At 69.5% G+C, this 57513-nt stretch carries 50 protein-coding genes and 1 tRNA gene (1 of these 51 only partly in view); 18 read left to right on the forward strand and 33 right to left on the reverse strand.

The genetic code is table 11. The features are described 5' to 3' along the window. Positions 1–51: 51 nt before the first annotated feature. Together ACYVGI_RS10530 and ACYVGI_RS10535 are read right to left on the reverse strand one after the other, a co-directional pair. The gene (locus ACYVGI_RS10530; RefSeq protein WP_460632574.1) at positions 52–1629 is read right to left on the reverse strand and encodes a hypothetical protein; all 1578 of its coding nucleotides are present in this window, start codon (positions 1627–1629) and stop codon (positions 52–54) included. Further along, positions 1605–2693 carry an ABC transporter ATP-binding protein gene (locus ACYVGI_RS10535; protein WP_460632575.1) on the reverse strand — a complete coding sequence of 363 codons (1089 nt, stop codon included), beginning with the start codon at positions 2691–2693 and terminating at the stop codon, positions 1605–1607. Before ACYVGI_RS10535 ends, ACYVGI_RS10530 begins: the two co-directional genes overlap by 25 nt. Positions 2694–3094: 401 nt before the next feature. Here ACYVGI_RS10535 and ACYVGI_RS10540 point away from each other — a divergent pair, with 401 nt between their 5' ends. The 6 genes from ACYVGI_RS10540 to ACYVGI_RS10565 all read left to right on the forward strand — a co-directional run bounded on the left by ACYVGI_RS10540 (position 3095) and on the right by ACYVGI_RS10565 (position 7408). Beyond that, on the forward strand, positions 3095–3787 hold the full coding sequence (locus tag ACYVGI_RS10540; RefSeq protein ID WP_055892599.1) for a phosphocholine cytidylyltransferase family protein: 693 nt from the start codon (positions 3095–3097) through the stop codon (positions 3785–3787). Between the two features lie 62 nt (positions 3788–3849). Further along, entirely contained in the window at positions 3850–4668 is an 819-nt protein-coding gene (locus tag ACYVGI_RS10545; protein ID WP_460632576.1) for an ABC transporter permease, read from the forward strand. Continuing rightward, positions 4668–5405, forward strand: a complete 738-nt coding sequence (locus tag ACYVGI_RS10550; protein ID WP_460632577.1) for an ABC transporter ATP-binding protein — start codon at positions 4668–4670, stop codon at positions 5403–5405. The genes ACYVGI_RS10545 and ACYVGI_RS10550 overlap by 1 nt, the downstream gene beginning before the upstream one ends. 139 nt (positions 5406–5544) lie before the next feature. Next, on the forward strand, positions 5545–5865 hold the full coding sequence (locus ACYVGI_RS10555) for a hypothetical protein (protein WP_460632578.1): 321 nt from the start codon (positions 5545–5547) through the stop codon (positions 5863–5865). Between the two features lie 103 nt (positions 5866–5968). Continuing rightward, positions 5969–6283: a helix-turn-helix domain-containing protein gene (locus ACYVGI_RS10560; protein WP_460632579.1), complete on the forward strand. Its 315-nt coding sequence runs from the start codon at positions 5969–5971 to the stop codon at positions 6281–6283. Positions 6284–6415: 132 nt separating this feature from the next. Next, entirely contained in the window at positions 6416–7408 is a 993-nt protein-coding gene (locus ACYVGI_RS10565; RefSeq protein ID WP_460632580.1) for a hypothetical protein, read from the forward strand. A 110-nt stretch (positions 7409–7518) separates the two neighbouring features. Here ACYVGI_RS10565 and ACYVGI_RS10570 read toward each other — a convergent pair whose 3' ends face one another. The 4 genes from ACYVGI_RS10570 to ACYVGI_RS10585 form a co-directional block, all read right to left on the reverse strand. Next, entirely contained in the window at positions 7519–8400 is an 882-nt protein-coding gene (locus ACYVGI_RS10570; protein ID WP_460632581.1) for a glycosyltransferase family 2 protein, read from the reverse strand. Next, positions 8393–9211: a CDP-alcohol phosphatidyltransferase family protein gene (locus tag ACYVGI_RS10575; protein WP_460632582.1), complete on the reverse strand. Its 819-nt coding sequence runs from the start codon at positions 9209–9211 to the stop codon at positions 8393–8395. The genes ACYVGI_RS10570 and ACYVGI_RS10575 overlap by 8 nt, the downstream gene beginning before the upstream one ends. A gap of 2 nt (positions 9212–9213) precedes the next feature. Continuing rightward, positions 9214–10257, reverse strand: coding sequence for a glycosyltransferase family 2 protein (locus tag ACYVGI_RS10580; RefSeq protein ID WP_460632583.1), 1044 nt, complete (start codon positions 10255–10257; stop codon positions 9214–9216). 131 nt (positions 10258–10388) lie between these two features. Beyond that, a complete protein-coding gene (locus tag ACYVGI_RS10585) occupies positions 10389–12128 on the reverse strand; it encodes a S1C family serine protease (RefSeq protein ID WP_460632584.1) in 1740 nt (579 codons plus the stop codon). 171 nt (positions 12129–12299) lie between these two features. Here ACYVGI_RS10585 and ACYVGI_RS10590 point away from each other — a divergent pair, with 171 nt between their 5' ends. Then, the gene (locus tag ACYVGI_RS10590; protein ID WP_460632585.1) at positions 12300–13496 is read left to right on the forward strand and encodes a pyridoxal phosphate-dependent aminotransferase; all 1197 of its coding nucleotides are present in this window, start codon (positions 12300–12302) and stop codon (positions 13494–13496) included. A gap of 7 nt (positions 13497–13503) precedes the next feature. Here ACYVGI_RS10590 and ACYVGI_RS10595 read toward each other — a convergent pair whose 3' ends face one another. Genes ACYVGI_RS10595 through ACYVGI_RS10625 form a run of 7 tightly spaced genes read right to left on the reverse strand, consistent with a single transcriptional unit; the run spans position 13504 to position 19530 of the window. Then, positions 13504–14301 (reverse strand): carbon-nitrogen hydrolase family protein, encoded by a 798-nt coding sequence (locus tag ACYVGI_RS10595; RefSeq protein WP_460632586.1) that lies wholly within the window; start codon positions 14299–14301, stop codon positions 13504–13506. Continuing rightward, on the reverse strand, positions 14301–16064 hold the full coding sequence (locus ACYVGI_RS10600; protein WP_460632587.1) for a sensor histidine kinase: 1764 nt from the start codon (positions 16062–16064) through the stop codon (positions 14301–14303). The genes ACYVGI_RS10595 and ACYVGI_RS10600 overlap by 1 nt, the downstream gene beginning before the upstream one ends. Next, entirely contained in the window at positions 16061–16456 is a 396-nt protein-coding gene (locus ACYVGI_RS10605; RefSeq protein WP_460632588.1) for a response regulator, read from the reverse strand. The genes ACYVGI_RS10600 and ACYVGI_RS10605 overlap by 4 nt, the downstream gene beginning before the upstream one ends. After that, positions 16453–16608, reverse strand: a complete 156-nt coding sequence (locus ACYVGI_RS10610; RefSeq protein WP_460632589.1) for a hypothetical protein — start codon at positions 16606–16608, stop codon at positions 16453–16455. Before ACYVGI_RS10610 ends, ACYVGI_RS10605 begins: the two co-directional genes overlap by 4 nt. Further along, positions 16605–17432, reverse strand: a complete 828-nt coding sequence (locus tag ACYVGI_RS10615; RefSeq protein WP_460632590.1) for a PHP domain-containing protein — start codon at positions 17430–17432, stop codon at positions 16605–16607. Before ACYVGI_RS10615 ends, ACYVGI_RS10610 begins: the two co-directional genes overlap by 4 nt. Beyond that, positions 17429–18430: an ATP-grasp domain-containing protein gene (locus ACYVGI_RS10620; protein WP_460632591.1), complete on the reverse strand. Its 1002-nt coding sequence runs from the start codon at positions 18428–18430 to the stop codon at positions 17429–17431. Before ACYVGI_RS10620 ends, ACYVGI_RS10615 begins: the two co-directional genes overlap by 4 nt. Further along, positions 18427–19530, reverse strand: coding sequence for a PIG-L deacetylase family protein (locus ACYVGI_RS10625; protein ID WP_460632592.1), 1104 nt, complete (start codon positions 19528–19530; stop codon positions 18427–18429). Before ACYVGI_RS10625 ends, ACYVGI_RS10620 begins: the two co-directional genes overlap by 4 nt. Before the next feature lie 170 nt (positions 19531–19700). On the opposite strand from ACYVGI_RS10625, the gene ACYVGI_RS10630 reads away from it, so the two are divergent. Further along, positions 19701–19777: transfer RNA gene (locus ACYVGI_RS10630), tRNA-Met, on the forward strand. Positions 19778–19856: 79 nt separating this feature from the next. Here ACYVGI_RS10630 and ACYVGI_RS10635 read toward each other — a convergent pair. Both ACYVGI_RS10635 and ACYVGI_RS10640 read right to left on the reverse strand, forming a co-directional pair. Beyond that, positions 19857–20585, reverse strand: a complete 729-nt coding sequence (locus tag ACYVGI_RS10635) for a pyridoxine/pyridoxamine 5'-phosphate oxidase (RefSeq protein ID WP_460632593.1) — start codon at positions 20583–20585, stop codon at positions 19857–19859. Positions 20586–20611: 26 nt separating this feature from the next. Then, positions 20612–21127 (reverse strand): hypothetical protein, encoded by a 516-nt coding sequence (locus ACYVGI_RS10640; RefSeq protein ID WP_460632594.1) that lies wholly within the window; start codon positions 21125–21127, stop codon positions 20612–20614. Between the two features lie 97 nt (positions 21128–21224). Between ACYVGI_RS10640 and ACYVGI_RS10645 the strand changes: the two genes are divergently transcribed. Continuing rightward, a complete protein-coding gene (locus ACYVGI_RS10645; protein WP_460632595.1) occupies positions 21225–23087 on the forward strand; it encodes a DUF2207 domain-containing protein in 1863 nt (620 codons plus the stop codon). Between the two features lie 10 nt (positions 23088–23097). On the opposite strand, the gene ACYVGI_RS10650 is transcribed toward ACYVGI_RS10645, so the two are convergent. Beyond that, on the reverse strand, positions 23098–23616 hold the full coding sequence (locus tag ACYVGI_RS10650) for an isochorismatase family protein (RefSeq protein ID WP_460632596.1): 519 nt from the start codon (positions 23614–23616) through the stop codon (positions 23098–23100). Positions 23617–23747: 131 nt separating this feature from the next. On the opposite strand from ACYVGI_RS10650, the gene ACYVGI_RS10655 reads away from it, so the two are divergent. Beyond that, positions 23748–24887 (forward strand): ROK family transcriptional regulator, encoded by a 1140-nt coding sequence (locus ACYVGI_RS10655; protein ID WP_460632597.1) that lies wholly within the window; start codon positions 23748–23750, stop codon positions 24885–24887. Positions 24888–24910: 23 nt separating this feature from the next. Here ACYVGI_RS10655 and ACYVGI_RS10660 read toward each other — a convergent pair whose 3' ends face one another. The 4 genes from ACYVGI_RS10660 to ACYVGI_RS10675 form a co-directional block, all read right to left on the reverse strand. After that, complete coding sequence (locus tag ACYVGI_RS10660; RefSeq protein ID WP_460632598.1) at positions 24911–25453, reverse strand: hypothetical protein; 543 nt, start codon at positions 25451–25453, stop codon at positions 24911–24913. Further along, complete coding sequence (locus tag ACYVGI_RS10665) at positions 25453–26649, reverse strand: ROK family transcriptional regulator (RefSeq protein WP_460632599.1); 1197 nt, start codon at positions 26647–26649, stop codon at positions 25453–25455. The genes ACYVGI_RS10660 and ACYVGI_RS10665 overlap by 1 nt, the downstream gene beginning before the upstream one ends. 201 nt (positions 26650–26850) lie before the next feature. Further along, on the reverse strand, positions 26851–29784 hold the full coding sequence (locus ACYVGI_RS10670) for a UPF0182 family membrane protein (protein WP_460632600.1): 2934 nt from the start codon (positions 29782–29784) through the stop codon (positions 26851–26853). A gap of 120 nt (positions 29785–29904) precedes the next feature. Continuing rightward, positions 29905–31047 (reverse strand): YlbL family protein, encoded by a 1143-nt coding sequence (locus ACYVGI_RS10675; protein WP_460632601.1) that lies wholly within the window; start codon positions 31045–31047, stop codon positions 29905–29907. 162 nt (positions 31048–31209) lie between these two features. Here ACYVGI_RS10675 and ACYVGI_RS10680 point away from each other — a divergent pair, with 162 nt between their 5' ends. From ACYVGI_RS10680 to ACYVGI_RS10690, 3 genes are all read left to right on the forward strand, one after another. Continuing rightward, positions 31210–32553, forward strand: a complete 1344-nt coding sequence (locus ACYVGI_RS10680; RefSeq protein WP_460632602.1) for a zinc-dependent metalloprotease — start codon at positions 31210–31212, stop codon at positions 32551–32553. A gap of 123 nt (positions 32554–32676) precedes the next feature. Continuing rightward, positions 32677–33807, forward strand: coding sequence for an acyltransferase family protein (locus ACYVGI_RS10685; RefSeq protein WP_460632603.1), 1131 nt, complete (start codon positions 32677–32679; stop codon positions 33805–33807). 57 nt (positions 33808–33864) lie between these two features. Beyond that, positions 33865–34725, forward strand: a complete 861-nt coding sequence (locus ACYVGI_RS10690) for a hypothetical protein (RefSeq protein WP_460632604.1) — start codon at positions 33865–33867, stop codon at positions 34723–34725. A 15-nt stretch (positions 34726–34740) separates the two neighbouring features. On the opposite strand, the gene ACYVGI_RS10695 is transcribed toward ACYVGI_RS10690, so the two are convergent. Further along, positions 34741–36480, reverse strand: a complete 1740-nt coding sequence (locus tag ACYVGI_RS10695) for an ATP-dependent helicase (protein WP_460632605.1) — start codon at positions 36478–36480, stop codon at positions 34741–34743. After that, a complete protein-coding gene (gene nudC, locus ACYVGI_RS10700; protein ID WP_460632606.1) occupies positions 36477–37484 on the reverse strand; it encodes an NAD(+) diphosphatase in 1008 nt (335 codons plus the stop codon). Before nudC ends, ACYVGI_RS10695 begins: the two co-directional genes overlap by 4 nt. Before the next feature lie 60 nt (positions 37485–37544). On the opposite strand from nudC, the gene ACYVGI_RS10705 reads away from it, so the two are divergent. After that, a complete protein-coding gene (locus ACYVGI_RS10705; protein WP_460632607.1) occupies positions 37545–38621 on the forward strand; it encodes a phosphotransferase in 1077 nt (358 codons plus the stop codon). Here ACYVGI_RS10705 and ACYVGI_RS10710 read toward each other — a convergent pair. Then, positions 38558–41884 carry a UvrD-helicase domain-containing protein gene (locus tag ACYVGI_RS10710; RefSeq protein ID WP_460632608.1) on the reverse strand — a complete coding sequence of 1109 codons (3327 nt, stop codon included), beginning with the start codon at positions 41882–41884 and terminating at the stop codon, positions 38558–38560. The two genes, ACYVGI_RS10705 and ACYVGI_RS10710, sit on opposite strands and share 64 nt — an antisense overlap. Positions 41885–41930: 46 nt before the next feature. Then, positions 41931–45059 carry an ATP-dependent helicase gene (locus ACYVGI_RS10715; protein ID WP_460632609.1) on the reverse strand — a complete coding sequence of 1043 codons (3129 nt, stop codon included), beginning with the start codon at positions 45057–45059 and terminating at the stop codon, positions 41931–41933. A gap of 108 nt (positions 45060–45167) precedes the next feature. Here ACYVGI_RS10715 and ACYVGI_RS10720 point away from each other — a divergent pair, with 108 nt between their 5' ends. Beyond that, positions 45168–45392, forward strand: coding sequence for a DUF3107 domain-containing protein (locus tag ACYVGI_RS10720; RefSeq protein WP_460632610.1), 225 nt, complete (start codon positions 45168–45170; stop codon positions 45390–45392). A gap of 10 nt (positions 45393–45402) precedes the next feature. Continuing rightward, the gene (locus ACYVGI_RS10725) at positions 45403–45705 is read left to right on the forward strand and encodes a hypothetical protein (RefSeq protein WP_460632611.1); all 303 of its coding nucleotides are present in this window, start codon (positions 45403–45405) and stop codon (positions 45703–45705) included. 147 nt (positions 45706–45852) lie between these two features. Here the strand turns inward: ACYVGI_RS10725 and ACYVGI_RS10730 are convergent, their stop codons facing one another. After that, positions 45853–46569 carry a ferritin-like fold-containing protein gene (locus ACYVGI_RS10730; RefSeq protein WP_460632612.1) on the reverse strand — a complete coding sequence of 239 codons (717 nt, stop codon included), beginning with the start codon at positions 46567–46569 and terminating at the stop codon, positions 45853–45855. A 126-nt stretch (positions 46570–46695) separates the two neighbouring features. Here ACYVGI_RS10730 and ACYVGI_RS10735 point away from each other — a divergent pair, with 126 nt between their 5' ends. Beyond that, positions 46696–48204, forward strand: a complete 1509-nt coding sequence (locus ACYVGI_RS10735; protein ID WP_460632613.1) for a DEAD/DEAH box helicase — start codon at positions 46696–46698, stop codon at positions 48202–48204. Between the two features lie 77 nt (positions 48205–48281). Here ACYVGI_RS10735 and ACYVGI_RS10740 read toward each other — a convergent pair whose 3' ends face one another. Next, positions 48282–49430: an aggregation-promoting factor C-terminal-like domain-containing protein gene (locus ACYVGI_RS10740; RefSeq protein WP_460632614.1), complete on the reverse strand. Its 1149-nt coding sequence runs from the start codon at positions 49428–49430 to the stop codon at positions 48282–48284. Between the two features lie 72 nt (positions 49431–49502). Beyond that, a complete protein-coding gene (locus ACYVGI_RS10745; RefSeq protein ID WP_460632615.1) occupies positions 49503–50375 on the reverse strand; it encodes a PHP domain-containing protein in 873 nt (290 codons plus the stop codon). 33 nt (positions 50376–50408) lie between these two features. Here ACYVGI_RS10745 and ACYVGI_RS10750 point away from each other — a divergent pair, with 33 nt between their 5' ends. Continuing rightward, complete coding sequence (locus tag ACYVGI_RS10750; protein ID WP_460632616.1) at positions 50409–51932, forward strand: aminopeptidase P family protein; 1524 nt, start codon at positions 50409–50411, stop codon at positions 51930–51932. Between the two features lie 112 nt (positions 51933–52044). Here the strand turns inward: ACYVGI_RS10750 and dhaK are convergent, their stop codons facing one another. The 6 genes from dhaK to ACYVGI_RS10780 form a co-directional block, all read right to left on the reverse strand. Beyond that, positions 52045–53040 (reverse strand): dihydroxyacetone kinase subunit DhaK, encoded by a 996-nt coding sequence (gene dhaK, locus ACYVGI_RS10755; RefSeq protein WP_460632617.1) that lies wholly within the window; start codon positions 53038–53040, stop codon positions 52045–52047. A gap of 31 nt (positions 53041–53071) precedes the next feature. Next, the gene (gene dhaL / locus ACYVGI_RS10760) at positions 53072–53725 is read right to left on the reverse strand and encodes a dihydroxyacetone kinase subunit DhaL (RefSeq protein WP_460632618.1); all 654 of its coding nucleotides are present in this window, start codon (positions 53723–53725) and stop codon (positions 53072–53074) included. Then, positions 53722–54534 (reverse strand): HAD-IA family hydrolase, encoded by an 813-nt coding sequence (locus ACYVGI_RS10765; protein WP_460632619.1) that lies wholly within the window; start codon positions 54532–54534, stop codon positions 53722–53724. The genes dhaL and ACYVGI_RS10765 overlap by 4 nt, the downstream gene beginning before the upstream one ends. 3 nt (positions 54535–54537) lie before the next feature. Further along, positions 54538–55398 (reverse strand): class II fructose-bisphosphate aldolase, encoded by an 861-nt coding sequence (locus ACYVGI_RS10770; RefSeq protein WP_460632620.1) that lies wholly within the window; start codon positions 55396–55398, stop codon positions 54538–54540. Positions 55399–55493: 95 nt separating this feature from the next. Then, entirely contained in the window at positions 55494–57317 is a 1824-nt protein-coding gene (locus ACYVGI_RS10775; protein WP_460632621.1) for a GAF domain-containing protein, read from the reverse strand. A 135-nt stretch (positions 57318–57452) separates the two neighbouring features. Then, positions 57453–57513 carry the 3' portion of a YflT domain-containing protein gene (locus ACYVGI_RS10780; RefSeq protein WP_460632622.1) on the reverse strand. 551 nt of this gene lie beyond the right edge of the window, so the window shows 61 of its 612 coding nt (coding positions 552–612); its start codon lies off the right edge, out of view; the stop codon is at positions 57453–57455.

The raw sequence follows: 57513 nt of genomic DNA on the forward strand, positions 1-57513 counted from the left end.
GGTGAGAAATGCTGGGCTCGATGGCCGGGGCTGGGGGCGGGTGGGTGGGGGTCAGTCGTTGCGGTTGGCGAAGGCCATGAGTTCCGGGCCGCGGCGGTCGAACGCCTTCGCGCCGAGGTAGAGTCCGCCGAAGAGGGCGCCGAAGCCGAGCACGATGGCGGCGACAGGGGCGATCCCCAGCCAGAACGGGCTGAGCGTCAGGCCGAGCACCAGGAACACGATGATCGGCGACGCGAGGATCAGGATCGCGAAGAAGCTCAGCGCCTGCACCAGCGCGGCGGACGCGCCCGACGTCTGCGGCTGAGCGAATGCGCTGTCGCCCGGCTTGGTCGCCGGATACGGGAACAGGGCGGAGAACAGGCTGGACAGCCCGAGCCCGATCAGCAGGATCGCTCCGCTCAGCGCGCCCACCGCGGGAAGCACGGCCCAGTCGCCGTACACCGCTGCCGTGATGATGGAGCCGAGGACAACGACGGGGATGCCGACGAGCACGGGTGGGAACATCCTGCCCACCCTGTCGGCGATGCCCCGCGTGCCGGAGACGATGTGCAGCCAGAGCGCCGTGCTGTCGTATGCGACGTCGTTGTGGATCGTCCAGCCGAGGAAGAGGCAGACCAGCGGCAGAGGCACCAGCGACACGTAGTGCCCGGGGATCCCTGCCAGCGTCAGCGCCACGATCACGAACACGGGCACCACGGGGATCATCACCAGGGAGATCCAGTAGCGCGGATCGCGACCCCAGTACGTCATCGACCTGGCGGCGATCGCGGCGGTCGGGCCGCCCGTGAGCCTGCCGAACCAGCCGAGCCCGTGGTACGCCTTGGAGTGCGCCTCCCGCTGCGGTGTGACGAGCATCTTCGCCACGAGCGAGGTCCAGGCGAGCCAGAGCAGCCCGACCGTCGCCGCGGCGACGACGAGCTTCAGCACGGCGATGCCCCACGCGCCCTCGGCCGCCTCGCCCGGCACCGACCACACTGCGCCGAGCGGGGTCCAGCCGAGCCAGGCGGCGAACCCGGACAGCACGCCGAGGCCGTCGCGGCCCCAGTCGATCGTGATCAGCAGGATGATGACCGGCGCGATCAGCACGATGATGAGGATTCCGATGACCCCGCCGAACTCCCGCGACCTGCGAGTCGCGAGCAGGAACGACGCCACGGACGTCGAGACACGACTCGCCAGGATGCAGGTCAACACCAGCAGCACGGCGGACACGATCGCGATGAGCGTCGTGCCGACATCCCGCGACCAGGTGACCACCGTCGCGACGGCGCAGATGCTCAGCACGACCGACGGGATGCCGATCAGGGCAGCGAGCAGCAGGCCCGTCGAGAGCTGCCTGTTCGGGATGCCGAACAGCGAGAACGCGCGCGGGTCGAGGGTGTCGTCGACACCGAAGACCAGCGGGAGCAGGAAGAATCCGGCCACGACGATCGAGCCGACGACCACCAGGACGTGATGCACCTGGGCGATGTCGGGCACGAACCGGGCGGCGATGAGGCTGCCCACCACGACGACGGTGATGAGGAAGCCGTACACCAGCCCGACCGACAAGCCGACGACCTGCCACGGGCTTCGCCGGAAGGCGTTGCCCATGAGGCGCAGCTTCAGTCCGAGAAACTGTGCAACCACTCCATGCCCTCCGCTGCCTTGCGTCCGCCCGCCAGATCGACGAAACGCTCTTCGAGGGTCTGCTCTCCGCGCACCTCGTCGATGGTGCCCGCCGCGAGGACCTTGCCCTGCACGATGATCGCGACGCTGTCGCACACCCGCTGGATGAGGTCCATGCCGTGACTGGACAGCACGACCGTGCCACCGGCAGCCGCATACCGCTGCAGGATCTCGATGACGTTCGCCGCAGACACGGGGTCGACGGACTCGAACGGCTCGTCGAGCACCAGCAGCCTGGGCGAGTGGATCATCGCCGCGGCGAGGGCGATCTTCTTGGTCATTCCGGCCGAGTAGTCGGCGACCAGGCGGTCGAGGGCGTCCTCGATGCCGAACGCGGAAGCGAGGTCGGCGCTGCGCAGGCGCACGGTCTTGGCGCTCAGGCCGCGGAGCGTGCCCGAGTAGTGCAGGAGCTGGGCCCCGGTGAGCCTGTCGAACAGGCGGAGCTTGTCGGGCAGGACGCCGATGGCGCGCTTGGCGCGAACCGGGTCGGTCCATGCGTCGATGCCGTGCACGAGCACTCGCCCGGCGTCCGGCCGCAGCAGGCCGGTGACCATCGAGAGCGTCGTGGTCTTGCCTGCGCCGTTCGGGCCGACGATGCCGTAGAAGGAGCCCTCCTTCACGTCGAGCGACACACCGTCGACGGCGACGGTCTCGCCGAACCGCTTGTACAGGCCGGTGACGCTCAGCACGCTGGCAGCGGAGGACGGGGCCGTCCGCGTCGCAGCGGCAGTGGATGCGGCGGGCGCGGCGGGCGCTGCCACCTCGGCGGGCGCATCCACCTCAGCGGGCGCCGCCACCTCAGCGGGCGCATCCACCTCGATCGTGGCTGTGGTCTCGACGGGCAGCGCCGTCTTGGTCGTGCGCGGCTTGGTCGTCCGCGGGGCGCGCGGCGTCGCACTGCGCGTGCTCGACCCTGCTGCAGCAGCGGCCGTCTTCACAGCGGGAGTGCGCTTCGCAGGCGCCCTCGTGGCCGACTTCTTCGGAGGCGACGACACACCGTCCCCCTCTGTCGCATTCGCGGCCATCTCGTCCCCCGTCCGCTCCCCAGCGCTTGGTGCCGTGTCTTTCGTCGTGCGTCGTGGAGTCACTGGCGTGCGCGCCGTGACCGGCTCGGTGCTGTCTGGTCGCGCTTGCTCGGAACTCACCCAGCTAACGTACCAAGACGCCCGCGAGTTGTGAGCCCCACCCCGCCAACTGCCCGGGTCCCGCAGCCTAGGAAAGTCCTGTGAGGAACATAACGACCCAACAACGACATCGGTCAACCCCTGCCCCTCGAAAGGGTGCGCCGGTATTCTGGTCGAGGCATGAAGGGGTGTCGATACGCGTAAGTGCGGCTGAACCCTGGGCGAACCCTCTACCAGACTTCGGTTAAGTGGTGTCCAGCAGGTCATCATCTCCAGTCCGCACGGAACCCAAGGAGACAATTGTGACGACCCAGGTAGTGATTCTGGCCGCCGGCATGGGCAGCCGCCTCGGACGAAGCCTTCCGAAGCCGCTCACCGAGCTCAGCGACGGCCGCACCATCATGCAGCAGCAGTTCGACAACATCCACGCAGCTTTCGGCAAGGACGCCAAGGTCACCATCGTCGTCGGCTACAAGCTGGAGCACATCATCGAGGCGTTCCCCGACGCCTCCTTCGTCTACAACGAGCAGTACGACCAGACCAACACCTCGAAGAGCCTCATGCGCGCCCTGCAGGCGTCCGGCAACGGCGGAGTGCTCTGGATGAACGGTGACGTCGTCTTCGACCCCGCCGTCCTCGTTCGCGCCGCAGCGACCGTCAACCGCGACCAGACCTTCGTGACCGTCAACACCTCGTCGGTCGCCGACGAGGAGGTCAAGTACACCACCGGCGCAGAGGGCTACATCCAGGAACTCTCCAAGACCGTCAAGAACGGTCTTGGCGAGGCCGTCGGCATCAATTACGTGTCGAGCACCGACAAGGCCGCCCTGCTCCGCCAGTTGCAGCGCGTCGGCGACCAGGACTACTTCGAGCGAGGCATCGAGCTCGCCATCGAGCAGGACGCCCTGCTCGTCGAGCCCGTCGACATCTCCGACCTGTACGCCGTGGAGGTCGACTTCCAGGAAGACCTCGAGCGGGCGAACCTTTTCGTTTAGTCCAGGGTTTTTTCGTATAGTCGAATCCGCTGCGTGACGAGCACGCAGCTTCGATCAATACGATGGGTTCCGTGACCAGTACATTCACTGCCGTGCGCCCTGCGCAGCGAACGAAGTTCGCCCGCTACCGGCACTCCCTCTGGTTGCTGACGAAGCGCGATCTGCGCGTCCGGTACTCCACGAGCGCGCTCGGCTACCTGTGGTCGATCCTCGACCCTCTGGTGATGAGCGGCATCTACTGGCTGGTCTTCACCCAGATCTTCCACCGCGACGTCGGTGAGGAACCGTACATCGTCTTCCTGCTCGCCGCACTGCTCCCGTGGATGTGGTTCAACGGCGCGGTCTCGGACAGCACCAGAGCGTTCCTGCGCGAGTCGAAGCTCATCCGGTCCACGATGATCCCGCGCTCCATCTGGGTCAACAGGATCGTCGCATCCAAGGGCATCGAGTTCCTGCTCTCCCTCCCCGTGCTCGCGTTCTTCGCCGTCCTCGGCGGCGCCAAGGTGAACATCGACATTCTGCTGTTCCCGCTCGCCATCGTCATCCAGGTGATCCTGACCATGGGCGTCGGCCTGATCGTCGCGCCGCTCGTGGTGTTCTTCCGCGACCTGGAGCGCGCGATCAAGCTGTTCCTGCGCTTCCTCTTCTACGCATCCCCGATCATCTACAGCGCGCGCGACCTGGAGCACATCCACATCCTGAAAGACCTCGCGGCGTTCAACCCGCTCACCGGCCTGTTCAGCCTGTATCGCTCGGCGTTCTTCGCCAAGGAGCTCGACTGGTACCTGGTGATGATGAGCGCCCTGGTCTCGCTCGTTCTCCTCGGAATCGGCATCCTGGTCTTCCGCCGCAGCGAGCGCGCCGTCCTGAAGGAGATCTGATGCCGGAGTCCATCATCGACGTCACCGGGTTGGGTGTCCGTTTCCGGCGCAACCGGGGAGGGCGGCGCTCGTTCAAGGACCTGTTCAGCTCCCGTCAGCGACGCACGCGGCCCGATGACTTCTGGGCGCTCCGCAACGTCACCTTCGCCGTGAAGGAGGGCGAGTCGATCGGCGTCGTCGGCAGGAACGGCCAGGGCAAGTCCACCCTGCTGAAGCTCGTGGCCGGCGTCATGCTCCCCGACGAGGGCGCTGTGAAGGTCGAGGACGGCGTCGCGCCGCTCATCGAGATCACGGGCGGCTTCGTGGACGACCTGACCGTGCGCGACAACGTCTACCTGACCGCCGGGTTGCACGGCATGTCACGCTCGCAGATCGACGAACGGTTCGACAGCATCATCGACTTCGCCGAGATCCGCGACTTCGTCGACACCCCGTACAAGCATCTGTCCAGTGGGATGAAGGTGCGGATCGCGTTCTCCGTCATCTCGCAGCTCGAAGAGCCGATCATCCTCGTGGACGAGGTGCTCGCCGTGGGCGACCGCGGTTTCCGCGAGAAGTGCTACCGGCGCATCGAGGAACTGCTCGACGGCGGGAGGACGCTCTTCTTCGTGTCGCACAACGAGAAGGACCTCCGCCGTTTCTGCGACAGAGGACTGTATCTCGACAAGGGGTCACTGGTGCTCGACAGCTCCATCGACGAGGTGCTGGACCTGTACAACCGCGACTACGGAAGCTGATCGAAAACCCTGATCAGGTCGAATTCTTTGGGATGCTCCAATCCCTCCACAAAAAAGAATTCGAGGAGTTCTCCACAGAAGAGGCCCAGACGCCCGATCTGAGCGACCAAGCGTCGGACGCGATATTTAGAGTGTTTTCATGATCCACCGTCGCCGCGACCTCCGCAGTCCATCGTCCACCACTCAGCCCACCACCGCCGCCCATCGCGTGCCATGGGAGGTCGACCGAAGCGCCTCTCCGCTGTACCGCCTGGTCAACACCAGCAGGGAGGTGCTGCGCGGGGTCACCGTCAGCATCGCCGGCCGCTCCCGCCTGCGGGTGAGCGCCCCCGCCGTCGTCTCGCCAGGGGCAGCCGTCGAGGCGACCGTCACCGGCCCCGACCTCGCCGCAGACACCATCCTCGTCCTGCGGTGGTTCCGGCCGGACGGCTCGGAGTACCTGTGGAACGTCAGCTTCTGAACCGGGAAGATGGCATGTATTTTACATCCTTTATGCACACGGTGAGAGTGTCCGAGGCACGTCGACTCTGGCCCTGGACGCGAGATCGTCGTATTCATTGTTTATGTCACCAGAGCCTTTGTCCCCAGCCGCCGTGATCTTCGGGGCGCGCGTGCGCAACGTCCGCATCGAGCTCGGCCTCAGCCAAGAGAACGTCGCCGACCTCGCACAGATGCACGTCACCAACTACGGCAAGATCGAGCGCGGTGTCGCCAACCCGAGCCTCGTGACCATTCTGCGGATCGCGAGCGTTCTCGGCGTGGACGTCGCCGCTCTCACCGCTGAGCTGACCGGGGATCACCTCCCTGCCACCTACAGCGTTCTGCCCGCCGCGGAGTACCTGCGGTCACGGCACGATCGCTCCCCTCTCGGCCGCTGACCCGCCGCTTCCAGAACCGCGACCTCCGGCAGGGAGCCATCGCCACCACCGACAGGACAAGCATTCTGCGAGGAACACCGGGAAAATCAATCCCTGTGTTCCTCGCAGAATGTGCGCATACACTCGGGATCGATGGCAAAACAGCAGAAACCGCTCGTATCGGTCACCGGCGGACAGCAGACGGGGGCCGAGACGCCTCGCATGGTCAACACCACGCTCGACCGGCTGCTCGCGATCCACCGTCCCGCCGTGCTCGCGCATCTGCGGGGCATCCGTCGCAGGAACCCCGAGGCGAGCCCCGCTCAGATCGCAGCCATCCTGGAGCGTCGCTATCTCGCCGCGGTGACCACCGGCGGCGCGGCTGTCGGCGTCACCGCCGTCATCCCCGCGATCGGCACGGGCATCACCATTGCGCTCTCCGGCCTGGAGACGGCCGCCTTCCTTGAAGCGACGGCCCTCTACGCTCAGTCGCTCAGCGAGCTGCACGGCATCGCCGTCGACGACCCTGAGCGTGCTCGCGCTCTCGTCCTCACCATGATGCTGGGCAGGGAGGGCTCCGACCTGGTGCGCCAGTTGGCCGGCCAGGTCGCCGGAGGCGGAGCGGGACGGACCGCGTACTGGGGAGAGCTCGTCACCTCGAGCCTTCCGTCGATGATGGTCGGGCCGCTGGTCGATCGGCTGAAGAGCGCGTTCATCCGGCAATTCGCGGTGCGCGGCGGTGCCAGCGTGATCGGCCGAGCGATCCCGTTCGGGATCGGCGCCGTCATCGGCGGGGCCGGCAACAACATCCTCGGCCGTCGTGTCGTGCAGAACTCCCGGCTCGCTTTCGGCGGTGCGCCCGCCGTATTCCCCTCCGCCACAGACCCGGTCGTCCGTTCGGTCGCGGTCGGCGAGAAGAAGCCCGGCATCGCCGGGCGGTCCATCGCCGCGACGACCGACGGGGTGCGCCGGATGGGCGCGAGCGCTGGGAGCGCAGCGCTCCGCGCGGGCACCGTCCTGAAGGGGGCAGTGCCGCGCCGACGCTCAGCCTCCGCTCCGCAGGGCGAGCTGACCACGGGCGAACTGGCCCAGGGCGAACTGTCGTCGGCGCCGGACCCGAGCGCCGACGAGCGCGCAGACGACTGAGCGCGCTCACAAGCACAGAGGCTCACAAGCACAGAGGCTCACAAGCACAGAGGCTCAGCGGCAGCGAGGCTCAGAGCCTCAGAGCCTCAGAGCCTCAGAGGCTCAGAGCCTCAGACGATCGGGGGGCGCCCAGCGAGGGTCATGCGCCACACAGTGCGCCAGCGCAGCGGCTTCCGCTCTCCCGGGTCGGTGCGCCAGCCTTCCCGCCAGCCTCCGAACCACGCCTTCAGCACCGCCGGCTTCCTGAACCACCGGAGCACCTGGATGCCCGTCCACGATCCGACGTAGAGGGGCACGAGCACGCCGGGCAGGTTGCGTCGCGCCAGCCACACCCGGTTGCGGGCGTTGAGGCGGTAATAGTACGAGTGTCTCGTCGGCGAGACGGCGGGGTGGTTGGCGATCAGGTCGCCCGCGTACCAGGTGCGCAGCCCCTGGTCCCACACCTTCCAGGCCAGGTCGATTCCCTCGTGGGCGTAGAAGAACGGGGCGGCCCAGCCGCCGGCGGCGTCGAACACGCGTCGCGGGAGCACGATGACCGCCTCGCACACCGAGAAAACGTTGCTCGGGTGCGCAGGGTCGCCCTTGCGGATACGCGGGATCCATCGGCGAGGCGACATCGTGCCGGAGGGGTCCACGATGCGCGGCTGGATCATCCCGATGCCGGGGTCCGCATCCAGTTTGCCGATCGCGTCGGTGAGGAAGCCGGGCGACGGGATGCACGCGTCGTCGTCCAGGAACAGCAGCATGTCGCCGGAGACCAGGGGGACGCCCGCGTTCCGTCCCGCGGGGATGCCGACGTTCTCCGGAAGGTGCAGCGAGCGGACGCCGTCGGGAAGTGCCGGGTCGGACGTGGCAGGGTCCCAGCCGTTGCCGACGACGACCACGTCGGTCTCGACGCCCGTCTGCGCCAGCACGGAGTCGATCCCGCGGCGCAGCTCGACCGGCCGGGTGCCCTGAGTGAGCACCACGACCGCCACCCGACGGTCAGCCACGGACCCTCTTGGACGACATGATCGCCACGAAGTGCCCGATCAGCGCCAGCAGCGCCAGCGGCACGAGGACGGCCAGCAGGATGCGGTTGGCGAGCTGATCCCCGATGAAGAGGCCGACGATCGAGAAGACGAAGATCATGATCGTCAGCTCGACCGAGTGGTAGAGCCGGTGGAACGGCACGAAGCGAGCGGCGCGGCGCAGGCGGGCGATCACGCCGTGGGTCGGCGCGTACGCCGCCTGGGTGTCGGCCAGCTTGCCGAGGCCCGCGTTCGCCCTGGCGACGCGCACCATGTCGTTCAGGGCCTTGTTGAGCACGATGATGAGGGCCAGCAGGGTGCCGAGGTTGGTCCACAGGTAGTCGGCCGGCGCCTCGAACGGGTAGCCCGCCGCGCGGATGCCGAGCGCGATCGCGATCAGCGTCTCGGTGGAGTAGTGCCCGACGTTGTCGAGGAAGATCCCCGCGGGCGACGATGTCTTGCGCCAGCGCGCCACCTCGCCGTCGCAGCAGTCGACCAGCATCTGCAACTGGCCGAGGATGAGGGCGAGCGCGGCGCCGCCGATGCCGGGGATGAGCAGGCTCGCGGCCGTCGCCCATCCGGTGAGGATCATCAGTCCGGTGACGCCGTTGGCCGAGATCGAGGTCTTGAGCAGGAACCAGGTGAGGTACGGCGACAGGTTGCGCAGGTACAGCGACGCGGTCCAGTGCTCGGCGTTGCGGCGGCCGCGCACCTCGGGCGGCTGCGCGACCGCGCGCAGCTCGGCGATCGAGGTCGGGCGCGCTCCGTGCGCGCCGGTGCCTGGGGCTGACATGGCTACCTTCCCGTGTGGGCCGTGATGTTGCGGGTGAGCGAGAGGTATCCGAGGATGAAGCCGCTCCCCCAGCAGAAATGGATGCACGGCAAGACTACGAGAAACCAGAGGAACGAACGAAAGCCATCCTTGCGCCCCCACAGCATGGCGGAGACGAGGACGATCAGCACGTAGAACGCCGGGATGGCGAAGCCGATGAGCAGCCAGGGCGCTGCCCCGAGGATGGCTTGGACGATGCCGACGATCCCGAGGATCAGCCCGATGGCGACGCCGAGCACCATCAGGGGCGGCGCGAAGTAGCGGATGCCGTTGGCGGCGGGAAAACGGCGCGCGAGCTCTCCGCGCCAGACGCCGGTCGACACGAACTGTCTGGCCAGACGGTAGAGGTTGGGGCGCGGTCGGTATGTGACCTTGAGCCGCGGCGTGAACCACACCGTGCCGCCGGTCGCTCGCAGGCGGCGGTTGAGCTCCCAGTCCTGACCGCGCTTGATGTCCTCGTCGAACATGCCGACCTCGATCAGCCTGTCGCGCTGGAAGACGCCGAGGTACACCGTCTCCGCCGGTCCGGCTTCACCGCCGACGTGCAGCTTGGTGCCGCCGAGGCCGACGCGGCTGCCGTATGCGCGCGCGACGGCGCGCTCGAACGCGGTGGTGCCCTGCGCATCCATCAGTCCGCCGACGTTGTCCGCGCCGGTCTCCAGAATCGTCTCCACCGCGATGCGGGCGTAGTCGGTGGGCAGGACGGAGTGCGCATCCACCCGGATGACCACGGGGTAGTGCGACTGGCGGATGGCCAGATTGAGCCCGGCCGGCGTGGAGCCGACGACGTTCTCGACGATGTGGATGCGGTTGTCGACGGCCGCGAGGTCCTCCACGAGCTCCGTTGTGCCGTCCATGCTCGGGCCGAGCGCGATGGTCACCTCGAACGGTCCTGCGTAGTCCTGCGCGAGGAGACTGTCGACGGCAGCCCGCACGTGAGTGACTTCGTTCAGAACGGGCATCACGTACGAGACACCGGGGAGGGTGTGCACAGTGTTGTCCGGCATCGGTTCCATTCGTCGTTTTCGGGTCGTTCGAGCTTATCAGCCGCTCCCCGGCGCGCCTGGGAGCCCGCCACCCGAACGCCGCGAGGCCGCCCCGCTGCTGCGGGACGGCCTCGTGGTGGCGGTGCGGGCGATCAGCTCGCGGGGAGCGAACCGAGCGTGACCGTCGTGGTCTTGGTCTGGCCGTCGCGGATGTAGGTGACGTCCGCCTTGGCTCCGGCCGCGAGGGCGCGGACCTGAGCGGTCAGGTCGGTCGCGCTCGTGATCGGCAGGCCGTTGAAGTTCACGACCTCGTCGCCTGCCTTCAGGCCGGCGGCTGCCGCTGCCCCTCCGGAGGTGACATCCTTGATGATCGCGCCGACGTTGGTCGCCTTGGCGTCGGAGGACGAGTCGGTGACGGATGCGCCGAGCAGGCCGTGCGTGGCAGAGCCGTTCTTGATGATCTCCTGCGAGACGCGCTCAGCGAGGTTCGCCGGGATGGCGAAGCCGACGCCGATGCTGCCCGACTGGGTGCCGCTCGACGACGAACCGCTCGCGCTGGCGATGGCCACGTTGACGCCGATCAGCTCACCCTTGCTGTTGAGCAGGGCTCCACCGGAGTTGCCGGGGTTGATCGCGGCGTCGGTCTGGATGACCGGCAGCGAGATCGTCGCCGTCGTGGTGGTCTGCTGCTGCGAACCGGAGCCTGAGCCGCCCTGACCGGGGAAGTCGAAGTTCCACGGGTTGCCGTTGGTGTCTCCCCCGCTGCCGCCGGACGAGTCGTCGCCCGACTTGGGAGCCGCGGACGAGGCGATGCTGATGCTGCGGTTGAGGGCGCTGACGATGCCGTCGGTGACGGTGCCGGAGAGACCGAGCGGTGCGCCGATCGCCACGGCGGTGTCTCCGACGTTCAGCTTGCTCGAGTCGGCGAACTTCATCGGGGTCATCCCGGATGCGCCGTCCAGCTTGATCACGGCGAGGTCGGTGGTCGGGTCGGTGCCGACGATCTTCGCCGAGTAGATCTTGCCGTCGTTGTCCTGGACGCTGACGGTCACGTTCGAGGCCTGGCCGTCGAGGGTGACGACGTGCGTGTTGGTGAGGACGTAGCCGTCCGAGGTGAGGACGATGCCGGAGCCCGTGCCCCCCTCGCTCGAGCCGGTCACCGAGATGGTGACGACGCTCGGCGACGCCTTCGCGGCGACGGCGGTGACCGTCGTGGCGTTGTTGGCGTCGTTGACGGTGATGTTCTGCGGGCCGGAGACTGTCTTGATGGTCGCGTTGTTGGAGCTGGTCGCCGCGTAGATGCCGACTCCCGCTCCCGCTCCGGCGACGCCGCCGATGAGGGCGCCGATCGCGAGGGTCGCGATGATCATGCCGGTGTTGCGCTTCTTCGCCGGCTTGTCAGCCGTCGCAACGCCGGGGGCGGTCGCGTACGGCCCGTGCTGGGCGTGCGGGGCGTACGGCTGCTGCGGTGCGCCCTGGTATGCGGGCTGGCCGAACGAGCCGTTCCCGTAGTTGGGCTGCTGCGCGGTCGGCTGCTGCGCGGTCGGCTGCTGGCCGTACGGCTGCGGCGGCACCGGCTGGGTCGGCTGGGTCTGGTTGGCGGCCGGAGCGATGGGCGCTCCCGGCTGCGGGAGGGTGGGCTGCGCATCCGTCTGCTGAGCGGCCGGCGCGGCGGCCGGAGCTTCCCAAGCCGGAGCGGCGGGAGCGGCCGGAGCGGCGGGAGCGGCCGGCGCAGCGTCAGCGGCCGGCGCAGCCTCGGCAGCCGGAGTGGCCTCCGCCGGGGTCCGGCCTTCGGCGTTGACGGGGGTCTCGGCTGCAGCACCCGCGACCGACTCGGTGTCGGCGTCGTGCTGGGCCTTCGCGGGCTCCGGAGTGATCGGGGTGTCAGTCATGGTGTGTTGCTCCTTCCAAGCACTGACAGCTTGGGATGCGAACCTGGGTGTTCTATTTGCGGCCCCTGTGGACGAGCTACTGCCTGTCAATGACTCTGCACAACGTACCGAATGCGTGCGACGACCGACACCCCGTAGGTTGGAACAACACGACGCGGAGAGGATGGTCCCATGACGGTGTCAGGCGCGTGGAAGCGCGCGGCGAGCGGAGCAGGGCTGCTCGGCGCAGACGGTTCGATCGCTGCGACGATCTTCGCCGAGATGAGCGCTCTCGCCGTGCGGACGGGCTCGATCAACCTCGGCCAGGGCTTCCCGGACGAGGACGGACCCGCCGTCGTGCTCGACGCCGCGGTGGCCGCCATCCGCTCCGGAAAGAATCAATACCCGCCCGGCATCGGCATCCCGGACCTGCGGCACGCCATCGCCGAGCACCAGCAGCGCTTCTACGGGCTCACCATCGACCCCGACCGCGAGGTCCTGGTCACCGCGGGCGCCACAGAGGCCATCGCGGCCACCCTGCTTGCGCTGCTGCAGCCGGGCGACGAAGTCGTGACCTTCGAGCCGTTCTACGACGCGTACGGCGCGCTGATCAGCCTGGCCGACGGCAGGCACCGCACGGTCCCCCTTCGCCTTCCCGGCTTCCAGCCCGACCTCGACGAGCTGCGGGATGCGGTCACCGACCGCACCAGGATCATCCTCGTGAACTCCCCGCACAACCCGACCGGCACGGTGCTGAGCACCGAGGTGCTGCAGACGATCGTGGAACTGGCCGACGAGCACGACGCCATCATCGTGACGGACGAGGTGTACGAGCACCTGACGTTCGGCGTGCCGCACGTGCCGATCGCGACGCTGCCGGGGGCGCGGGAGCACACGGTGAGCATCTCCTCCGGCGGCAAGACGTTCAACACCACGGGGTGGAAGGTCGGCTGGCTCACCGCCCCGGCCGAGCTCGTGACAGCCGTCCTCGCGGTGAAGCAGTTCCTGACCTATGTCAACGGCGCGCCGTTCCAGCCGGCCATCGCGGCCGGGCTCCGGCTGGGTGACGACTACTTCACCGGCATCGCCGCGACGCTCAGGCAGAAGAAGGATCTGCTGTCGGACGGGCTGCGCGCCGCGGGCTTCGGGGTCGCAGACTCCGACGGCACATACTTCGTCGTCGCCGACGCCGCTCCCCTGGGCTTCGCCGACGCCGTGACGTTCTGCCGTGAGCTGCCCCACCTCGCCGGGGTGGTCGCCGTGCCGCTGTCCGCGTTCTGCACGGACGCGTACGCCGCGGGGACCGCATCCCTCGTCCGGTTCGCGTTCTGCAAGCGCACCGAGGTGCTGGAGCGCGCGGCCGCACAGCTCTCCGACCTGCGGCGCTGACGCCGAATCAGTCGATCGGCTCCACCCGGTAGCGCCGGAGGGCGAGTGCCGGGTTGACCTCGCGCACAGCGCGCACGCGCTCCACGGCGACCTCGGCGACGGCGACCCCTGTCGTCTCTCCGATCGTGGCGAGCGCGACGCCCATCGGGTCGACGATCGTGCTCGATCCGACGCCGATCGGAGGCGTGTGGTCCGCGGCGGCGATGTAGAGCGTGTTCTCGATGGCACGCGCTGCGATCAGAGTGCGCCAGTGCTGCTCCTTGAGCGGACCGCGCACCCATTCAGCAGGAACGAGCACCAGCTCGGCCCCCGCGTCGGCCAGCCGCCTGGTCACCTCGGGGAAGCGCAGGTCGTAGCAGGTCTGCATCCCCACGGTGATGCCGTGCGCGTCGAACGTCTGGGGAGCGTCCAGGGAGCCGGGCACCACCCAGTCGGACTCCCGGGCGCCGAACGCGTCGTAGAGGTGCTGCTTGCGGTACGTCGCGACGACGTCGCCCGTGGGAGCGACGGCGACGAGGGTGTTCGAGAACCGGTGCCGGTCATCGGTGCTCTCCACGAGACCGGCGACCACGAACACGTCATGCTCCCTGGCGGCAGCGACGAGCGCGCCGACGAACGGCCCGTCCATCGGCTCGGCGTTCCGCACGAACCCCTCGCCGAGTGGATGCGCGAAATACGACGCGTACTCGGGGAACACCACGAGCTTCGCCCCGCGTCCGGCAGCGACCGCCACGAACGCGGCGACGGAGTCCCTGTTGTGAACGGTGTCGTCGGTCGGCGCGAACTGCACGACGGCGACGTCCATCAGCGGCCGCCGTCCATGGCCGCCGCCGCTGCCACTTCGAGAGGGAGGCGCAGGCTGATCGTGGTGCCGACGCCCTCCTCGCTGGCGATGTCGATGCTTCCGCCGTGCGCGGTGACGATGGCTTTCGTGATGGTGAGCCCGAGGCCGACGCCTGGCACGGCGTTGCGGGTGGCCGTCGAGGCGCGGAAGAACCGGTTGGAGAGCTGCCCGAGCTCGACCGCGGGAATGCCGATGCCGGTGTCGGTGACGGCGATCACCGCATCCCCGCCGTCGCGGGAGAGGGCGACGGTGACGCTTCCACCGGACGGCGTGAACTTGATGGCATTGGAGACGAGGTTGTCGATGGACTGGCCGATGCGCAGCGGGTCGCCGAAGATCGTCACGGACTCGTCCGGCAACTCGGCCGCGAGCGCGACCCCCGCGTTCGCGGCGACGGGGCGGGCGGACTCGACGGACGCGGTGACCAGCGGGCCCAGCTCCAGGTCCTTCTGCTCGAGCGGGAACCGGCCGGACTCCACCTGAGCGGTGAACAGCAGGTCGCCGACGAGCCGCAGCAGTCGGTGTGCGTTGCGCTCCGCCACCCCCAGGTACTGCAACTGCTCCTGCGACAGCGGGTCGTCCTCGTCGTCGCGCATCAGTTCGAGGTACCCGAGGATGGAGCTGAGCGGCGTGCGCAGTTCGTGCGAGATGAGGCCGACGAACTCGTCCTTCAACCTGGCGAACTCTCGCGCCTGCGTCATATCTGTCGCGACGAAGATGAAACCGACTCTGTGGCCGTTCTCGTCGAGGCGCGGCGTCGCTGCGACCTGGACGGGCACCAGCTTGCCGTCCGCCCGCACATACGTCCAGTCGCGCACATCGGCGTACCCGGAGCGGACCGCGTCCACCAGAGCGGAGAAGTCCTCGGCGCTCGACACGGTCTGCACCCGGGCGTCCATGTCGCGGAGCCGCTCCTCCAGCTCGGAGGCGAGGTGGAACTCGATGATGTGCCTGTGGCCTTCGAGCGCCTGCTTCTCGGTGAGGCCGAGCATCTTCTCCGCGCCGGGGTTCCAGACGTCGATGAGACCGTCGAGGTCGGTGCCGATCACCGACTGCTCCGTCACCGCGTTCCAGATGCTCTGGATGAGACGGTTCGCCGTCTTGAGCCGTGCCTCGTTGAGCACGAGTTCATCCTGCGAGCGCACGGCCTGTTCGAGCAGCTCTTTGCGCTGCTTCGCCGCCTCGGTGGCCGCGGCGAGCTGCACGCGCACTCTGTGCGCGATCTCGTTGATGACGACCGCGACGATCATGTATATCAGCGGGGAGAAGATCGCGCGAACCAGGTCGCCGACAGTCGTCGGCACGGTGCTCACCACCAGGGGCCCGAGCAGCACGAGGAAGGTGCCGAGCGCCGCGATCACGGCGTTGATCCTGCCCTCCTCCGTCGCGATCCACACGAATGGGAGCAGCAGCAGCGCGCCGTACGGCGAGGTCGACCCACCGGTGCCGAGCCGGAACAGGCCGACGGCGATCAGCGAGAGCACCGGGATGAGGATCGACCACTCGGTGCGCAGCCGCCGCCACGGGAAAGCGAAGGAGACGACGGTCGCCACCACGGCGAGCGCGACTCCCAGGTAGAAGAACAGCGTGTTCGTCGGGCCGGGGCTCAGCGGCAGCAGCATGACGCCGATGGCGATCAGGAAGCCGACGATCGTCGGAATCTGCTTGACGAACGGGCTGGGCGAATCGATCGAGATCCGGCCGAGCCAGCGGTCGATGGTCATACCGCCGCCTCCATCCCGAGCATGTCCCTGATGCGCGCGGTCAGCACCTTGGGACTGAACGGCTTGATGATGAAGCTGTCAGAGCGTTCTGCGACGACGCCGTGGTCGGTGAGGAGCTGCACGGACGCGGACACCATCAGGATGAGCGTCGCACTGGCGACGGGATCGGCCCTGACCGCCTCAGCGACCTCGACCCCGTTCATGCCGGGCATCGAGATGTCGAGCACGACGAGGTCGATGCCGCCTGCGCGCACTGCTTCGAGTGCAGCCGGACCGTTGTCGACGGCCGCCACCACCTCCACGCCCGCGCGTTTGGCGGCGATGAGCATGAGCCCGCGGATGTCGTCATCGTCGTCGGCGATGACGACGCGGGGCGCACCTGCCTCGCTCATGAGAGGAACACCGTGCGAACGACGACGATCGCGGCCAGCACGACCAGGGCGATCCCCGCATACGGGAGCAGGCGGTACTCCCAGCGCTTGTTCGCGTCGATCTCGCGCTGGATCTTCTCGTACGTCTCGCTGTTCATGTCGATGGGGCTCATCGGTCCTCCTCCCCGGTGTCGGTCAGTTCTGTGTCGGTCGGTTGTGCGGTGGTCGGTCCTGTGTCCGTCGCACTCGCTGCGCTCTCTTGGGAACGACCATAGGCGTCCTCCAGGATGCGCGCCACACGTTCGTAGCGGCCGACGTCCGACGCGACGTGGCTGTCGGTGGATGCGACGATGCGGGCGCCGGCCGCGATCAGGGCGGCGACCGCATCCGGCCCCGGACACGCCCACTTCTCGTTGACCTCGACGATCGTTCCCGTGCTCGCCGCTGCAGCGGCCCAGGCGGCGAGCCTGTCGCTCCCGAGCTGCTCCTCGGACAGTCCCACCTTGGGCAGGATGGAGAACCAGTGCGCGAGCTGCCCGTTCGGCGTTCGCTGCATGGCGCGGATGCTCGCGGTGATCAGTTGATCGAGCGCGTCGTCGGCGGACAGCCCGGCGGCGAGGCGCTCGGTCGTCTCGCGCGGCGACCACGGCCCGTCCGTGCCGGGGAACTGGTGGTCGCCGATCACGATCGCGTCCACCCCGCCGGCGCCGACGATTAGGTCGGGCGGCGTGTCGATGGCGCCCGACGCATCCAGCAGCTTCGTCTCCACCCCTGTGAACACCGTCAGACCGTCGGGGATGCGTTCTGCAGCGACAGCGCGCACGAACTCGGGCACCCAGGTGGTCGACGCGCGCACATGGTCGATGAGGCGCAGCTCGCGCAGCCCCGCCGCGTGCGCCGCCGACAGGTTCTCCGCGAGCGTGCTGACCGCGTCGTCCGAGAACGTCGAGTGGACGTGGTAGTCGCCCAGCAGCAGCTCGCGGCCGGACGCGGTCACTCCTCGCCCGGACCTTCGGCGTGGGCGGCGTTCTCGGAGACGAGCACGTCGGCCGGATCGAGGAAGACGTCTTCGAGGTACCGCACGTTCGCCAGCTCCACGAAGTCGACGCTCGCCGGCACGTCGACGCCCGTCACCAGGTCGAGCAGCAGCGAGGGCATGTCCACGCCGGCAGCGATCGTCAGCGGCATCGCGCCCGGGAAGCGCGGGTTCACCTCCAGCAGCGCCGGAACGCCTGCGGTGCTGTAGCGGAGCTGCACGTTGGCGACGCCGGTGAGCCCGATGGCGCGAGCGACGTCGGCGGCGGTCTGGGAGAGCTCGTCGCGTTTGACCGTGCGACCGGCGATCGAGACGCCGGAGTCGACGCGTTCGCGCGAACGGGGAACGGCGGCGATCACGCTGCCGTCGAGCGCGGAGAGCACGTCGACCGAGAACTCGTCCCCCGGCAGGTTCTCCTGGATCAGGATGCTCTCGTCCGTGCCGAGCGACTCCAGCGTCTCGCGGTCCTGGATCAGGCGGACACCGCGGGATCCCGCTCCACTGCGCGGCTTGATGATGACGGGGAACGTCCAGTCGTGCGCGACGCCGTCCGCGTTCAGCAGCCTGGTCTCCGGAACGGCGAGCCGCCCTGCGCAGCGCTCGGCGAGGAGGTACTTGTCGAGGCAGACCGTCAGCGTCTCGACGCTCGGGGCGGCGAGCGCCGTCCCGACCGCGAGCAGGTCGTCGCGCCGGGCTGCGAGGCCGGGAAGTTCCACGTCGACCGTGGAGAACAGCACATCCACGCCGTCGGCCTCGCACATCCGGATCAGCTCGTCGACGAACCCGGCGGATCTGCCCGCGGGGACGATGCGCCGGTCGGCGGCGGCAACGAGGTACAGCCCGCTCGCCCAGCCGTCCATGTCGGCGGCGAGCACCTGCACGTCGTCGCGGGCCAGCAGCGAGCGGATGACGGCGACGCCGGCTGGGCCGCCAGCGCCCGTCACGAGAACTCGGGTCACTTCTCTGTTCCTCTGTTCACTTCGGTTCCTCTGTTCACTTCTGATCCTCTGATTCGGGCGTCCGCGGTCATGGACGATGCGGGCACCGAGATGTCTGCGGTGTCTTTGATCACTTCGAGCGGCTCACAGCTCTGGCCGCCTCCGAATCGCGACCAGTAACGCGCCGTGGCGAGCACGAAGTCGGGTTCGAGATACGAGCGGAGCTCCGTCTGCGACCGGAAGCAGTCGATCAGGCGCAGTTTCGCGTCTGTGAAACCATCTATCGGCACGAACCGGGTCGGCCGGTAGTCGATCGTCGCTGACGGGCTCTGGTAGCAGCACACCGTGCGCACCGACCGGGTCGCGACGAGCGTCGCGGAGTGCACGGCGCGGTGGTCCTGGTGGCGGTCGTGGGCGGAGTGCGTGTACACGATGTCCGGCTGCACCTCGGCGACGACGCGCTCGATGATGCCGACCGTCGGGTCGGCCGCCGAGATCTGGGTGTCCTCGAGGTCTTCCATGAACAGCCTGGCACCCAGCAGCTCCGCAGACGCGAGAGATTCGTGCTGCCTGTCGTCCGCATCCCCTCCCCTGGCGCCCCGCGACATGGTGAGGATGACGACGGTGTTGCCCGCCTCACGGTGGGCGGAGAGGATGCCGCCGACGCCGATCTCGACATCGTCGGGATGCGCGCCGATGGCGAGGACCACCTGCGGGCGCTGCGCGGCCTTCTTGGTGCGCCCCTGCTCGGCGAGCCTGGTCACGATCGAGACCAGGTCGGCGGAGGAGACCGGTTTGGTCAGGAACTCGTCCGCCTGCGCGCGCAGAGCGGAGACCGCGTAGTCGACCGAGACGTGGGCGGTCATGACGACGACCGGCATCCCCGGATACTGGCTGCGCAGCACCTTCAGCAGGTCGAGCCCGGAGATCCCCGGCATCTCGATGTCGGTGAGCACCAGGTCCGGCTCGAAGTCGGCGATGGCCGCCAGCGCCGTGGACGGGTCCGTGATCGCGACGACCACCGCATCCGCCCGCTTCTCCAGCACCGTCTTCATGTAGAAGGCGACGTCCGGATCGTCCTCGATCACACAGACCCGATACTTCTGAAGCGAACTCGGCATGGACGCCCTCCCTGTCACCGACTCTACCGGCGGCCACCGGAACAGGCCCGCCCCGAAACACGGGGCATCGACAGATCGTTCTACCAAACGCCGGATGCACGCGCGGCACGCCCGGGATTCGACCACGATTTTTACTGAACAGCAGCCGGTGCTAAAGTAAATTCTTGTGACGCGGGGTGGAGCAGCTCGGTAGCTCGCTGGGCTCATAACCCAGAGGTCGTAGGTTCAAATCCTGCCCCCGCAACCAGAAAGGCCCGGATTTCCTAGGAAATCCGGGCCTTGTTCTTTTTGTGCACGACCTCGCTGGCACCCCGCAGAGGCGGAGACTACGGCCAGAGCCTGCGTCGAGTCCAGGTGGATGCGGTGCGCAGGTATTGGAGTCGCTGGTGGTTGCGGTCGGGCGAACCCTGCCAGAACTCGACCGACGACGGCTCGATCGTCCAGGCGGTCCACTGCGCGGCGACGAGACCGGGATCGCCGTCGACGGCGGCCTGCGCGTCGGCGATGAGCCTGTCCCGTCCGGCGCTGTCGACCAGGACGCTGCTCTGCCGTCCGGCCAGCACTTGCGCGCGAGCGGCGGGATGCCTGGCGAGGAAGTCCGCGGCCGACGCGGCGGCGGTCGCCCGCCTGGCGATGCCGCGAATCCGCACGGCGCGCGCCAGCGGGCCCCAGTAGAAGCTCAGAGCACAGCCGGGGTTCCGAGCGAGCTGAGCCCCTTTGGCCGATTCGGCGGCCGTGGCGATCGAGAATCCGCCGTCGTCCGTCACGTCCTTGAGCACGAGCACCCTGGCGTCAGGGAGGCCGTCCTCGTCGACCGTCGAGAGCGTCGCCGCGTGCGGCTCGGGCAGTTCGGCGTCGATGGCCTCCGTCAGCCAGCTCAGGAAAAGGGCGTGCGGCTCGTCCGGCGCGGACTCCGGCTCCCACGGTGGCGCGACGCCGACCACAGACGGGACGGCCCGGAGCGTTTCGCGCAGAGACGAGCGCTGAGGCGAGCGCTGAGACGAGCGCTGAGGCGAGCGCTGAGACGAGCGCTGAGGCGAGGGCGGAGAGCTCATGGTGCCATTCTCGTCCACGACCGCACTCACGGGGTGGTGGTGACTCTGAGCTCCGGTGAGTTGAACGGGAACGGGTAGATGACGGTCGCGCTTCCGGTCAGCGAGTCGTACGGCAGGAAGGTGATCCAGAGCAACCCCACAACGACGGAGACCGCGGCCACCGCCATGACGACGATCGCCGCCCTGTCGAAGATGCGGCCGGCCTCCTCCAGTGTCGACGCTCGGCGGGCGACCAGGCCGATGGCGACGAACACGATCACGGCGAACGCCGCGAAGACCATCCAACTCGGATGCATGGTGAGATTCACGCAGGTCTGGGCGCCGGGGGCCGCCCCCGGCGCTCCCGCTCCCGGACACTGCCCCTTGCTGCCCGTCGCGAGTGCGGCGTAGACGACGGCGGAGAGGCCGGTCGTGATCAGCAGCCGGCGCAGGCGCAGCAGAATAGGCCCGGCAGGGAGTTGCGACAACTCTCCCGCGTCGGCCGTCGCCGTCCCCGCCTCGCGCGCCGTCCCCACCCCGCGCGCCGTCTTCGTCGTCCGCATCACGATCCCCCTCGCATCCACGTCTCCCCCGATACTGGCAGACGCACCGGCGACTCCGCACCGATGGGCCGCCGCACACTCCGGTAGCCTCGAACTCGTGTCCTGGCGTGGAATTCGAGCATCCGTTGTGGCCGTCGTCCTCGTGTCAGCGCTCAGCGGGGCCGCGCCCGCGACGGCCGTGGGTGCGCCGTCGGTCGCCACGGGGTCGGTGCGCGCCGACTCGAGCGATTTCGCGTTCGAGTCGTTCGACGCCGACTACACCCTCACGCGTGACGCGAACAGGGACTCCGCACTGAAGACGGTCGAGACGCTCGTCGCCGACTTCCCGTCCTTCGACCAGAACCACGGCATCGTCCGCGCGATCCCGCTGACCTACCAGCACACCGACCTGCGGCTGTCCGTCGTGTCGGTGACGAACGCCGACGGCGGGAGCATCCCGTTCGAGCGCGACGACGAGGACGGCTTCGCGCAACTGAAGATCGGCTCCGCCGACAGTTTCGTGCACGGCCGCCAGACCTACGTGATCACCTACACGCAGCGCTACGTCGTGCGGCCGTTCGCCGACACGCACGACGACGAGTTCTACTGGGATGTGAACGGAACGGCATGGGCGCAGCCGTTCGGCCGCGTCTCAGCGCGACTCCATCTCGGCAGCGACCTGACCGGCGCACTCACCGGCGACGCCTCCTGCTACGTCGGCGAGCAGGGCAGCACCACGCCGTGCGACGTCTCGTCCTCGCCCACGGCGGGCGGGTCGGTCATCTCGGTGAGCCAGAGCTCCCTCGCGCCGCACCAGAACGTCACGATCGCGGTCGGATTCACCTCAGGAACGTTCGCGCCGCCTCCGGACGCCAGGGCCGCCTTCCCCTTCGCCGTACTCCCGTGGATCCTCCTCGCGCTCTCCGCGCTGATCCTCGCCGGGATCGTGGTCGCGCGGGTCGTCCTCTGGCGCACCCCGCGCGGGCGCGGCATCATCGTGCCCCAGTACACCCCTCCGCCAGGGATGTTCCCCGCCCTCGCCGCCGCCTTCCTGAAGCGCGAGGACCGCGCGCTGCCAGCCCAGCTCGTCGGGTTCGCCGTGGCCAAGGTCGCCGCCATCGTCGACCATTCGGATGCGTCGCAGGAGAGACCGTTCGGCCTGCGCCTGCTCGCTGACCCGGCGACCGTGACCGACGACGCAGAACGCGACATCCTGACGCGCGTCTTCGGAGCCGCGGAGCCAGGCGACGAAGAAGTGCTCGACCCGACCAACCAGGTGCTCGGCGACCGTCTGGCCGGGCTCGGCGGCGCGCTCGACCAGGTGGTGCGCGAGCGCGGTTTGCGCGCCCGCCCGACGAGCAGGCTGCCGTTCCTCGCGCGCACGCTCATGGTGCTGATCCTCATCGCCTGGATCGTGCTCTTCGCGTGGGCGAGCAACGAAGACGCCACCACGGCCGTCCTCGGCTGGGGTTTCGCCTGCGTCATCGTCGCCACGGTGGCCGTCTTCATCCTTGCCAGGGTGCCGGACCTGCTCACCGCCAAAGGCGTCGAGCTCAGGGACTACCTGCTCGGCCTCCGCGACTATCTCGCCCTGGCCGAGGCCGACCGCTTCCGCGTGCTGCAGAGCCCGGAGGGCGCCGAACGCGTGGATGCGCGCGACGGTTCAGCGGTGGTCAAACTCAATGAGAGACTGCTGCCCTACGCGATCGTGTGGGGCGTCGAGAAGGAGTGGATGCGCGAGCTGGCGCACTCCTACGACGTCACCGCCACCCAGCCCGACTGGATGCCGGGGGCCACGAACCCCGCACTGCTCCCCCTCCAGGTGGCCGCGTTCAGCTCCCTGTACCAGGGCTCGCCGTTCGCGACCACGCCCCCGGTCTCGTCATACTCGGGATCGGGAGGAAGCAGCTTCACCGGCGGAGCGAGCGGAGGCGGGTTCTCCGGAGGCGGAGGCGGCGGCGGGGGCGGAGGCGGCTGGTGAGCCCGGCCGGTCAGTCGAACCGCACCTCGACGAGATCCACGATCGTCACGCCCTCCGCGGCGAGCTCGATCGCCACGCGCTCGCTGATCTCTGCGGCCGGTTGCGCGTCGTCGTAGGTGGCGTGACCGTCGGCGGGCACGATCACCTCGAAGCCGCGTTCCAGCGCGCCGAGCGCCGTCGCCTGGATGCAGTACTCGCTCTGCAGTCCGGCGACGATCAGAGTCGAGACGCCCATCGCGTGCAGCACATCGGCCAGCGCGGGGTTCGACTCGAACGTGTTCGTCACGTCCTTGCGCACCACAGGCTCACCGGGCAGCGGACGGAACACGAACTCCCACCCCGGCGTCCCCGGCTCGTCAGGGTCGCCGGGGTCGCCGTCGTTCTGCACGTGCACGATCGGGATGCGCGCCTCCCTCGCCCGCTCAAGCAGGCCGGACATCGTGTCCCGGAACGCAGCAGCACCCTCGATCGCCGTCTCGCCCTCGAGCATGTTGCGCTGCACGTCCACCAGCATCAGTCCGTAACCCATGCGGTCCATCATCCGCCGACCCCCGCCCACCCGCCAGTCCACCGACAGCCCGGGAGCGTCGCCGCTCCCCGCGGCGGCCGATTCGCTATGGTCGTCAGCGGGGAGCAACGCGCACCGAGGAGCGGACAGACGTGGCAGACGATCACAACAAGGCGACGCAGGCCGCCGTTCGTGAGCGCAACCTGCGGAGCGCGCTGCAGCTCGTCGTCTCCGGCGGAGGCACGGCGACGCGCGCGGGGATCGCCAGGAGCACCGGCCTGACCTCCGCCACCGTCTCGTCCCTGCTCTCCGGCCTGATCGCGGACGGGCTGGTCCTGGAAGGCCAGCGCGCAGAGAGCACAGGCGGGAAGCGCGCGACGACGCTGCAGGTCGACCAGGAGCGGCACGTTCTGCTCTCGGTGATCGTGCAGCCGGGGCTCGTGCGCGGCGCGGTCGTCAACCTCCTCGGCGCAGAGCTGTCCACGCTCTCGCAGCGTCCGTCCGCCCCTGGTGCGGTCGAGGACGTGCAGTCGGTCGTCCGCCGCCTCGCCGCATCCACCCCCGCCACGGTCGTCGCCGTCGGCATCCAGGTGCCGGGGATCGCCGACGGCCCCCTCATCCGCGAGTCGGTGCAGCTCGGCTGGACCGACCTCGACCTCGGCGCTGCCATCGCCGGCATCGTCGACGCGCCCGTGCACCTCGTCAACGACGCGGACGCCGAAGCGCTCGCCGACTACTCGAGTTCCGACCAGTTCGGGGCCAACCAGATGTTCGTCTCGCTGAGCACGGGCGTCGGCGCCGCGTTCATCGTCGACGGGACGGTCCTCGCCGGCGCCGCCCACCGCGCGGGCGAGATCGGGCACGTCCCCGTGCTGTTCGGCCCGGATGCCCCGCTCTGCCCGTGCGGAAACCGCGGCTGCCTGGAGGAGGTCGTCTCCGTCACCTCGCTCCTCGGTCTGCCGCACGGCGCCGACCTGGAGTCCGTGGATGTGCCGGGTCTCGCATCCACGCAGGAGTCGAAAGAGCGAATCGCCACGGGAGCCCGCGTGCTGGCGCGAGCACTGCTGCTCGTCGGGGCTGCCCTCGACGTCCCGAACGTCGTGCTCGGCGGAACCGCGCCCAAGCTGGGCGACGAGTTCATCGGCCACCTGCGCGCCGAGGCGGCCAGGCACACGGTGCGCGCCGCGATGCCGCTCAGCTTCCGCTACGCCAAGATCGCCCTCGAGCAGCCGTTCCGCGGGGCGGCGCAGCACGCCATGCAGTCGACCCTCGGGGTGAGCTGGGCGCTCTGACCGTCGGGAGCGAGCTGGGCGCTCTAGGCCGCGCCGGTCGCCGACACGCCGCCGCGCCGCTCCCCCGCCGCCGGGGCGCCTGTCCCTCGCGCGCCGGTCAGCAGCTCCAGCAGCGCCGCCCCGCGCGCCCTGTCGAAGCCGAACGTCGCGATGTCGGCGTAGCTGTGACCGGTCAGTCGGTGGCCGAGATCCACGACGAGCACCGACCGGCAGGATGCACGCACCGCGTCGACCACGGCGCGCACCCAGGCGCGCCTCTCGTTGTCCACCCCGACGATCACGACGGGAGACCGGGTCGCCAGCACGAGGTTCGGGTCGTCGCCCCGGCCGACGGTCACCACGGGATTGCTCGACCACTGCTGCCCGCTGTCCGAGTCCTCCGCACCCCACGCCTCGGCGAGCGTCGACCAGCGCGGGACGCCGAGCACCTCGTTGTCGGCGGTGGCGAGCCGGACGACCGTGCAGCGCCCGTGGAAGACGGGGAGCGCATCCACCGCTGCCGGGGTGAGCGCGAACGATCTGGCGATCGCGTCCAGCGTCGGCGGCCGGTCGAGGAGGAGGGTCATCAGGAGACCCCGAGCTGTGCGGACAGCACCATGACGACGCACCCTCGGATGACGATGTCTCTGCCCTGGCTCGTCATCCGCAGTGTGGCGTCCGAGTGGAAACCGGCCATCGTCCTGTTGCGGAGCGTCTCCCCCACTGCGTCGATCAGCGGGCCGTCGAGCAGTTCCTCCGGACCGCTGAGCACCACCTCCGACAGGTTCAGCGCTCCCACGATGGGGGCGAGGGCGACACCCAGCCGCTGTCCCGCCTCCCTGAGCACGTGCTGCACCGGCTCGCCCGCGATGGCGGCGGCGGCGACCCGCGACTCCAGCCGAGGCACGGCCAGCCAGGCTTCCAGGCATTTCTCCCTGTCGTACGGGGTGTCAGCTCCGTCGTCCGTCCCCACCATGACCTGCCCGATCTCACCGGCGGCGAACCGGCTGCCGAGCACCAGCGCCCCGGCCACGAGCAGCCCGGAGCCGACACCGTGACCGATCTTCACGAGCATCATGTCGCCGTGCGCACCGCCGAAGCCGTGCTCGGCGAGGACGGCGACGTTCGCGTCGTTGGCCACGAACACGGGAAGGCCGGTGTGCCCGGCGATCAGGCCGTGCAGGTCCTCGTTGGTCCAGCCGAGATTGGGGGCCGCGATGACGGTGCCGGAGGGATCGACGATGCCGGGAGAGCCGATGCCGATGCCCAGGATGGGGGCGGTCGTCATGCCGACCAGCCTGTCCACCAGGGCGAGCACCTTCGCCACCGCCTCATCGCCGTGGCTCCCTGCCAGTGCCACCTCGGCCGTGGCGAGGATGGTGCCGTCGATGTCGAGCACCGCCCCGCGGAAGGCGGAGTGCTCACTGAGGTCGACGCCGACGATCTGCGTCGCCGCTCTGTTCATGTCGAGGAGAACGGCGGGCTTGCCCGGCCGGGCATCGTCCCGCTGTCCGAGCTCGATCACGAGCCCCTCCGCGATCAGATCGCCGACGAGGTCGGAGATGGTGACCCTGGTGAGCCCCGTCTCGCGGGCGATGTCCGCCCTGCTCACCTGACCGGCGCGATACAGGGTCTGCAGCACGAGCGAACGGTTGTGGTTGCGCGCGTGCTCAGGCAGGACCTTGCCGCGCGGGCGCAGCGCACGCCCGGGAACCATGCCGCGATCCTGTGGGATCGTGCCGTGTTCGCCCGCCAGGGAGCGCCGTCCTTCGTCGACCAGCATGTTTGTTAGTAAAGTCGACAATCAAAGTTTTTGCAAGCATTTTGTGAGGCCGTTACTCGGGTGGCCCGAGATTCCGCGGAACGCGCGCATCCGCCTGCCGCTCACTTTGTACGGCGACTGAACATACGATGGCGCGGGCACGACGAAGGGCGGGGTGCGCATCCGGTGGATGCGCACCCCGCCCTTCGCGGTTCGCTGCCGTTACTTGGAGCTCGTGGTCCCCTCGGCGGCCAGCGCGTCCTGCAGCGCCTGCTGGAGTCGCTGGTCGGCCGCACCGTATGCCGCCCAGTCTCCGGCCTTCAACGCAGCGGCCCGGTCGGAGAGCGCCTGCTTGGCCTGCGAGAGCGCCTGCTGCAGCGCGGCGTTGTTCTGCGGGGTCGTCGTGCTCCCGCCCCCGCTCGATCCGGACCCGGTACCACCGGAGCCGCTGCCGCTCGTGCCTCCGCCGGTCTGCGGGACGTTGTTGTCGCCCGCCGTCGCACCGGAGTCACCGCCGAACAGCGAGTCGAGCGCCTGGTCGAGGGTGTCCTCGAACGCGATCTTGTCGCCGAAGGCGACGAGCACCTTCTGCAGCAGCGGGTAGCTGGTCTCACCCGTCGACTTGACGTAGACCGGCTGCACGTAGAGCAGACCACCGCCCACCGGCAGCGTCAGCAGGTTGCCGTTGATCACATCCGTCTTGCCCTGTCTCAGCAGGTTGAGCTGCGCCGAGACCGTCGGATCCGAGTTGAAGGTGTTCTGCACCTGTCCAGGCCCTGGCACCGTGTCGCTCGATGGCAGGGTCAAGAGTCTCAACTTGCCGTATGCCGATGACACCTTCCCCTTGGTGGAGCCGGCATCGGAGTCGACGGCCAGATAGCCCTTGAGCACGGATCTGCTCGACTCACTGGACGCCTGGGGTATGAACGTGGTGTACAGCGAGAACGACGGCGCGGTCTGCCCCGGCATCTGCATCGTCAGGTAGTACGGCGGCTGCAGCGTGGGATCCGTCGGCGACGACACGGGGTCGTTCGGCGTCGTCCAGGCGTCCTCACGCGAGTAGAACGAGCCGGCGTCCGTCACGTGGTACTGACCGAGCACCGAGCGCTGCACCTTGAACATGTCCGCCGGGTAGCGCACGTGGCTGAGGAGCTGCGAGCTCATGTCGCTCATCGGCTTGACCGTCGCCGGGTAGATCTTCTCCCACGTCTTGAGCACCGGGTCCTTGGCGTCCCAGGCGTAGAGCGTGACGGAGCCGTCGTACGCGTCGACCGTGGCCTTCACCGAGTTACGGATGTAGTTGATGTCGTCGAAGGCGTACGCGGGCTTCGGCGTCTCGGTGTCCGCGATCGCGTCGCTCAGGCTGCCGACGTGCGAGTACGGGTACTGGTCGCTCGTGGTGTATCCGTCGATGACCCACTTGACGCGGCCGTCGACGACGGTCGGGTACGCCTGCGAGTCGAGCGTCAGATACGGAGCGACCTTCTGAACGCGCTTGATCGGGTCGCGGTCGTAGAGGATCTGAGAGTTGTTGTTGACCGCATCCGACAGCACGATCTGCTCGTCCTGGAACTTGAGCGCGTAGACCAGCCGCTTGAAGATGTTGTCGAGCTTCGGTCCGCCGTTGCCGCTGAACGTGGTGTACGTCTGCTGCGCGTCGCCTTCGCCACCCGGGTAGTCGAGCTCGACGTTCTTGCCGCCCTTCGGGCCGCCGACGATCGAGTACGTCGGAGACTGCTGGCCGAAGTAGATCCGCGGCTCGTACGTGCCGAGCGACCCCTGGCTCGGGATGCCCGACTCCAGGAACACCGGCTGGCCGTCTGTCGAGCGCTTGTTGCCGTACGCGGCGACGAGTCCGTAGCCGTGGGTGTACACGATGGTGTCGTTGTACCAGTTGCGCGCGCTCGTGAGGCCGGACTGCTGCAGCTCACGCACCGCGACCACCGCGTCCTGCTCCTTGCCGCCGATGTCGTACCGGTCGACGGCGAGGTTGTTCGGGAACGCGTAGTACTGGCGGAACTGCTCGAGCTGCCGGAACGACGGGCTCACGACGGCGGGGTCGATGATGCGGATCTGCGCGGTGGTCTGCGCGTCCTGCCTGAGCTGGCCCTGCTCGACGTCCGTGGTGGCGTTGTACGGGATGACGTCGATGTTGCTCAGGCCGTACGCATCCCTCGTCGCATCGATGCCGTCTTGCACGAACGGTGTCTCGAGCGTCTTCTGGCTCGGCTCGACCTGGAAGCGCTGCACCACCCACGGGTAGATCGCGCCGACCACGAGGGCGGCGACGATGAGCAGCGCCGTGCCGACCACCGGGAACCGCCAGCGGCCGATGAACGCCGTCAGGATGAAGAGGATGGCCACGAAGACCGCAGCGCCCGCCAGTACGGCGCGGCCGGGGATGGTCGCGTTCACGTCCGTGTACGCGGCGCCGTTGATCATGTCGTTGACGTTGGAGTCCGTGACGGTGGCGTAGCGGTCGAGCCAGATGCTCACACCCTGCAGCAGCAGGTAGAGCGCGGCGATGACCGAGATCTGGATGCGCGCGGCCTTCGAGATGCGCACCTCGCGGCCGCTCACCCTGATCGACCCGTAGAGGTAGCAGGTGGCGAGCGTCGCCAGCAGCGCGATCAGCACGACGGCGGAGGCGAACCCGACGGCGCCGCGGTAGAACGGCAGCGCGAACAGGTAGAACCCGATGTCGAGGTGGAACAGCGGGTCGGTCTTGCCGTACGCCGTCCCGTTGATCCACATCGCGGCGGTCTGCCAGCGGCTTCCCGCCGAGACCCCGGCGAAGATGCCGAAGACGATCGGGATGCCGTACATCGCCAGGCGACGCAGCGGCTCGACGACCTGCTGATATCTGTCGAGCTGCGAGTTGAGCTTGGCGTACACCGGGCGGAGCCGGTACGCGAGCTGGATCGACAGCCAGAGCGGGAGCGCCATGCCGAGGAAGCCGATGAAGAACATCGAGATCGCGCCGAACCACTGCGTGGTGAGCACGTTCAGGAACCCGACCTGCTGATACCAGAGGATGTCCGCGTACAGTCCCGCGAAGACGAAGAACAGGATCACCAGTGCGACGATCACACCCAGGGTGATCCAGATGGCCGCGCGGCGGCGCCCAGGGGGTCGGACTGTTGCTGTTGAACTCACGAATGGCCCTCATTGCTCTCGCGTGGCAAGGTCAGAAATCCATCCTAGGCGTCGCTCGCTTGGAGAACGCCGTATCGCACACCCGCTCCTGAGAAGCCTATGTAAGCGCTATGAAGCGCGCTATGAAGACGGACAGGTTGCGAGGCCGGAGGTGCTGCCTCCCGAGCTGATCGCCTTCAGCGCCGCGAGCGAGTCGTCGAGCGTCTTCACAGCGAACACGTGCAGCCCGTCCGGGATGTGGCCGGTCACCTCGTTGCAGTTCGACGCGGGAGCGAGGAAGTACGTCGCCCCTCCCGTGTCGCGGGCCGCGTACATCTTCTGCCGGATGCCGCCGATCGCTCCGATGTTGCCCTCGTTGTCGATCGTGCCCGTTCCCGCGATCTTCTTGCCGCCGTTGAGGTAGCCGGGGGTGAGCTGGTCCATGATGCCGAGGGCGAACATCTGCCCTGCGCTCGGGCCGCCCACGTTGTCAAGCTGGATCTTCACGTCGAACGGGAAGGTGTAGTCCATCCCCGCCCCGATCCCGAGCACCGTCTGGCCGCCGGACTTCACGGGCGTGATCGACACTGTGGACGCTGCCCCGTCGCGGATGATCCCGATCTCGGCCGCCTTGTCCGTCCCGTTCTTCTCGATCAGCGACCGCAGCGTTGCAACCCCTGGCACCGGCTCGCCGTTCACGCTGGTGATCTCGTCGTCGACCTTCAGGACGTCGGCGGCAGGGGTCCCTTTGATGATCTGCTTGACCGCGACCGCCTCTGGGAAGTGGTAGCCGAGGTGGTTCAGGGCGGCGGCCACCGCATCCTGCTGCGAGTTGACCATGAGCGCGGCGTTCTCTGCGTTCGACTGCTCTGTTGTCGTTCCAGGAGGGAAGACGACATCGACGGGCAGCACGGCCTTGCTCGGCTGGAACCAGGCGGAGATGATGTCGAACCAGCTCGGCCGCTGATCGGGGTTGCCCACGACCGAGACGGTCAGCAGGTCGAGCGACCCGGAGGTCGGGTACGTCTTCTGCGAGGGGATGCTGATGAGCGGCTTCGCATCGTCGGCGGGCTTCGAGCCCACGGGCTGGTCCTTCCCGAGAGTGTTGAACACCGGGCCTGGCTGCTCGATCACGAACGGAGCCGGTGCGACGGCGAGCACGAGGGTGAGCGCGACGGCGACGCCGATGGCGATCCACCCGGCGATCACCCGCTTCGGCGGAGCGACCCGGGTCGGTGTTCCTCCCGCATCCGGCTGCAGTTCGTCGTCGGTGAAGAGGCTCACGCACTGTCCCTTTCGTGTGTTGCATCGGCCGATCGGCCGCCTGTTCGCCACAGGCGCACATCCGCCAGGCCGAGCCTAGGCCAATTCTCACCCTGCGCCGTCGTTCACGGTCTAGCGTAGATTCCGAGCCTGAATGCCGGACCACAGGAAAGAGGCGTAACGATGGCCGACGATCCCAACCAGGAGCCGGACGACGAGCTGGCCCGCCTGCTGCGCGAGATGCTCTCCGGCAACGCCTCGATCGACCCGAGCCAGCTCGCCGGAGCCGCAGGGCTTCCGAGCGATCCGGCGAGCATCCAGGCCCTGATCGGCCAGTTGCAGAACGCGATGCGCAACACCGACGGCGGCATCAACTGGGACCTCTCCCTCGAGCAGGCCCGCACACTCGCCTCCGACGGCGCCCACGCGGTCACGCCGGCAGAGCGCGCCACGCTCGACCAGGCCTTCAACGTCGCCGCCCTCTGGCTCGACCAGGTCACGACGGTCTCCGAGCTCACGAGCCCTCCGCAGCTCATCGGGCGCGCGGAGTGGGCACGCCAGACCATGCCGCTCTGGACCCAGCTCGCCGAGCCCGTCGCCCTCAGCATCTCGGACGCGCTCACCCGCGTGCTCACGGAGCAGGCGCCTGAGGAGATGCAGGGGATGCTCGCCAACGCCGGGCAGATCATGCGCAGCGTCGGCGGCGCCCTCTTCGCGATGCAGCTCGGCCAGGTGGTCGGCCAGCTCGCCAAGGAGGTCGTCTCCGGAGGCGACATCGGCATCCCGCTCCTGGCAGACGGCCAGGCGGCACTCCTCCCCCAGAACGTCGCCGAGTTCGGCGACGGGCTCGACATCCCCATCGATCAGGTGCAGCTCTACCTGGCGGTGCGCGAGCTCGCCCACGCCAGGCTGTTCCGCCACGCGAAGTGGCTGCGACTCCAGCTCATCACGCAGATCACGGCGTTCGCCAAGGGCATCACGATCGACACGGACCGGCTCGAAGAGCTGGCGGAGAGCTTCGACCCGTCCAACCCGGAAGAGCTGCGCGAGGCCATGGTCAGCGGCGCGCTCATCCCGCCGAAGACGGAGGAGCAGCAGGAAGCTCTCGCCCGCCTGGAGACGGTGCTCGCCCTCGTCGAAGGCTGGGTGGATGTGGTCACCGCCAACGCGACGACGCTGCTGCCGAAGGCGGACGCCATCGCAGAGATGGTCCGGCGCCGGCGTGCATCCGGTGGCCCGGCCGAGTCGGCATTCGCCACGCTCGTCGGCCTCGAACTGCGTCCGCGCCGGCTGCGCGACGCCGCGGCCATGTGGCAGGCCGTCACGGATGCGGTGGGCCAGGAGGCCAGGGACGACCTGTGGTCGCACCCCGACCTGCTCCCCCAGTCCACCGACCTCGACGACCCGTCCTCGATCGTCGCCCGCCTGACCGCGGCGGCGAACGGCCAGGAGCCGGAGCGCGACGCGGTGGACCAGGCGCTCGACGACCTCCTGCGCGGAGACACGGAGCGACCGACGGAGGAGTAACAGCCCCGTTCGGCTCGGCGCCGCACCCTCCGGGGTGCGGCGCCTTTTCGTGCGCGGCGCGGCCGATCAGTATACATGCTCTGAATAACGTTTGAAATTCATAACGTGTTATCTTGCTGCGATATGTCTCACTCCACAACCCCACAACCCGCTGCCCCGCTCCGTCGTCAGACCTTCCGACCGCCCGAACCCGAACACCCCACCCCGAAGAAGACCTACCGCGGTCTCCAGGCCCTGCGCTTCGTCGCCGCGGCGATGGTGGTGGTCGCGCACTCCACGTACTACGTCTCCGAACGTCTCGACCCCTCGATGGGCGTCTGGTACGAGGGAGGTCTGGGCGTCATGCTCTTCTTCGGCATCAGCGGTTTCGTGATGCTGCTCACCGCCGATGGTCGCGGCGGACGCGACTGGGTGGACTTCGCCCTGCGCCGCGTCATCCGCATCGCCCCGCTGTACTGGATCGTCACGACGATCAAGCTGATCACCCTCGTCGCCGTGCCGTCCCTGGTGCTCCATGCGGCCCTCCGCTGGGACACCACCGTGCTGTCGTACGCGTTCCTGCCGTCGCGCAACATCGACGGAGACGTGCAGCCGCTCTTCGCGGTGGGCTGGACGCTGATCTTCGAGATGGCGTTCTACCTGCTTGTCAGCATCGCCATCGCGCTCCGGGTCGACCCGATCCGGTTCTGCGGCATCATCCTGTCGGTCGTCGCCCTGGCGAACATCCTCCGCGGACCGGACTGGCCCGTCTGGGCGTTCTACTTCGACCCGATCGTGCTGTTCTTCCTCGCCGGGATGGTCCTCGCCCGCTGGACGATCAGGCGAAACACCGGTCAGGCTCTGTGCTGGGGCGCGTGGATCCTGGCGATCTGGGCGCTGGTGGAGTTCGTCGGCCCGTACGCTCGCGGCAATCCGGCGACCCCGATCACCTGGGTGGTCATCGTGGGCGTGCTGATCGTGGCCGTGCTGTTCGAGGACCGCATCTCACCGTTCATCCCGCGCTGGCTGAGCTGGCTCGGCGACGCGTCGTACTCGCTGTACCTCACGCATCCACTGGTCGCTCCCGCCGTTCCTGCCGCGCTCGCGATCGTGGGCCTCACGGGCGCCGGCTTCGGCTGGGCGGGCGTCGCGCTGGCGGTCGTCGTGGCCGTGGTCGCTGCCAGTGTGACCTACCTGATCGCGGAGCGTCCGATCACGCGCGGGCTCAACGGAATGCGAAAGCGACGCACGAAGACAGGGGCACACGCCCGCTGACCTCCTGCCCTGTGGATAACTTCTGCGGGCCTCGGCGATCTCGGGCATGATGCCGGGATGGTCTACGCACTCGATCCACGCATCCACCGGGTCTGGCGGTCGCCGAGCACCCTGCAGTTCGGCGTGGACAGGGCGATTCTGACGCTGGACGACCTGAGCAACGCCGATGAGCGGATGCTCGTCGCTCTGGATGCCGGCGTCACGATGTCCGGGTTGCAGATGGTCGCGCGGCGGGCCCGCGCCGACGCCGCGGCCCCCGCGCGGCTGCTGCGCCGGCTCGCGCCCGTGCTCGCCGTTCCGCTCCCCCGCCAGCAGGAGGACGGCCAGCAGGAGGACGGCGAGAAGCAGGGCGGCGAGCAGCAGCGCCGCGAGCGACCGGTCGCCGTCCTGGACGGCGCGGGCCACACCGCCGTCCGGCTGATCGAACTGCTCGATGCCGCAGGGGTGGATGCGCGCAGCGGGCTGTCCTGGACGGACCCGGTGGTCGACAAGGCTGCGGTCGCCGTCGTCGTTGGCGCGTTCGCGATCGAGCCGGAGCGGCACCGGCGCTGGCTGCGGAGGGACGTGCCGCACCTCGCCGTCGTGTTCGGTGACGACCGGGTGCGCGTCGGGCCGTTCGTAGAGCCTGGACTCGGGCCGTGCCTCGGCTGCGTCGACCTGTGGCTGGCGGACGCCGACCCTGCCTGGCCGGCCATGGCGAGTCAGCTATACACCAGGGATGCGCGGAGGGAGACCCCGCTCATCGGAAGCGCCGCCGCGAGCGTCGCCGGGTTCGCCCTGCTCGGCCGGCTGGGCGGCGGGCGGGAGCTCAGCCGGTCGAGCGTGACGATCGACTACGCGGACGGCGCGCAGGCGGAACAGAGCTGGGAGCCTCATCCCGCGTGCGGCTGCGCGATGCCGCCGATACCGGGAATCTGACCGACGTCCGATGCCTCAGCGGTTCACCGGCACCGGCGGAGCCATCTCGGCGAGGAACCGCGACGCCTGGCGCATCGACGAACGCCCGGCGTACTGCCCGGTCTGCGACCAGCTCAACTGAAGCCTGCTGCGCGCCCTGGTGATGCCGACGTAGAGCAGCCGCCGCTCCTCGTCGATCTGCTCGAAGCTCTTCGCGTAGCTGATCGGCACCAGGCCTTCGCTGAGGCCGACGAGGTACACCGACTCCCACTCCAGGCCCTTCGCCGAGTGCAGGGTCGCGAGAGTGACGGCAGACAGCGTCGGCTCGTGCTGACCGGCCTGGCGGGTGAGCAGTTCGTCGGTGAACCGGCGGAACGACGTGCCGGGCGGCATGGAGTCCACCAGCCCCATGATCGCGTTCAGCGACTCCCAGCGGTCGCGCACGGCGCCGCGCGCCTCCGGAGGGTCCTGACTCCACCCCAGCGAGCGCAGCACGTCGCTGACCGACTTGAACAGCGGCTCGTCGCCGACCGCCACGCTGGCCGCGCGCAGCGACATGATCGCCTGCCGCACCTCCGGCAGGTCGAAGAACCGCTTGGAGCCGCGGATCTGGTAACTGATCCCGAGATCGCCGAGCGCCTGCTCGATGGCGGCCGCCTGCACGTTCACCCGGTACAGGATCGCGATGTCCTCCGGCTTCGCTCCCCCGGCCAGCTCCGCGGCGATCTTCTGCGCGACGGCGCGAGCCTCGTCGCGGTCGTTCTCGTGCGAGGTCGGAGCAGGGATGGCGGCGGGCTCGACAGCCTCGGAGCCAGCATCGGCCGCATCCGCAGCCGCGACCGCCGCCGAGTGCAGCGTCAGCGCCCCCGCACGCCCGCGCATCAGCCGGTTCGCCGCGTTCACCACGGCGGGAGTCGACCGGTAGTTCTGCTCCAGCCGCACCACGGTCGCCCCCGGATGCGCGCGCTCGAAATCGAGCAGGTACTCGCTGCGCGCCCCGGCGAAGGAGTAGATGGTCTGGCTGGCGTCGCCGACGACGCAGACGTCGCGGCGGCCGCCCAGCCACAGGTCGAGGAGCTGCTGCTGCAGCGGGGAGACGTCCTGGTACTCGTCGACCACGAAGAAGCGGTACTGCTCGCGCACCTGCATCGCCACGGCCGGCTCGATCTCGATCATCCCGGCGCAGACCAGCAGGACGTCCTCGAAGTCGATCTGCTTGCGCTCGTCTTTGAGGTCTTCGTAGGTCTGCAGCATCAGCACCAACTGATCCGCCGTCAGCGTGCCTGGCACCGTGCGGTTCGCGACCGTGGCGGCGTACTGCTCGATGGTGAGGCCGGAGACCTTGCGCCACTCCACCTCTGCGGCCACGTCCCGCAGCGTCGCCGTGTCGACTTTCAGTCCGAGTCGCTCGGCGGCGTGCCCGAGCACCCTGCCCTTGCCGTCGAGCACGCTGGGGAGCTGCCCGCCGACGACCTGCGGCCAGAAGAAGTTGAGCTGCGACAGCGCGGCGGCGTGGAAGGTGCGCGCTGCGACCCCGCCGGCACCGAGCTGACGGAGGCGTCCGCGCAGCTCGGCGGCTGCGCGGTTGGTGAAGGTGAGCGCCATGACCCGGTTGGGCGCGTACGCGCCGGAGGCGACACCGTATGCGATGCGGTGCGTGATCGCGCGAGTCTTGCCCGTTCCGGCGCCCGCCAGGATGCACACCGGCCCGAGCAGCGCCTCCGCGGCGATCCGCTGCTGAGCGTCCAGGCCGTCGAGCAGGGTGTCCGGGCTCACGGCGCCGCCGGGGGCTCGTCCAGCGAGCCGCCGTACCAGTCTTCGATGAGGGCGCGGGCGATCGAGGAGCGACCGGGGAGGATGACCTGATCACGCGCATCCCACAGCTCGGTGCGGCTGAACCAGCGCAGGTCGAGGATCTCTTCGCCGTCCGGCGCGAGACCACCCGGCGCCTGGTCGTCGGCGAGCCTGGCGGTGAAGCCGACCATCACGGACGCGGGGAACGGCCACGGCTGCGACCCCTTGTACTGCGGGTCGACCACGCGGATGCCCGCCTCCTCGAATATCTCGCGCTGCACGGCCGATTCGAACGACTCCCCCGGCTCCACGAAACCGGCGAGCAGCGAGTACCGGGAGTTCTCCCACATCGCGTTCGAGCCGAGCAGCAGCCGGTCGTCGGCGTCCAGCACCGTGACGATCACCGCCGGATCGGTGCGCGGGAACACCTCGGAGCCGTCCTCGAAGCAGCGGCGCACCCAGCCGGCCTGCTCCACCACGGTCGGCGTGCCGCAGCGTGGGCAGTGGGTGTGCGACGCGTGCCAGTTGGCGATGGCGAGCGCCTCGGTGAAGAGTCCGGCATCCCGGTCGGTGAGCGCGGTGGCGACGGTGCGGAGGTTGCCCCAGCGGGCCTCGTCCGGTTCGAGCTCCTGCGCCGCGGCGTCCGTGAGCACTTCGAGCACCACGGCGGTGCCGACCGGCTCACGTTCGGAGGCGACGAGTGTGCGACCCAGGTAGACCCTGACCAGCGCGGACGTCACCCGTTCGACGGGCAGCAGGTCGAGCGCTGCGCCCCCGGACGTGGATGCGCCCCAGCCGTCGGCGGCGGGCGTCGCCGCTTCGACGCTCTCCTGCGTGAGCAGCGCTCTGCCCTTCCACAGCGCCAGCACGCGGGTCGACGGCTCCTCCCAGAGCTCGTCGAAGAGCGCAGGGCGCGACCGTGACACATGGTCTCGGTCGACGGCGTGACGCGAGAGCGGCAGCGAATCGAACGGGATGGGCGACATCGAGGTCCTTTCGGGGCGTGGCGAACGGCTCACGCGGGGAAGTCCAATTAACCTTGGCGCATGGCCAGATCCCATCTCACTCTAGCCGCGCTGGCCACTTCGGCCGTGCCGGGGCTCGAGGTCTCCGGTGCCCGCAGCTACACCCTCGGGGGCGCAGGCGAGTTCGACTCCGCGCTGCTCAGCGGCAGGGACGGGGCGACCTCGGTCATCCGGGTGCCGACGTCGCAGGCGGCGGAGACCGAGCAGAGCGCCGACCTCGTCGCCCTCCGAGCGCTGACGACCGGCATCCGCAGCCGTCTGCCGTTCGACGTGCCCAGCTATCTCGGCCAGGCGCCCGTCGGCGGAACCCGCGCGATCGTCTACGACTTCCTGCCCGGCCACCACATCGACGTGGACGACATCCCGCCTGGCGACGGTCTCGCCGGGTCGATCGGGCACGCCATCGCGGCCATCCACACGCTTCCGACCAATTTCGTCGGCGAGGCGGGGCTCCCCGTGCTGAGCGCGGCGGAGTGCCACACCTCCACCACCGCCCTGATCGAGTCGGCCGCCTCCACGGGGCTGCTGCCGAGCGCGCTGCGCGACCGCTGGCGCGACGCGTCGGCCGACCAGTCGCTCTGGCAGTTCCAGCCGACCGTGGTCAACGGAGCGCTCACGGCCGACTCGTTCCTGGTCGAGGACGAGACCGTCCTCGCCGTGCTCGGCTGGTCGGCGCTGCGCGTCGGCGACCCCGCCCGCGATCTGCACTGGCTGCTCGCCATGAACCCGGAGGCGACGGAGGGCGCGCTCGGCGCGTACGCCTCCACCCGGCAGGTGGCGACCGACCGGCAGTTCACCCAGCGCGCGATGCTGTACGCGGAGCTGGAGGTCGCCCGCTGGCTGCTGCACGGCCGCGAGGTGCGCGACCAGAGCATCGTGGACGACGCCGTCGGGATGCTCGACGGCCTGGTCGACCGGGTGCACAGCAACGCCGTCACCCCGCTGTCGACGGCGACGGGACCGATCCTCGCGATCGACGACGTCGAGGCGATGCTCGACCGCACGCCGGGCGACCGCAACTCGGACGCATACGGTCACGCGGGCGGGATGAAGCCCGTCGACGACGACCAGAGCGACCGCAGCTCCTCCGCCGAGTAGAGCCGTTCCGGCCGGATGACCTCGTCGTCGGCCACGAAGTAGAACACGGCGTCGATCCGCTCGGGATCGACCCCGGCGTACTGCGCGTACGCCAGCCGGTAGAGCGCGAGCTGGAGCTGCTTGCGCTCCAGGTCGGCGGCGTCGCGCGGCGCCTTGCCGGTCTTCCAGTCGACGATCTGGTGGCTGTGCACACCGTCGTCGGCCGGATAGACCGCATCCAGCTTGCACACGACCACCTGCCCGGCGAGGGTCACGTGGATCTCGATCTCGACCTCGTCCGGCTTGCGGCCTGCCCACTCGCTGGCGGCGAAGGTGCGCTGCAGCTCGGCGAGCTGTTCGGCCTCGAGCAGCTCGCCGGCAGGGTCGTCCAGCTCGTTCGCCGCGGCGTCGATCACGTCGGCGGCGCCGGCGAGCGTGCCGTAGCGCTGCTCCACCCAGCCGTGGAAGAGCGTGCCGAGGCGCGTCTGGCGGTACGGCCGCTCCGGCATCGGGCGGCGCAGCGCAGCGGCGACCGACGCCGGGTCTGTCACGTAGTCCTTGAACCGGGAGGCGGGGATGCGCGTCGGCAGCTCGACCAGTCCGGCGTCGCTCTCCCTCCGCGCGCGCTCGGCGAGCAGCAGGTCGAGGTCGTTCGCGTACACGCCGCCGTCGCCCGGCCCGCGCTCGATCGCCGCCTGGACCGCGGCCGCTGCAGCGTGCACCCTCTGGTGGCGTGCGCCGAGCGGGTCGAGCGGCCAGGTCACGGTCTGGGCGTCGAGCGCGAACGGGTTCTCGTCCGGCTCGTCGCACTCGGGGAACGCGTCCTCCGGCAGGAGACCCGCCGCCTGCAACTCTCGCAGGTACGCGCCAGGTCCGCGCGGCTTCTTCTGCGTCGACCAGTACGACCCGGAGAGCAGCAGGTGCTCCTTCGCCCTGGTGACGGCGACGTAGACCAGCCGACGCTGCTCGGCGGCGTGCCTGGCGACGATCTCCTCCTCGAACGCCGTGATCGACTCGTCGATGTCTTTCTGCGTCTCAGCGGTGCGCCAGGCGAGCACGGGCAGCTCCGTCGAGTCGCCGCGGAACTCGTACGGAAGAGCGCCGAACTCGAACCAGCCGCGCTTGCTCTGCGGTGCGCCGGGAAGTTCGCCGTCGACCATCCTTGGCACGGCCACGATGTCCCATTCGAGCCCCTTCGACCCGTGGATGGTGAGGATCTGCACCGTGCCAGGCTCCGGCTCCTCGCTGCGCGGCGCAAGGTTGTCGCGGCGCTCCGCCTCCGCCAGCCAGGCGAGGAACGAGCCGAGGGTCGCCTGGTCGTCGCTCGCCAGATAGGACGACACCTGCTCGGCGAACGCGTCGAGGCTCGCCTGCCCGAGCTGCGCCGTCTCGTTCGCCGCGACCTCGATGTCGAGCAGCAGCTCCTGCTGCACGAGCGTCACCAGGTCGAGGAGGTCGAGGCCGACCCGCGAGCGCAGGTGATCGAGCTGCCGGCCGGCAACGCGCATCCGGTGCAGGCCGTCCTCGCTGAACGCGGAGAGCTGCGTGTGGCCCTCCTTGGCCTCGACGACGAAGTCGAGAGCGTCCACCAGGGAGGCGGACTCGTCGCCGGCCACGGACTGACGCAGCCGTCTGCGCACCTCCGGGTCGAGTTCCTGGAACCGGTGGTCGCGGGCGGCGAGCCAGGATGCGACGTTCCGGAGGGCGGCGATGTCCTTCGGGCCGACGCGCCAGCGTGCACCGGTCAGCAGGCGGATGAGCTCCGAGCCGGCCGTCGGATCGTGCATGACCCGCATGGCGCTCACGAGGTCGGCGATCACCGGCTGTTCGAGCAGTCCGCCGAGGCCAAGCACGTGGTACGGGATGTTCCTGCGCGAGAGCGCCGAGGTGAAGACGTCGATCTTCTTGAGCGAGCGGCAGAGCATGGCTGCGCTCGGCACGGCTCCCCGCGCATCCCTGGTGGCCAGGCGCTCGCCCAGCCAGGCGGCGACCGCCTCCGCCTCGTCTGCCACGGTCTGTTCGAAGACGGCGATCAGTTCGCCCTTCTCCGCTCCCGGCCGCGGCTGGAGCTGCTCGACGTGCACCGGCGAGCTCGCCGTCAGCGGCGCGACCAGCGCGTTCGCGGCGTCGAGGACGCTCGTCGGATTGCGCCAGCTCGTGCTCAGCGCGTACTCCGCGGCGCCGTCGCGTGTGCCGGTGAAGTCGAGCGAGAACCGGCCGAGGTTCGCAGCGCTCGCGCCGCGCCAGCCGTAGATCGACTGGTGCGGGTCGCCGACCGCCATGACCGCCTGGCCGCCGAAGAGCCGGGACAGCAGACGGGTCTGCACCACCGAGGTGTCTTGGTATTCGTCGAGCAGCACCACCCGGTAGCGGGCCCGGTAGTCGTCTGCAACGGACGGCACGCGCTCGCTGACGCGCAGGGCGAGCGCGACCTGGTCGGAGTACTCGACGAAGCCACGGCGCACCTTCTCCGCCGCGAACTGCTCCGCGAGATCGAGCAGAGGCGGAAGCGCACCGACCACGGCGATGGCGGCGCGCACCGAGGCGTACAGCTCCTTGACCCGCCCGCTGCCGGTGGGGAGGTCTGCGATCGTCCGGAAGCGCTCCGTCATCCGCTCGACATCGGCAGCGTCCACCACGTTCTCGCTGAGCGCGCGACTCAGCGAGATGACCGCGGAGGTGACGGTGTCGACGCTCTTCTCCAGCTCGACCAGCCTGTCGTCCGTGCTCGTCACCACGAGACGCCTCGCGAGCTGCCAGGCCGACGCCTCGCTGAGCACGGCCGACTCCGGCTCGCGCCCGATCAGCAGCGCGTTCTCGCGGAAGATCGCGTTGGCGAACGCGTTGTACGTCGCCACTTCCGGCGCGTCGAACGGATCGAACTCGATGTCGGTGAGCCCCGAAGCGACGAGCTGCTCGATCCGCTTCCTGATGCGGATCGCGAGCTCCCCCGCCGCCTTGCGCGTGAACGTCAGGCCCAGGATCTCCGGCACCCGGACATGTCCGTTGGCGAGCAGCCAGACCACCCTGTTGGCCATCGTCTCCGTCTTGCCGCTGCCGGCCCCCGCCACGACGATCGCCGGTTCGAGCGGCGCCTCGATCACAGCCTGCTGCTGCAGCGTCGGGCTCGGCAGACCCAGTGCCTCGGCGATCTCGACCGCGCTGATCCTGCGCGCCGGCCGGGGATGCTCCTCGTGCGCGAGCGTGAACGCCTGCTCGACGAAGTCGAGCGTCGCCTCGTCCGCTCCCCACTCCAGCAGGCCGTCGCCGTTCTCCTCGATCATGCCCGTTCCCCGATCATGCCCGTTCCCCGATCATGCGCTGTCCCGATCATGCGCTGACCGCCGGAACCAGGTGGATGCGGTACTCGTACTTCGCGTGCGGGTCCCTGTCCCCGAGGTCGACCACCCCGGCGAACGTGCTGCCCGCCATCCCGGCCGCCGCCTCCTCGACGCGGGCCGTGAGGCGGTCGAGCGCTTCGCTGTCGACCCGCTCCTGCACGACCTCCCGGTAGCCCTTGCCGCGCACCCCCTTGCTCACGTAGAGCAGCTTCGCGCCGCCGGACGGAGCGTCGCCAGCCGCATCCACTGCTCCGTGCTCCATCGCGAGCTGGTACGCGCCCAGCTGGGCATGGCCGGCCACCTGCGCCGCGCTCGGCACCGTGTTGCCTGTCTTGAGGTCGACGATGACGATGGTTCCCTCCGGCGTGCGCTCGACACGGTCGATGGTGCCGCGGATCAGAGCGCGGCCGACCGCGAGCTCGAAGGCCCCCTCCGAGCCGAGCAGGACGCCTCCTGCCCGCTCGAAGTCGCGCAGATACTCGGAGACGCCCTCTGCGAGCTTCCTGGTGCGCCTGCGCTCCTTCTCCTCCAGCCACGGCGACTCGAACTGCAGTTCGTTCCAGCGTTCCTCGACGCCGCGCCACACGCGCTCGACGCTGAGGTCGCCATCGGGTACGGAGCTCACCTGTTCCATCACCGCGTGCACGACCGTGCCGATCCCGGCCGCGAGCCCGCTCGGGGAGGAGGCCATCGCATCCACGAACCAGGCGAGAGGAGACTTCTCGAAGGTCTCCAGGCGCGACGGGGAGACGCGCACCACCGCATCCGGATCGTCGAGGTCGACCAGCGGCTCCTCCGTCGACGGTGCGATCAGGCCGTACCAGTCGTCCGGGCCAGCCCCCTCGACCTCCGCCGCCGCGAGCCTGGCGAGTGCATCGGCAGCGTCGGGGGCGCCCGTCGTGACCAGACGGCGTCGCAGCCGCCCGACCATACCGCGCAAGGACAGGGGATGCACGGAGTCGTCCGTGTCTTCGAACGCCAGGTCGGCCGCCAGGCGCAGGAAGGGCGACGGCTGCTCGTCGTCGTTGGCCGTGGCCGTGAGGATCACCTGCGTTCGCGCGCGGGACACGGCGAGCGCGAACATCCTGAGTTCGTCGCCGAGCACCTGGGCGCGTTCGTCCACGGTGTCGGACGTGGTTCCCGCGATGGCGTCCGCGAGCTTCTGCGGGTGCAGCAGCGAGCCGCGCAGACGCAGGTTGGGCCAGACGCTCTCCTGGAGTCCCGAGACGGCGACGATGTCGAACTCGGCCCCGATGGTGGCGCTCGGCGTGCAGACCAGCACGGCCTCTCCGGCGGTCTGCGCGGCGAGGGTGTCCTCCGGGACCTCGGCGCCGAGCAGTTCGACCACGAAGTCGGACGCCGGCCGCTCCGGGTAGCGCTCCACGAACCGCCTGGCCGCGGTGAACAGCGCGACCACGCCGTCCAGGTGCCGGTTGGCCTCATCGGCGACGATGCCGCTGCGCTCCGACTGCTCCAGCCAGCGCTTGGCGAGGCCGCTGCGCTCCCAGGCGTGCCAGAGCAGCTCCTCGATCGTCGCGCCGCGCTCGGCTATCTCTCGCCCGGCGCCGATGGTCTCCGCGAGCCGGGAGGCGCGGCGTGCCGGCGCTGAGTCGATCGTCGCGAAGCGGCCGGGGGCGCCGAGCGCCTCGACCAGCAGGTCGTCGGCGGAGCGGTTGCCGTCGCCTGCCAGCTCCTCCTGCCGGAGCGCGAGGCGCAGGCGGCGCAGGCTGATGCCGTCGAGACCGCCGAACGGCCCGAGCAGCAGCTCGGAGACCACGGACGGCGTGAGCCCGACCGCGCCGAGCTCGACGCCGACGACCGTGATGAGCTGGCGCGCGGCGAAGTCGTCGCGCAGTGCGCGGCCGGCCACGCTGGTCTTGGTGGGCACTTCTGCGACGGCGAGCGACCTGGCGAGGCCAGGGACGTGTGCGCCGGAGCGGACGACGACGGCCATCCTGTTCCACGGCACGCCGTTCAGCAGGTGCTGTTCGCGCAGCCGGCGCGCGAGCCTGGCCGCCTCCGCGGGCGCGGACGACGCCTCGATGCGCACGACCTCCTGGCCGGACGCGCGCTCCTCCCTTCCGGCGGACGCGAGCCGCTGGACACCGGCTGCTGCCGTGCCGATGCGCTCCGTCACGCGCGCGGTGAGGTCGCGCAGAGCCGGAGTCTGGCGGTGTGCTGTGCCGAGCACGAAGCGGCGGACGGGAACGCCGAGCCGAGCTTCGAGTTGGCCGAGTGCTGTCGCCTCCGCCCCGCGGAAGGTGGTGGACGCCACATCCGGATCGCCGAAGGCCACGATGGCGACGCCGCGGGCGGCGAACGCGCGCAGCAGCGAGACCGTGGCGAGTGTCGCCTCCTGCAGGTCGTCCACGAAGATCGCGCGCAGCCGGTCGAGCGAGCTTCCGGCGCGCACGACGGACACCGCTTCGGCGATCAGCTCGGACGAGTCGACGAAGGTGCCGCGATAGCTGTCGACGACCCGCTGATATTCGGAGACGAACCGCGCCGCCGCCCGCCACTCGTCGTGCCCGGTGATCGCGCCGAGCTCGGACAGCCTGCTCGGCGTGATCCCGAGCTCGACGCAGCGCGCCATGAGCTCGCGCAGCTCCGTGCGGAAGCCGCGCAGCAGCCGAACGTCGGCGACAAGTGGCTCCGGCCACGCTGGGCCTGTGCCGTCTTCCAGATGGCCGGCGATGAGTTCCGCGATGATCTGGTCCTGCTCCCCTCCGGTGAGGAGCCGAGGCGGCTCCTGGGCGTTCGCCCGTGCCCGCTCGCCGGAGAGCTGGAAGGCGAGCGACGTGGCCGTCCTCGCCAGCGGGCCGTTGGTCGGAACGCCGATCCGCAGGGCGATCCGGTCGCGCAGGCGCGTCGCCGACGACCGGGATGCGCTGAGCGCGAGCACCTCGCCCGTGCCGTAGCCGCGCCCGAGCACCCGCTCGGCCAGTGCCTCGACGAGGGTCGTGGTCTTGCCCGTTCCCGGAGCCCCGATCACCGATCCGGATGCGCCGTCCGGCAGCGAGAGGACCGCAGTCTGCGTGTCGTCCAGCTCGACGGCGAGTGCGAGGTCTCCCGCGGTCTGCCCCGCATCGGGGCGCGGCCGGAAACCTCGGATCGTCATGTCTGAAACGGTACCGGCGTCCGCCGACAGAGAACGCTGCGCAGCGCCGTCATGCGAGTGTCGTAGTCTGAACTCACATCCGCCGGTCAGATTCGAAAGGCACCACACGTGGAGATCCGCATCGGAATCGTCAACGCTCCTCGCGAGCTCAGCTTCGAGTCGTCGCAGACGGCGGAGGAGATCGCCTCGCAGGTCGAGGCAGCGCTCTCGAGCGGCACCGGCTTCGTCCGCCTCACCGACACCAAGGGCAAGCTCTACGTCATCCCGACGGCAGGCATCGCATACGTCGAGGTCGGCTCGGACGAGTCGCGCCGCATCGGCTTCGTCGGCTAGATTCACCAGCGTGGAACTGCTCTTCGTCGCACTCGGCGGGGCCATCATCGGCCTCGCAGCGCGCTACTTCCTGCCGAACCGTCATACGCACGGCGCCGTGCTCATCCCCGCTCTCGGGGTCATGGTGTCGAGCGCGCTCTGGGTCTCCCTTACCTGGGCCGGCCTGAAGTGGAACGGCGGCTGGATCTGGTGGATCACGCTGGTCGGCACCGCCGTCGTCGTCGCGGCGGCCGACATCGTGATCGGCCGCGTCCGCACGGCGCAGGACGACCGGCTGCTCGCCGACCTCACCAAGGGCGCCGTCGCGCGCTAGTCGCCCCGCGCTAGTCGCCCCGCGCTGGCCGCCCCCGCGCATCCATCGAGTGGTCCCGAATTGCCGTGCGCACACGCGCGCCACGGCAATTCGGGACCACTCGATCGCGTTCGGGGAGGAGAGGCGGCGGGCGGCGTGGGCGGGGGCTCAGGCTGTGAGGCCGAGGGCGTCCATGCGGCGCGTGTGCGCGGCGATGAGCTCCGTGAAGATCGGCTCGATGCGCTCGTCGTCCTTCGCTGCGTTGCCGGAGAGGTGCAGCGCAGAGCGGGCGACGAGCAGGGTGTCTCCGACGAGGCGCCTGCCCCACATCGCGAGCCGCGACGCCAGCTTGGGGTCGGCCTCGATCTCGTCGCGCAGCACGTCCAGCACGCCGTCCTGGCCGCCGTCCGAGCCGAGCAACTGCCCGATGCGCGGGCCGACGTCGCCGGGGAGGCCGACGGAAAGCCGGATGAAGAAGTCGTCGAGCAGCCCGCTCGTCACCAGGACGGCGAGGAGCGTCTCCCGCCAGTCGGAACCCGTGGTGAGCGCGCTGAAGCCGTCGATCTCGTCCGCGAACGGCTTCATCACCTCGGCGGGGTCGTCTCCCCTGCGCCGGATCTCCGCCTCGACGCCCTGATGCTTGGAGAGCGCGTGCCCCGCCGCGGCAGACACCTTCTCCTTCGCGGAGAGCGCATCCACCTCGCCGACGACGCGCGAAAGCGTCTGGAACGCCTCGAGCTGGAGGTAGGCGGCCTGGCCGAGGTACGGCAGCAGATCGGGCATCACCTCGTGCAGATCGATGCGGATCGCCTGCGTCGGCGTGTTCCGCGGCGTCAGACGGGGAAGCTCGACCGGGGGCCGGCGTCGGGAGAACAGGGATGCCACGTACAGCAGTGTAACGGGGACGTCCAGTAGGCTTGTGATGCCGTCGGCGCTGGATCGACGGCCCTACGCCTGCGAACGAGGACAAGGCGTAGACCTTTCACTCACGATCGACAGGCATATTCACCAGTGACATTCTCAGAACTCAACATCGACCAGGACATGGTCGACGCGCTCGCAGCCAAGGGCATCATCGAGCCGTTCCCCATCCAGGCGCAGACCATTCCGCTCGCGCTCGACGGCCAGGACATCATCGGCCAGGCCAAGACGGGAACGGGCAAGACCTTCGGCTTCGGCCTCCCGATCATCCAGCGTCTCGGCCTGCACCCGGAGCCCGGTGTGCAGGCGCTGGTCGTCGTCCCGACCCGCGAGCTGTGCGTCCAGGTCTTCGAAGACCTCTCGCAGGCCGCGGCGAACCGCGACACGGAGGTCGTCGCCATCTACGGCGGCAAGGCGTACGAAGGACAGATCGCGCAGCTCAAGTCGGGCGCACAGATCGTCGTGGGCACCCCCGGCCGTCTGCTCGACCTCGCGGGGCAGCGCCTCCTCAACCTCGGCAACGTGCGCGAGATGGTGCTCGACGAGGCCGACAAGATGCTCGACCTCGGCTTCCTCGCCGACATCGAGAAGCTGTTCGCGCAGACCCCGGCCACCCGCCACACCATGCTGTTCTCCGCGACCATGCCCGGTCCGATCGTCGCGCTGGCCCGTCGCTTCATGACGCGCCCCATCCACATCCGCGCGACGGACCCGGACGAGGGCCAGATCCAGGCGAACATCAAGCACCTGATCTACCGTGCGCACTCGCTCGACAAAGACGAGGTCGTCGCCCGCATCCTCCAGGCCGAGGGCCGGGGAAAGACGGTCGTCTTCACGCGCACCAAGCGCGCCGCCGCCAAGCTGGTCGAGGAGCTCAACGACCGCGGCTTCAACGCCGCAGCCGTGCACGGCGACCTCAACCAGGAGCAGCGCGAGCGCGCCATGGCCGCGTTCAAGGCGGGCAAGAAGGACATCCTGATCGCGACGGACGTCGCCGCCCGCGGCATCGACGTCGACGACGTCACCCACGTGATCAACCACACCATCCCCGACGACGAGAAGACCTACCTGCACCGCGCCGGGCGCACCGGCCGCGCAGGCAAGACGGGCATCGCCGTCACCTTCGTGGACTGGGAAGACCTGCACAAGTGGGCGCTCATCAACCGCGCTCTCGAGTTCGGGCAGCCGGAGCCGACCGAGACGTACTCATCGTCGCCGCACCTGTTCAGCGACCTGGACATCCCCGCCGGGTCGAAGGGACGCCTCAAGGCGACCCCCGCCGTGAAGACCGAGAGCGCCCCGCGCTCAGGCGGACGATCGGACGGCGGACGCTCCGGTGGCCGCTCGGAGGGTGGACGCTCCGAGGGCGGCCAGCGCTCCGCTGACGCCGCGGGCGACGGCCAGTCCCGTCGCCGTCGCACCCGCGGCGGACGCCCGAGCGGCACAGGAGCGGCAGAGACCGCTCCCGCCGCGGACGCGCCCGTGCAGGCCGCAGGCACCCACGACGGCGGAGGCGCAGAGCACCACGACGGCAACAGCGCACCGCGCCGCCGTCGCCGCCGCTCGCGCGGCGGAGCCCCCGCGGCTCCCACGGCCTAGAGCCCGCAGCAATCGAGCCCGCACTTCTTCCCCCTTCGCTTCGGCGTGTCGGGTGAAGAAGTGCGGGCTCGATTGCGTCAGTACCAGTTGTAGCCGATTTCGTGGGTCCAGGCTCCGCAGGGTGAGCCGTAGCGGCCGCTGATGTAGCCGAGGCCCCAGTTGATCTGGGTGCGGTAGTTGGTCATCCAGTCGCTGCCCGCGCTCGCGAGCTTGCTCGCCGGGAGCGCCTGCGGGATGCCGTACGCGCCGCTGGAGGTGTTGTACGCGTCCGTGCGCCAGCCGGATTCCTGGTTCCACAGCCGGATGAGGCAGCTCATCTGGTCGCCGCCCCAGCCGTACGAGCCGAGCACGCTGGACGCGTAGTTCTGCGCACCGGCCGGATCGACGACGACCCCGGGCGGCGGCGCGAAGCCGTCCGCTCCCCCATCACCGGCCGCAGCGGCGGCAGCGGCCGCCTGAGCCGCTGCCTCCTGCGCCGCCTGGACGCCCTCCGCGTACTTCTGCTCGACCGACGCCTCGGTGTTCTTCAGCGAGGCGAGCTGGGCGTAGAGCGTGGTGGCGTGCTGCTTCTGGTCGGCGAGTTGCGCATCCGCCGCCTGCTTCGCCGCCTTGGCCGCATCCAGCGCCGTCTTGGCCTCCGTCGCCAACCGGTCGCGGATGGTGCGCGCCGCCGCCGCCTGCTGGCTGAGGGATGCGGCCAGGTTCTTCTGCGCCGTCGCCTGCGCGAACAGCGTGCTCGCCTGGTCGGCCAGCTTCGAGACGGCGCCGAGCTGGTAGAGGAGCTGCGAGGACGTGACGGAGTTGTTGCCGGTCAGGAACAGTCGCACCGACAGCTCTGACCCGCCGGATCGCGTGAGCTGTTCTGCGAGCTTTCCGCTCTGCGAGCGCAGCGATGCCGCCTTCGTCGTCGCGGCGTCCGCCTCGCCGCGCAGGTCGTCGGCCTTCTGCGTCGCGGTCTGCAGGGCGGCCTCGGCCTGCCCGTACTCCCCGGCGCGTTTGATGGCGAGGTCGCCCGCCGCGTTCGCGGAGGTCTGCAGCGTGGCAAGCACGCCGTTGATGCGGTCGACCTCAGCCTGGCTGGCTGCGGCGTTCGCCTTCGCGGCCTGCACGTCATCCCACGACGGGTACGACGTGTCAGCCAGAGCAGGTGATGCACCGCCCGCCGTCACAATGGCGGCGATGAGCACCGCGGCTGCGGCTGTCGCCGACCAGCGTCCTCGGCTCACACCAGACCTCGATTCGCGTGCTCTCTCGCAAGGCGCGATCGTTCGCGCCCGACCCAGGCTAAGCACAAAAAGTCAGGACGCGTAGAAGGGCGCCGCGCCTGTCGCTTCTTCGATGATCCTGTCAAGAACCTCAGGATCGGTGGTGTTCTCGCCCAGCCGGTTCGGTTTTCCTGCCCCGTGGTAGTCGCTGGAGCCCGTCACGGCGAGGCCGAATCGTGCGGCGAGCTCGTGGAGTCTTGCCTTGCCGTCCTCGGTGTTCTCGCGGTGGTCGATCTCCAGGCCGAACAGGCCCGCATCCACCAGTCTGGCGAGACGGTCCTCGGGGATCACCCGTCCGCGGCCTCCCGTCGCGGGATGCGCGAGCACCGGAACACCGCCGGCCTCGCGGATCAGCCGCACCCCGGTCAGCGGCGCCGGCGCGTAGTGCGGCTGGTAATAGCCGCCCCGCCAGTGCAGGATGCCGGCGAACGCCGCGCTGCGGTCGGTGGCGAGACCGCGGGCGACGAGCGCGTCGGCGATGTGCGGCCTGCCGACCGTCGCGCCCTCCGTCGCCTGGTCCATCACGTCGGCCCAGGTGATGTCGTAGTCCTGCGCGATGCGGTCGACCATCTCCTCCGCGCGGGTCAGCCGCCCCTGCCGGATGCGCGCGGTCTCTGCGACGAGCGCCGGGTCGTCCGGGTCGAAGAGGTAGCCGAGCATGTGCACGCTCGCGAACTCGATGCGGGTGCTGAGCTCCATGCCGGGGATGACGGTGACGCCGACCTCGGCTCCCGCGGCAGCCGCATCCACCCATCCTGCTGTGGAGTCGTGGTCGGTGAGCGCGACCGTGCCGAGCCCGGCGACCGCTGCGGCCCGCACCAGCTCGGCCGGTGTCTCCGTGCCGTCGGAGACGGACGAGTGGGTGTGCAGGTCGATGGGACCACGGAAGCGTCGCACATCAGCCATGCACTCCATCCTAGGAGTGGAAGAATGGTCGGCATGTCCTCGCAGCAGCCGACTCAGCCCGCAACCGCCGCCCCCGCCCCTCGCGCCACGTCCAACAGGTCCACCACGCCGGGCTCCGACGGCTTCAAGGAGTACATCGGAAGCGGGTGGGCAGAGCGGGAGGAAACGCTGCCGGAGGCCAGGGAGCAGGCGACGTTCGCCGCGGCCAGGCGCGCGAAGGTCTCCGAGCTGTACCGCGGCAAGCGCGTGATCGTGCCGGCAGGACGCCTCAAGCAGCGCTCCAACGACACCGACTACGCCTTCCGCGCGCACTCGGCGTTCGCGCACCTGACCGGCTGGGGCTCCGACTCGGAGCCCGGCAGCGTCCTGGTGCTCGAGCCGACGGACGCCGGCCACGATGCGACGCTCTACTTCCGCGAGCGGGCCGGCCGCGACTCCGACGAGTTCTACGCCAACCCGGAGATCGGCGAGTTCTGGATCGGCCCTCGCCCGTCGCTCGCTCAGGTCGCGAGCGACCTCGACCTGCCGACCCGCGGCATCGCGGAGCTCGACGCCGTCATCGACGCCACCGATGCGGACACCCTGGTCCTGCGCGAAGCGGACCCGGCCCTGACCGACACGGTGGATGCGCTGCGCATCGTCCTCGCCGGAGACGACGCGTCCGCCCCCGGCTACGACCCGGAGCAGCACGACGCAGACGACCAGCTCGCCCGCGACCTGTCCGAGCTGCGCTTGGTCAAGGACGCGTTCGAGATCGCGGAGCTGCGCGCGGCCGTCGCTGCGACGGCGCGAGGCTTCGACGACGTGATCGGAGACCTGGAGCGGATCACGGCGCATCCACGGGGCGAGCGCCTGGTGGAGGGCGTCTTCAACGGGCGTGCCCGCGCGGACGGGAACGCGGTCGGCTACGACACGATCGCGGCGAGCGGGCCCCACGCGTGCATCCTGCACTGGACGCGCAATGACGGTCCGGTGGTGCCGGGCGACCTCATCCTGCTCGACGCCGGTGTCGAGGTCGACAGCTATTACACCGCGGACATCACCCGCACCTTCCCCATCGACGGCACATTCAGCGAGACGCAGCGCCTGGTCTACGAGGCGGTGCGCGAGGCAGCCGACGCCGCGTTCGCCATCGTGCGGCCCGGCATCCGGTTCCGCGAAATCCACGCGACCGCGATGGGCGTCATCGCAGCGCGCACCGCAGAGTGGGGGCTGTTGCCGGTCACCGCAGAGGAGGCGCTGCAGGCCGACAACCAGCACCACCGCCGCTACATGGTGCACGGCACGAGCCACCACCTCGGCCTTGATGTGCACGACTGCGCGCAGGCCCGCCGCGAGCTCTACCTCGACGGCGTGCTGGAGGCCGGCATGACGTTCACGATCGAGCCCGGCCTGTACTTCCAGCCGGACGACCTCACGGTCCCGGAGGAATTCCGCGGTATCGGTGTGCGCATCGAGGACAACATCCTGGTGACGGACGACGGCGCGGAGAACCTCTCCGTCGCGATCCCGCGCACCGCCGACGACGTCGAGGCCTGGGTCCGCCGCCCGCGCTGACCCGCGCCTGCACCCGCACGCGCACGCGCGCCGCGCATCGAGTGGTCCCGAATTGCCGCGAGCGTCGGATGCGCCACGGCAATTCGGGACCACTCGGTGCGCGTGCGAGGCGTCAGAAGATGTGCAGTCCGATCTCGGCCGGCGCGGCCAGCAACTGCTCGATCTCGTCGTCGAGCCGCACCAGTGTGATGGATGCGCCAGCCATGTCGAGCGACGTGCAGTACTCGCCGACGTAGCTGCGGGCGACGGTGATGCCACGCGCGGCGAGCTGTTCGTGCGCGTAGCCGTACGCGATGTACAGCTCGCTGATCGGCGTGCCGCCGAGCCCGTTGACCATCAGTGCCACCCTGTCGCCGCTCACGTACGGCAGGTCGGCGATGACCGGTTCGAGGAGTTCGTCGACCAGGTCGTTCGCCGGCTCGATCTTCGCGCGGCGTCGTCCTGGCTCGCCGTGGATGCCGACTCCGATCTCGATCTCGTCGTCGCCCAGCTCGAACAGCGGTGAGCCTTTGGCCGGCGGAGTGCAGGCGGTGAGGGCGAGCCCCATCGTGCGGGTGACGGAGTTGACCTTCTCACCGATCCTGATCAGCTCGTCGAGGTCCGCCCCAGCCTCCGATGCCGCCCCGACCGCCTTCATCACGAAGAAGTTCCCCGCGACGCCGCGGCGGCCGACCGTGTACGTGGAGTCCTTCACCGATACGTCGTCGTCGATGAACAGGGTCTTCACGTTGACGCCATCGGCGAGGCTCATCTCCTGGGCCATGTCGAACGCCATCCGGTCTCCGGTGTAGTTGTTCACCAGCAGCAGCACGCCCTTGGGCGACGCGAGCAGCTTGGTGGTCTCGTAGACGTAGTCCATCGGCGGCGCGGCGAAGACGTCGCCCGGGCAGGCGCCGTCGAGCATCCCGCGTCCCACGGTGAGGACGTGCGCCGGCTCGTGCCCGGACCCGGAGCCCTGGATGATCGAGACCTTGTCCTCCTTCGGCGCGTCCGTGCGCATGATGAGGTTGTACTCCGGCACGTACCGGAGGGTGTCCGGGTTGGCCAGGGCGATGCCCTTGAGCATCTCGGGGACGTACTGCTGCGGATCGTTGACGAACTTCTTCATTGTTCTCTCCACGGATTTCGCTCGGTGTCATTCACTGGGACTGCAGAGGTCGGCTCGCCCAGGTGGAGGCGAGACGTTCGAGGATGACCGCGACGGCGACGGCGCCGGGGTCCGGCGAGCCGATGCTGCGCTCGCCCGTGTATGCGGCCCTGCCGCGTCTGGCCTGCATGGTGACCGTCGCGTCGGCCGCATCCCGTGCCGCCGTGGCAGCGCGCGCGACGATCTCGTCACTGGATGCGCCATCGGCCAGACCGCTCTCGATGGCGTCGGTCATCGGGGCGATGGCGTCGAGCAGGGTCTTGTCGCCGAGTTCGGCCTTGCCGCGGGCTTTGATGCCGTCCATCGCGGAGCGGAGCATGGCGACGACCTCGTCGCCGCCGAGCTCGTCCTTGCCTTTCGCGATGGCTGCCCCGCGCAGGAACGCCGTGCCCCAGATCGGCCCTGAGGTGCCGCCGATGCGTCCGGTGATGACCACGGCGATCCTCTGCAGGAAGGTGCCGATGTCGCTGCGATCGTATGTGTCCCAGTCGGCGAGCACGATCTCGAAGCCGCGCGCGAGGGAGAATCCGAAGTCGCCGTCTCCGACGACGGAGTCGAGGTCGCCGAACTCCTTCTCGTTGTCGACCGCCGTCCTGGCGATCGTGTTGACCACGAACTCGGTGTCGCTGAAGCTCTGCGTCGTCATGTCCTGTCCTCTGCTGTCGTATCCGGCGCGGTCGATGGCCGGGGAGCTGCGAGCACCGCGGCGATGTCGTCGACGGTCACCTGGTCGCCGGGCCGGACACCGGCTGGCGCGTCGATAATCCGCGCGGGCTCCTCCTCGTCGCCCAGCGAGCTGAGCACGATGGATGCGCCGCCGAAGTCCTCGTCGACCGTGTACGTGCTCACCGTCACGACCGTGCGGAGTCCTGCCGCGACGGCCGCCAGCACACCGTTGCCGCTGTCCTCGATCACCACGGCGTCGTCCGGGCCGATCCCGAGCCTGTCGATGGCGAGCAGGTAGATGTCCGGCGCCGGCTTCTTCGCGGGCACAATGTCTCCGGCGAACACGCTGAACCGTGCGGCGAGCCTCTCCCCGACGGCGTGTTCGAGCACCGCGCGCACGCTGGGCTCAGCCGAGGTGGACGCGACCGCGAGCGCCCATCCCGCAGCATCGGCCTGCTCGGCGATGCGCGCGATACCCGGCCTCGCCGGAAGAGCGCCGGACTCGACCAGCTCGGTGTAGAGCGCCGTCTTGCGCTTGTGCCAGCGCGCGAGCAGCTCCGCCTGGCCCTCCGCATCCGGTGGCAGCCCGTTGGCAGCGACGAACTCCGGTGTCAGGATGCTCGCCATGCGCTCCTTGCCGCCGCCGATGAGCACCTTCTGCCGGTAGTCGTCGTCGCTCCAGTGCACGGGGACGCCCTCCTCCTCGAACGTGCGGTTGAAGGCCGGGAGATGGCCGTTCCGCTCGGTGTCCGCGAGCACGCCATCGCAGTCGAAGATGAGCGCCGGCACGGCTCACCAGGCCTTCCCGGCGCTGCCGAACGTGTCGGCGAGCCCGGTGGTGAGCGAGACGATGTGCGAGCGCACGTCGCGGAACAGGGAGGGAGGGTCCCATTTGTCGTCCGCCTCCGCCTGTTTCAGGAAGGCGAGGTTGGCTTTCATGAACTCGATCTTGAGCGCCGTGGAGATGTTGACCTTCGCGCATCCCCTGGCGATGAGGTCACTGAACTGCTGCGCGGTCATGCCGCTGCCGCCGTGCAGGGCGATCGGGATGTTCGTGGCCTGAACCAGGTCGGTGACCCGCTCGAAGTCGAGCTCCGGCGTCGCCGAGTACACGCCGTGGGCGTTGCCGATTGAGGGCGCGAACACGTCCACTCCGGTCTCGGTGATGAAGCGGATGGCGGTGTCGAGGCTCTGCCTGGCCGGTTCCGTGTCCGCGCCGATGCCGTCCTCCACGCCCTTGATCGCCTCGATCTCCCCTTCGACGTGCGCGCCGTGCCTGCGTGCTTCGGCGACGACCTCGACGGTCTGCCGCTGGTTCTCCTCGACGGTCAAGGTGGATGCGTCGAACAGCACCGAGTTCCAGCCGCGGTCCAGGCACTCGGTGATGACGGCGCGCTCCGGGCAGTGGTCGAGGTGCAGGGTGACGGGCACGTCGATGTCTTTCGTCATCGCCGTCCACATCGCGAACAGGACGTCGGAGCCGATCGACTTCACCGTCTTCACGGAGGTCTGCACGATGACGGGGGAACGCGCATCCACTGCCCCGGCGAGCACGGCCTCGAGGGTGAGGTCGTTGACGATGTTGATCGCGGGCACTCCGTAGCGTTCGGTGAACGCGCGGTCCACGATCTCTTTCAGCGACACGACGGGCATGGCGACCTCCTCGATCCGCTGCCAGCGTATGCAGGCGCAGCCCGTCGCCGACACGGGGATCCCCCTACCCCGCACGTAGGGATCTCCCGCCCGGCTCAGTCGCGCTGAGCGCGCAGACCGGCGAGCGCCGTGCGGTTGGCCGCGCCGGTCTTCCGCAGCAGCGAGCCGACGTGCTTCTCGACCGTCTTCACCGAGATGTGCAGTTCGGCCGCGATCTGCTTGTCCGGCCGGCCGAGCTGCACCAGGGCGCGCACCTCTCGCTCCCGCGGGGTGAAGGCGTCGTCGGCTCCTCCCCCGGTCAACGAGACGCTGTACCTGCTGAGGAACTCCGGGCTCAGCAGCAGGTCGCCCCTGGCGGCGGCGACGACGCTGCGCGCGATGGCGGCAGCGTCGGCGCTCTGCTCGACGAACCCGACGGCTCCGACGCCCGTCGCACCGAGCAGCCGGTCGTCGGCGACCGCCCTGATCAGCAGCACGACCCGTGCCTTCTGGTCGGCCGCGCGCAGGTACGAGGTGAGCTGCACGCCGTCGACGTGCGGCAGGTCGAGGTCTGCGAGCACGACGTTCGGGCGCAGCAGGTCGTAGGCCTCCACGGCGCTCTCCGCGTCAGCGACCTCCGCCACAACCTGGATCTCCGGCTCGGCGAGGGCGAGCATCCTGACCAGCCCCGACCGGATGACGGCGCTCGCGTGCACGACCATGACGCGCCAGCGCGCGTGCGTCTGCTCGTCGCGCTCCACCGGCCGCACCGGCAGCTCGGCGCGCACCCTGGTGCCCCAGCCGGGCGTGGACTCGATGTGCACCGTCCCGTCGACGTGCTGCGCGCGGGCAGCGAGCCCCTGCAGGCCGAGACCGCGCAGCGGGCGGCGCGGCGCGTCGGCGAGGCCGGCCACGTCGAACCCGCGGCCGTCGTCGTCGACGATCGCCGTCACGTCGGTCTCCCCGTAGACGATGCCGACCCTGACGGTGGATGCGCCGGCGTGCTCGACCACGTTCGTCAGCGACTCCTGCACGATCCGGAAGAGCTGCCTGGCCGTCTCCGCCGAGAGCAGACCGGGCTCTCCGACGGCGACCAGCTCGGTGCGGAGTCCGGCGGCGGACTCCGCCCAGGCGAGCTCGAGTGCGATGGCCTCGCTGAGCGAGTGGCCGTCGAGCTGCTCGGGCCCCAGGCCGAGCACCGTGCGCTGGGTCTCACTGAGGGCGGAGCGGGCGGCGACGCGGGCCTGACCGAGGGCGACGGCAGGGTCGCCGCCTGTGGCGAGCCTGCGCTCGGCCTCGTCGATGTTGAGCAGGATGTCGGCGAGTCCCCTCCCCACCGTGTCGTGCACATCCCTGACCACCCGTTCGCGCTCGGACGCGACTGCGGCCTCCCGTGCGCGCTGCTCGGCGATGGCGAACAGCCGCGCGTTCGTGATGGCGATGGCCGCGTGGGCGGCGAAGCTCTCCAGGAGGGCGGCGTCCGCAGAGCCGAACCGTCTGGCCCGGTCACGGCTGAACAGCACGAGCGCCCCGATGATCGCGTCGTTCCACCGGATCGGCACGCCGATCGTGGCGTGCAGTCTGGCGCGGTCGCTTCCGGTGATGTGGCCGCCCCGCACATCGGCGTACTCGTCGAACACGACGGTGCGGCGCGCGCGGACGACCTCTCCGGTGACGCCCTCGTCCAGTGGGAAGGTCTGCCCGGACTGGCAGCCGACGCCGAGGTCGGCGTCCTTGCGGTATGTGCCCGCGGTCTCGTCGACGGTGCAGATCGAGCCGCTGTCGCAGTCCAGCAGGTGCAGGGTGTGGCGCAGGATGCGCTCCAGCAGCGGTTCGACGGCGAAATGCCCTGCCAGGTCTCCTGCGAGTGCTGACAGGGTGTCGAACCGGTCCCGGATCGCGTCCGAGCTCGGAACGTCCTGGTCTGCGGCTTCCTTCATGACGATCCTCGGTGATGTCGTGCCGGGTAGGCGTGCCGAGTTCATCATGCGCCTTCCGGGCGCCCAGAAACAACGAGTGGTCCCGAATTGCCGTGTGCGCACGCGGCGGCACGGCAATTCGGGACCACTCGACGGTCAGCGGGGGTCGGCTGGTGGCGCCGGCGGCGCAGGCGGCGCTGGCGGCGCTGGCGGCGGG

The sequence above is a fragment of the Leifsonia lichenia genome, assembly GCF_054780215.1.

Bases quoted from the DNA above. Each gene is read 5' to 3' on its own strand.
- ACYVGI_RS10535 (WP_460632575.1), bottom strand. From the start codon at position 2,693: ATGGCCGCGAATGCGACAGAGGGGGACGGTGTGTCGTCGCCTCCGAAG.
- ACYVGI_RS10545 (WP_460632576.1), top strand. From the start codon at position 3,850: ATGGGTTCCGTGACCAGTACATTCACTGCCGTGCGCCCTGCGCAGCGA.
- ACYVGI_RS10550 (WP_460632577.1), top strand. From the start codon at position 4,668: ATGCCGGAGTCCATCATCGACGTCACCGGGTTGGGTGTCCGTTTCCGG.
- ACYVGI_RS10555 (WP_460632578.1), top strand. From the start codon at position 5,545: ATGATCCACCGTCGCCGCGACCTCCGCAGTCCATCGTCCACCACTCAG.
- ACYVGI_RS10560 (WP_460632579.1), top strand. From the start codon at position 5,969: ATGTCACCAGAGCCTTTGTCCCCAGCCGCCGTGATCTTCGGGGCGCGC.
- ACYVGI_RS10565 (WP_460632580.1), top strand. From the start codon at position 6,416: ATGGCAAAACAGCAGAAACCGCTCGTATCGGTCACCGGCGGACAGCAG.
- ACYVGI_RS10575 (WP_460632582.1), bottom strand. From the start codon at position 9,211: ATGTCAGCCCCAGGCACCGGCGCGCACGGAGCGCGCCCGACCTCGATC.
- ACYVGI_RS10580 (WP_460632583.1), bottom strand. From the start codon at position 10,257: ATGCCGGACAACACTGTGCACACCCTCCCCGGTGTCTCGTACGTGATG.
- ACYVGI_RS10585 (WP_460632584.1), bottom strand. From the start codon at position 12,128: ATGACTGACACCCCGATCACTCCGGAGCCCGCGAAGGCCCAGCACGAC.
- ACYVGI_RS10590 (WP_460632585.1), top strand. From the start codon at position 12,300: ATGACGGTGTCAGGCGCGTGGAAGCGCGCGGCGAGCGGAGCAGGGCTG.
- ACYVGI_RS10595 (WP_460632586.1), bottom strand. From the start codon at position 14,301: ATGGACGTCGCCGTCGTGCAGTTCGCGCCGACCGACGACACCGTTCAC.
- ACYVGI_RS10600 (WP_460632587.1), bottom strand. From the start codon at position 16,064: ATGACCATCGACCGCTGGCTCGGCCGGATCTCGATCGATTCGCCCAGC.
- ACYVGI_RS10605 (WP_460632588.1), bottom strand. From the start codon at position 16,456: ATGAGCGAGGCAGGTGCGCCCCGCGTCGTCATCGCCGACGACGATGAC.
- ACYVGI_RS10610 (WP_460632589.1), bottom strand. From the start codon at position 16,608: ATGAGCCCCATCGACATGAACAGCGAGACGTACGAGAAGATCCAGCGC.
- ACYVGI_RS10625 (WP_460632592.1), bottom strand. From the start codon at position 19,530: ATGCCGAGTTCGCTTCAGAAGTATCGGGTCTGTGTGATCGAGGACGAT.
- ACYVGI_RS10635 (WP_460632593.1), bottom strand. From the start codon at position 20,585: ATGAGCTCTCCGCCCTCGCCTCAGCGCTCGTCTCAGCGCTCGCCTCAG.
- ACYVGI_RS10640 (WP_460632594.1), bottom strand. From the start codon at position 21,127: ATGCGGACGACGAAGACGGCGCGCGGGGTGGGGACGGCGCGCGAGGCG.
- ACYVGI_RS10650 (WP_460632596.1), bottom strand. From the start codon at position 23,616: ATGGGTTACGGACTGATGCTGGTGGACGTGCAGCGCAACATGCTCGAG.
- ACYVGI_RS10660 (WP_460632598.1), bottom strand. From the start codon at position 25,453: ATGACCCTCCTCCTCGACCGGCCGCCGACGCTGGACGCGATCGCCAGA.
- ACYVGI_RS10665 (WP_460632599.1), bottom strand. From the start codon at position 26,649: ATGCTGGTCGACGAAGGACGGCGCTCCCTGGCGGGCGAACACGGCACG.
- ACYVGI_RS10680 (WP_460632602.1), top strand. From the start codon at position 31,210: ATGGCCGACGATCCCAACCAGGAGCCGGACGACGAGCTGGCCCGCCTG.
- ACYVGI_RS10685 (WP_460632603.1), top strand. From the start codon at position 32,677: ATGTCTCACTCCACAACCCCACAACCCGCTGCCCCGCTCCGTCGTCAG.
- ACYVGI_RS10690 (WP_460632604.1), top strand. From the start codon at position 33,865: ATGGTCTACGCACTCGATCCACGCATCCACCGGGTCTGGCGGTCGCCG.
- nudC (WP_460632606.1), bottom strand. From the start codon at position 37,484: ATGTCGCCCATCCCGTTCGATTCGCTGCCGCTCTCGCGTCACGCCGTC.
- ACYVGI_RS10705 (WP_460632607.1), top strand. From the start codon at position 37,545: ATGGCCAGATCCCATCTCACTCTAGCCGCGCTGGCCACTTCGGCCGTG.
- ACYVGI_RS10710 (WP_460632608.1), bottom strand. From the start codon at position 41,884: ATGATCGAGGAGAACGGCGACGGCCTGCTGGAGTGGGGAGCGGACGAG.
- ACYVGI_RS10715 (WP_460632609.1), bottom strand. From the start codon at position 45,059: ATGACGATCCGAGGTTTCCGGCCGCGCCCCGATGCGGGGCAGACCGCG.
- ACYVGI_RS10745 (WP_460632615.1), bottom strand. From the start codon at position 50,375: ATGGCTGATGTGCGACGCTTCCGTGGTCCCATCGACCTGCACACCCAC.
- ACYVGI_RS10750 (WP_460632616.1), top strand. From the start codon at position 50,409: ATGTCCTCGCAGCAGCCGACTCAGCCCGCAACCGCCGCCCCCGCCCCT.
- dhaK (WP_460632617.1), bottom strand. From the start codon at position 53,040: ATGAAGAAGTTCGTCAACGATCCGCAGCAGTACGTCCCCGAGATGCTC.
- dhaL (WP_460632618.1), bottom strand. From the start codon at position 53,725: ATGACGACGCAGAGCTTCAGCGACACCGAGTTCGTGGTCAACACGATC.
- ACYVGI_RS10770 (WP_460632620.1), bottom strand. From the start codon at position 55,398: ATGCCCGTCGTGTCGCTGAAAGAGATCGTGGACCGCGCGTTCACCGAA.
- ACYVGI_RS10775 (WP_460632621.1), bottom strand. From the start codon at position 57,317: ATGAAGGAAGCCGCAGACCAGGACGTTCCGAGCTCGGACGCGATCCGG.